Genomic DNA, 56,763 nt, shown 5'->3' with positions numbered 1-56,763 from the left:
GGAGCTGGCCCACTCCGGGGCGTACGCGGTCGGCGCCGACCTGTCGCTGGGCATGCTGCACGCCGGCAAGCGCACGCGTCCGTCGGTGCCGCTGCTGGCCGGGGACGCGCTGCGGTTGCCGTTCGCCGACGCCAGCTTCGACGCGGTGACCATCTCCTTCGCGCTGCGCAACGTCAACGACACCGACGCGGCGCTGGCCGAGCTGGCCCGGGTGACCCGGCCGGGCGGGCGGCTGGTGGTCTGCGAGTTCAGCACGCCGGTCAACCCGGCGTTCCGCACCGTCTACCTGTCGTACCTGATGCGGTCCTTGCCGGCGGTGGCCCGCGCCGTGTCGAGCAACCCGGACGCCTACGTCTACCTGGCCGAGTCGATCCGGGCCTGGCCGGACCAGGCGGCGCTGGCCGGGCGGATCGCGGCGGCCGGCTGGGGCCGGGTGGCGTGGCGCAACCTGACCGGCGGCGTCGTGGCGCTGCACCGGGCAGTCCGAAACTGACAGTCCGGCCGCACTGACCACCCATTTCGTAAATATCCGATTCTGGTCTACTTTGTCCCGTAGGCTCGCCTCCATGACGGGACCAGACCAGGCCGCCACCGACGACGACGCCGCCGAGCTGATCGCGCAGCTCCGCGAGCTGGCCGGCGCGGATCCCGCCGATGTCCGCCAGGTCGTCGCCGAGGTGCTCGCCGCGCTGGACCGGGCCGCCGGCGGCGCGTTGCGCGACCACCTGCCCGACGCGATCCGCCTCGACGCCGGGCTGGGACCGGCCGCGCAGGCCCGTCCGTGACCGCTCTCGACGCTCTTACCGGCGCGTTTCCGCCAAGTTAGGCCCCCCTCAGCGCGTACTGGTGTAACGCCGGTCATAGACTCCATCCGGATCGGCTTGTGAAGCATTTCACGAGCATGCGGGAGGAGGCGCGGATGACCGCGGTGGAGAACGACGCCGACGTCATCGTCGTGGGCGCCGGTCCCGGAGGATCGGCCACGGCGTACCACCTGGCGCGGCACGGCGTACGCGTGCTGCTGCTGGAGAAGACGGAGTTTCCCCGGGAGAAGGTCTGCGGCGACGGGCTCACGCCCCGCGCCGTACGGCAGTTGATCCGGATGGGCGTGGACACCTCGCCCGAGGCCGGCTGGCTGCACAACAAGGGCCTGCGGGTGATCGGCGGCGGGGTACGCCTGGAGCTGGACTGGCCCGACCTGGCCAGCTTCCCCAACTACGGCCTCGTGCGGACCCGGCTCGACTTCGACGACCTGCTCGCCCAGCGGGCGGTCGCCGCCGGGGCGAAGCTGCGCACCAGCGTCAACGTCCTCGGGCCGGTGCTCGACGCCGACGACCGGGTGATCGGCGTGCAGGCCGAGGTCGGCCCGGACAAGGAACCGGCCACCTTCCACGCGCCGCTCGTGGTCGCCGCCGACGGCGTCTCCGGCCGCTTCCCGCTCGCCCTCGGGCTGGCCAAGCGGGAGGACCGCCCGATCGGCGTGGCGGTCCGCCGCTACTACCGCTCGCCCGCCAAGCACGACGACGACTACCTGGAGTCCTGGCTGGAGCTTCGGGCCAAGGGCAGCGACGCGTTGCTGCCCGGCTACGGCTGGATCTTCGGCCTCGGCGACGGCCGGGTGAACGTCGGCCTGGGTGTGCTCAACTCCTCCTCGGCGTTCGGCAAGACGAACTACCGCAAGCTGCTCACCGACTGGCTCGCGAACACCCCCGAGGACTGGGGGATGACCGACGAGTCCAACGCGGAGGGTCCGACCCTCGGCGCCGCGCTGCCGATGGGCTTCAACCGGGTCCCGCACTACACCCGCGGCGTGCTGCTTGTCGGTGACTCCGGCGGCATGGTCAACCCGTTCAACGGCGAGGGCATCGCGTACGCGATGGAGTCGGGCGAGATGGCCGCGGAGGTCCTGGTGCAGGCGCTGGCCCGCCCGGCCGGCGCGGAGCGCGAGCGGGCGCTGATGGCGTACCCGCAGGAGCTGAAGGCCCGCTTCGGCGGCTACTACCGGCTCGGCGGCGTCTTCGTGAAGCTCATCGGCCGCCCCGAGATCATGCGGATGGCGACCAAGCACGGCATGCCGCACCCGATGCTCATGCGGTTCGTGCTCAAGCTGCTGGCCAACCTGACCGACCCGCGCGGCGGGGACGCGATGGACCGGGTCATCAACGCGATGACGAAGGTGGCCCCGGCCGTGTAGGAGACCACCGACCACGAGCCGGACAGAGATCGACCCCCCGACGACCGAGGTCTCAGGGACGTGAATAGTGTGATTTTGGCCAACCACCGAGGTCAGGGAAGGACGAGCAGGGGACAACGATGACGCTCTCTCCTTACGCACCCATCATCGGGCTGTTCGCCCTCGCTGCGGCGTTCGCGCTGTTCTCCGTGGCCGCTGCCCGACTCGCCGGCCCGCGGCGTCTGAACAAGGCCAAGCTCGAGGCGTACGAGTGTGGCATCGAGCCGAGCCCGCAGCCGGTCGGCGGCGGCCGGTTCCCGATCAAGTTCTACCTGACGGCGATGCTCTTCATCGTCTTCGACATCGAGATCATCTTCCTCTACCCCTGGGCGGTCTCCTTCGACGCCCTGCCGATCTTCGGCTTCGTGGAGATGGTCCTGTTCATCGTCGCGGTCTTCGTCGCCTACGCCTATGTCTGGCGGCGCGGCGGCCTGGACTGGGACTGAGGAGGTAGCAGATGGGCATCGAGGAGAAACTCCCCTCCGGCGTCCTGCTCACCAGCGTCGAGAAGCTGGTCAACTGGACGCGGAAGACCTCGGTCTGGGGCGCCACGTTCGGTCTGGCCTGCTGCGCCATCGAGATGATGGCGGCGGGCGGCCCGCACTACGACATGGGCCGCTGGGGCATGGAGGTCTTCCGCGCCTCGCCCCGCCAGGCGGACCTGATGATCGTGGCCGGCCGGGTGAGCCAGAAGATGGCCCCGGTCCTGCGCCAGATCTACGACCAGATGGCCGAGCCCCGCTGGGTCATCTCGATGGGCGTCTGCGCCAGCAGCGGCGGCATGTTCAACAACTACGCCATCGTGCAGGGCGTCGACCACGTCGTACCGGTCGACATGTACCTCCCCGGCTGCCCGCCCCGGCCGGAGATGCTCATCGACGCGGTGCTCAAGCTGCGCGAGAAGATCATGCACGAGCCGCTGGGCCCGAACGGCCGCAAGATGCTTGAGGCCCGCCAGGCGCGCGGCGACGTGCCGGTGGTGCCGTACGGCTCGATGCCCTCGTCGTACCGCAGCGACAAGGCCCGCCGTGCCGAGTGGACGAAGGCGGTCCGCGAGGGGCGTGAGGAGCAGCTGCGGATCGAGAACTGGATGAAGGCGCAGAACCACCTTCAGGCGTCGCATAGGGGCCCGAAATGAGCAACGACAAGACCAACGACGGCGGGGTGCCGGTACCCACCACCCCGGTCGGCGCCAGCTCCACCGCACCGGCCGAGTACCCGCCGGCCAGCCCGGCCGGCCGGGGCATGTTCGGCAACCAGGGCACCGGCGACGTCTCCGGCTACGGCGGCCTGGTCCGCCAGCGCAAGCCGATCGAGGAGGCGACCCGGCCGTACGGCAGCTACTTCGACGAGGTGCGGGACGCGCTGGAGGAGGCGTATCCCGACTTCGGCGACGCGATCGAGAAGGTCGTGGTCGACCGGGGTGAGCTGACCCTGCACGTCCGCCCGGAGCGGATCGCCGAGGTCTGCCAGGTGATGCGCGACGACCTCGCGCTGCGCTTCGAGCTGCTCTCCTCGGTGTCCGGTGTGGACTACCTGGGTGCGGAGCGCCGCCTGCACGTGGTCTACCAGCTGACCTCGATGACCTACCGCCGCATGGTCCGGCTGGAGGTGGCGGTCTCCGCCGAGGACCCGCACGTCCCGAGCGTCACCGCCGTCTACCCGACCGCCGACTGGCAGGAGCGGGAGGCGTACGACATGTTCGGCGTCGTCTTCGACGGCCACCCCAACCTGACCCGGATCCTCATGCCGGACGACTGGGAGGGCCACCCGCAGCGCAAGGACTACCCGCTGGGCGGCGTCCCCGTCGAGTACAAGGGTGCGGAGATCCCCCCGCCGGACCGTAGGAGGTCGTACCAATGACCACGTCGAACTACGCGACCGAGCGCGAGACGACCGAGGGCAAGGTCTTCACCGTCACCGGCGGGGACTGGGACGAGGTCGTCTCCGGCACGGACCCGATCAACGACGAGCGGATCGTCGTCAACATGGGTCCGCAGCACCCGTCCACCCACGGCGTGCTCCGGCTGGTCCTGGAGCTGGAGGGCGAGACGGTCCGCGAGGCCCGCTCGGTCGTCGGCTACCTGCACACCGGCATCGAGAAGAACCTGGAATACCGCAACTGGGTCCAGGGCTCGACGTTCGTGACCCGGATGGACTACCTCTCGCCGCTGTTCAACGAGACGGCGTACGCGCTCGCGGTGGAGAAGCTGCTCGGCATCACCGACGACATCACCGAGCGGGCCACCACCATCCGCGTGCTGATGATGGAGCTCAACCGCGTCTCGTCGCACCTGGTCTGGCTGGCGACCACCGCCATGGAGCTGGGCGCGATCAACATGATGCTGTACGGCTTCCGCGAGCGGGAGTACGTCCTCGACATCTTCGAGACCATCACCGGCCTGCGGATGAACCACGCGTACGTGCGGCCGGGCGGTGTCGCGCAGGACGTGCCGGACGACGCGATCCGCAAGATCCGCGACTTCCTGACGCTGATGCCGAAGCGGCTCAAGGAGTACGAGAACCTGCTCTCCGGCCAGCCGATCTGGCTGGAGCGCACGCAGCAGGTGGCGGTGCTCGACGTGACCGCCTGCATGGCGCTCGGCGTCACCGGCCCGGTGCTGCGCAGCGCCGGCCTCGCCTGGGACCTGCGCAAGACCATGCCGTACTGCGGTTACGAGACGTACGAGTTCGACGTGCCGACCCACACCGACGGTGACGTGTGGGGCCGCTACCTGGTCCGGGTGGCCGAGATCCGCGAGTCGCTGAAGCTGATCGAGCAGGCGCTGGACCGCCTGAAGCCCGGCCCGGTGATGGTCTCCGACAAGAAGATCGCCTGGCCGGCGCAGCTCGCCATCGGCGTGGACGGCATGGGCAACTCGCTGGAGCACGTCGCCAAGATCATGGGTCAGTCGATGGAATCGCTGATCCACCACTTCAAGCTCGTCACCGAGGGCTTCCGGGTTCCGCCGGGCCAGGTGTACGTCGGCATCGAGTCGCCCCGCGGCGAGCTGGGCGTGCACGCGGTGTCCGACGGCGGCACCCGGCCCTACCGGGTGCACTACCGGGAGCCGAGCTTCGTCAACCTCCAGGCCCTCCCGGCGATGGCCGAGGGCGGCCTGATCGCCGACGTGATCGCCGGCGGCGCCTCGCTGGACCCCGTGATGGGTGGTTGTGACCGATGAGCACGTTCACTGAAGAGACCCGGCTCCGGGCGCGGGAGATCATCGCCCGGTACCCGGCGGACCGGTCCCGCTCGGCGCTGCTGCCGCTGCTGCACCTGGTCCAGTCGGAGGAGGGCTACGTCTCCCCGGCCGGTGTCGAGTTCTGCGCGGAGGTGCTCGGGCTCAACAAGGCCCAGGTCGGCGCCGTCGCCACCTTCTACACCATGTACAAGCGCAAGCCCACCGGTGACTACCTGGTCAGCGTCTGCACCAACACCATGTGCGACGTGCTCGGCGGGCAGAAGGTCTACGACACCCTGGCCGAGCACCTCGGCGTCGGGCACGAGGAGACCACCGCCGACGGGAAGATCACCCTGGAGCACGCCGAGTGCCTGGCGGCGTGCGACTACGGCCCGGTCATGACCGTCAACTACGACTTCTTCGACAACGTGGAGCCGCAGGCCGCGCTCGACGTGGTCGAGGAGCTGCGCGCCGGTGGCCGTCCGATGCCCACCCGGGGCGCGCGGCTGTGCACGCTCAAGGAGATGGCCGTCCAGCTCGCCGGTTTCGCCGACGAGCGCGAGGGCGCGGTGGCCGACGGCGGGCCGGGCGAGCCGAGCCTGCGCGGTCTGCGCCTGGCCGAGCAGCACGGCGTCTCGGTGCCGGGCTTCGACCCGAAGACGCCGATCCGCAGCAAGGCCGAGGCCGACCGGGCCGCCGCCGAGGCGAAGGCGGAGGCCGAGAAGCCGGCCCCGGCGCCCGAGCCGGTCAAGTTGGCACCCGCCGGCAACTCGGGCGCGGGTGAGGCGGCCGAGCCGGAGGCGGCCACCGGCAGCACCGCGCCGGACGTGAAGGCCCCGGACGACAAGTCGCCGCAGGTGCGTACCGCCGAGACCCGGCAGCCGGACGCGGGCACCGCGGTGCCGGACGCGCCCGGCACCAAGGTCCCGGTGGACGGCCCGGCCCCGGCGTCGCGCGACGCGCAGGCGGCGGAGGCGGCCGGCGCGGCGGCGAACCCGCCGGCCGGCGACGGCAAGCCCGCCGGCGACGCGGCCGGCGCGCAGGAGCGCAACCTCAAGGAAGCGGAATCCGGTACGGGCGCGGGCGGCGCCGACCCGGCGGACGCGAACGGATCGGGGGTCCGCAAGTGACCACTCCTCGGCCGGAGACGCTGGCCAAGCTCACGCCGGTGCTCACCAAGCGCTGGCTGTCGCCGGACGCCTGGCGGCTCGGCACCTACGAGAAGCTGGACGGCTACGCCGCCCTGCGCAAGGCGCTCAAGGCGCACCCGGACGACCTGATCCAGCTGATCAAGGACTCCGGGCTGCGCGGCCGGGGCGGCGCGGGCTTCCCGACCGGTCTCAAGTGGGGTTTCATCCCGCAGGGCGACGGCAAGCCGCACTACCTGGTGGTGAACGCCGACGAGGGCGAGCCGGGCACCTGCAAGGACCTGCCGCTGATGACCTACGACCCGCACTCGCTGGTCGAGGGCGTCATCATCGCCTCGTACGCGATCCGGGCCAACCGGGCGTACATCTACATCCGTGGTGAGGCGGTGCACGCCGCCCGGCGGCTGCGTAGCGCGGTCGCCGAGGCGTACGCCAAGGGTTACCTCGGCCGGAACGTCCTCGGCTCGGGCTTCGACCTGGACCTGGTGGTGCACTCGGGCGCCGGGGCGTACATCTGCGGTGAGGAGACCGCGCTGCTGGACTCGCTGGAGGGCTTCCGGGGCCAGCCCCGGCTGCGCCCGCCGTTCCCGGCGACCCACGGCCTGTACGCCAGCCCGACGGTGGTCAACAACGTCGGCACCATCGCCAGCGTGCCGTACATCGTGCTCGGTGGCGCGGACTGGTGGAAGACGATGGGCACGGAGAAGTCGTCCGGCCCGATGATCTACTCGCTGTCCGGCCGGATCGCCAACCCGGGCCAGTACGAGTGCTCGATGGGCATCACGCTGCGCGAGCTGATCGAGCTGGCCGGCGGCATGAAGCCCGGGCACAACCTGAAGTTCTGGACCCCGGGTGGCTCGTCGACGCCGCTGCTGACCGCCGAGCACCTGGACGTGCCGCTGGACTTCGAGGGGGTGGCGGGCGCCGGTTCGATCCTGGGCACCACCGCCACGCAGATCTTCTCCGACCAGGACTGCCCGGTGTACGCGACCTACCGGTGGCTGGAGTTCTACCACCACGAGTCGTGCGGCAAGTGCACCCCGTGCCGGGAGGGCAACTACTGGATGGTCCGGGTCTACCGGCGCATCCTGGCCGGCCAGGGCACCCACGAGGACCTGGACACCCTGCTCGACACCTGCGACAACATCCTCGGCCGTTCGTTCTGCGGTCTGGGTGACGGCGCGACCAGCTCGGTCACCTCGTCGCTGAAGTACTTCAAGCAGGACTACCTCGACTACATCGAGGGACGTACCGCTCCGAAGCTCTCCGACAAGCAGCTGGTTGGAGCTCACTGATGACCGACGTAGCCAAGCAGACCGAGACCGTCACGCTGACCATCGACGGCGTCGAGGTCACCGCGCCCAAGGGTGCGCTGCTGATCCGCGTCGCCGAGCAGCTCGGCACCGAGATCCCGCGCTTCTGCGACCACCCGCTGCTGGCCCCGGCCGGCGCCTGCCGGCAGTGCCTGGTGGAGGTGGAGGGCCAGCGCAAGCCGGTCGCCTCCTGCACCCAGACCGTCGCCGACGGCATGGTGGTGCGGACGCAGCTCACCTCCCCGGTCGCCAAGAAGGCCCAGGAGGGGGTGATGGAGCTGCTGCTCCTCAACCACCCCCTGGACTGCCCGATGTGCGACAAGGGCGGCGAGTGCCCGCTGCAGAACCAGGCGATGTCCACCGGCCGGACCGACTCGCGGTTCCACGAGCACAAGCGGGAGTACCCGAAGCCGCTGCCGATCAGCACCCAGGTGCTGCTCGACCGCGAGCGTTGCGTGCTCTGCCAGCGGTGCACCCGGTTCTCCGAGGAGATCGCCGGCGACAAGTTCATCGACCTGATGGGACGCTCCTCGCACGAGGAGATCAACATCTACCGGGACGAGGAGTACGGCGAGGACGGCGACGCCGGTGACGTCCCGTTCAACTCGTACTTCTCCGGCAACACCGTGCAGATCTGCCCGGTGGGCGCGCTGACCGGCGCCCAGTACCGGTTCCGGGCCCGCCCGTTCGACCTGGTCTCCACGCCCAGCGTCTGCGAGCACTGCTCGGCCGGCTGCGCCCAGCGCACCGACTGGCGGCGTGGCAAGGTGCTGCGCCGGCTGGCCGGCGACGACCCGGCGGTGAACGAGGAGTGGAACTGCGACAAGGGCCGCTGGGGCTTCCAGTACACCCGCGCGTTCGACCGGATCAGCACGCCGTTGGTGCGCGACGAGAAGACCGGTGAGCTGCGCGAGGCGTCCTGGAGCGAGGCGCTGACCCGGGCCGCCGAGGGGCTGCGCGCGGCCCGCGACGGCGCGACCGGCACGGCGGTGCTGACCGGCGGCCGCCTCACCGTCGAGGACGCCTACGCGTACGCGAAGTTCGCCCGTATCGCGCTGCACACCAACGACATCGACTTCCGGGCCCGCCCGGTCTCCCGCGAGGAGGCCGACTTCCTGGCCAGCAGCGTCGCCGGGGTCACCGACGTGACCTACACGGACGTGGAGAACGCGCCCGCGGTGGTGCTCGTCGGCCTGGAGCCGGAGGAGGAGTGCCCGATCCTCTTCCTGCGGCTGCGCAAGGCGTACCTGAAGAAGAAGCTCACCGTGTACGCGATCGCGCCGTTCGCCACCCGGGGCCTGGAGAAGCTCGGGGCGAAGCTGGCCCGCGTGGTGCCCGGCGAGGAGGCCGGCGTGCTGGCCGAGCACGCCACTGTGGCCGAGGCGCTGGGGAGGCCCGGCGCGATCCTGATCGTCGGCGAGCGCCTGGCCGAGGTGCCGGGCGGGCTGTCGGCGGCGGCGGACGTCGCCCGGCGTACCGGTGCCCGGCTGGTCTGGGTGCCGCGGCGCGCGGGTGACCGCGGCGCTGTCGACGCGGGCTGCCTGCCCAACCTGCTCCCCGGCGGCCGTGTGGTCACCGAGCCGGCCGCGCGCGCGGAGCTGGGCGAGGCGTGGGACATCCCGGCCGGGGTGATCCCGAGCCAGGCCGGCCGCGACACCGACGGCATCCTCACCGCCGCCGCGAACGGCCAGATCGGCGCCCTGGTGGTGGCCGGCGTCGACCCGGCCGACCTGGCCGATCCGCGCCTGGCCGAGTCCGCACTGGACGCGGTGCCGTTCCTGGTCAGCCTGGAACTGCGGATGAGCGCGGTGTCCCGCCGGGCCGACGTGGTCCTGCCGGTCGCGCCCGTGGTCGAGAAGGCCGGCAGCTTCCTGGACTGGGAGGGCCGGCTGCGCACGTTCGAGAAGGTGCTGGACACCGGCGCGATGACCGACGCCCGCATCCTCGACGCGCTCGCCGCGCAGCTCGACGTGCGGCTGGGCACCGGCGACGTGCCGAGCATCCGGCGCGAGCTGGGCGCGCTGCCGCGCACCCGGATCGAGCGGCCGTCGGCGCCCTCGGTCGAGCCGGCCGCCGTGCGCGAGCCCGGACCGGGCGAGGCGGTGCTCGCGACCTGGCACCAGTTGATCGACCTGGGCAGCCTCACCGACGGCGACGAGCACCTCGCCGGCACCGCCCGCCCGCCGGTGGTCCGGCTGGGCAAGGGCACCGCCGAGGCGCTGGGCGTGGCCGACGGTGACCCGGTCACGGTGGGGACCGACCGCGGCGCGATCACGCTGCCGGCGGCGATCACCGAGATGCCCGACGGCGTCGTCTGGCTGCCGACCAACTCACCCGGCTCCACCGTGCGGCGCGGCCTCGGCGCGACGTCCGGCGACGTGGTGAGCGTCTCCGCAGGCGGGAACGAAAGGTGGGTGCAGTGAACCCCGTCATCCTCGCGGCGCAGGACCCGACGCTTGCCGACTTCGGCAAGGACCCGTGGTGGCTGGTCCTCGGCAAGATCCTGTTCGCGTTCGTCGTCGCCGTGGCGGCCACGCTGCTCGGCGTCTGGTTCGAGCGCCGGGTCGTGGGCCGCATGGCGGTGCGGCCCGGCCCCAACCAGGCCGGCCCGTTCGGTCTGCTCCAGACGCTCGCCGACGGCGTGAAGCTGGCCTTCAAGGAGGACATCCTCCCGCGCAAGGCCGACAAGGTCGTCTACTTCTTCGCTCCGGTGATCTCGGTGGTCTGCGCGGTCACCGCGCTGTCGGTGATCCCGTTCGGGCCGATGGTGAGCATCTTCGGGCACCGGACGCCGCTGCAGGTCACCGACGTGTCGGTGGCGGTGCTCGTGGTGCTGGCCTTCTCCTCGCTCGCCGTGTACGGCATCGTGCTCGGCGGCTGGGCCAGTGGCTCCACGTACCCGCTGCTCGGCGGCCTGCGCTCGGCGGCCCAGCTGGTCTCGTACGAGGTCACCATGGGCCTGAGCGTGGTCGCGGTCTTCATGACCGCCGGCACCATGTCGACGAGCGGGATCGTCGCCGCGCAGGGCGACGGCACCCGGCTGAGCATCGGCGGCTTCGACCTCGCCGCACCGGGCTGGTACGCGATCCTGCTGCTGCCCAGCTTCATCATGTTCTTCATCGCCATCGTCGGTGAGACGAACCGGGCGCCGTTCGACCTGCCCGAGGCGGAGTCGGAGCTGGTGGCCGGTTTCCAGACCGAGTACAGCTCGCTGAAGTTCGCGCTGTTCATGCTCAGCGAGTACGTCGCGATGGTGACCATGTCGGCGTTCACCGTGACGCTCTTCCTCGGCGGCTGGCACGCGCCGTGGCCGATCACGATCTGGTCGGGCGCCAACGAGGGCTGGTGGCCGATGCTGTGGTTCTTCGGCAAGGTCATCATGCTGGTGTTCGTCTTCGTCTGGCTGCGCGGCACGCTGCCGCGGCTCCGGTACGACCAGTTCATGCGCTTCGGCTGGAAGGTGCTGCTGCCGCTGAACCTGGTCTGGATCATGGTGCTCGCCGGGCTGCGCTCGATCGAGGACTGGCAGACCCGGGACCGGCTGCTCGTCACCGCCGTCGGCGCGGGCGTGCTGCTGCTGATCACGCTCTTCTGGCCGTCGCGGAAGAAGGAGCCGAAGCCGTCGCTCCAGGAGCAGGCGGACACCCGGCCGTACGGCAGCTTCCCGCTGCCGCCGATGGATCTTCAGGTTCCGCCGAGCCCGCGTACCAAGCGCGTGCTCGCCGAGCGGGAGCCGGCCAACGTCGTCGCCGGCCCGGACTCCAGGGAGGTGTGACGTGGGCGCGATCACCGGAACGTTCAAGGGCTTCGGTGTCACCTTCTCGCACATGTTCAAGAAGGTCGTCACCACCGACTACCCGTTCAAGCCGCCGGTCTCGGCGCCGCGCTACCACGGGCGGCACATCCTCAACCGGCACCCGGACGGGCTGGAGAAGTGCATCGGCTGCGAGCTGTGCGCCTGGGCCTGCCCGGCCGACGCGATCTACGTGGAGGGTGGCGACAACACCGAGGAGCAGCGCTTCTCCCCGGGTGAGCGGTACGCCAGCATCTACCAGATCAACTACGCCCGGTGCATCTTCTGCGGGCTCTGCATCGAGGCCTGCCCGACCCGTTCGCTCACCATGAGCAACGAGTACGAGCTGGCCCGGGACAACCGGCAGGACCTGATCTTCACCAAGGAGCAGCTGCTCGCGCCGCTGCTCGAAGGCATGGAGCAGCCGCCGCACCCGATGCGGCTGGGCGACAGCGAGAAGGACTACTACGTCGGCGCGCTCACCAACCCGGGCACCTCGGCCGGCGCCGAGCGCTCGCCGATGGGCCCCGGCCGGTACCAGGTCGAGGAGCACCCGGGCGTGACCTTCCCCGGCGCCGAGCAGGCCGAGCAGCGGTCCGCCGCCGCGGCGGGCAAGGGAGGCAAGGCATGACCTCGGCTACGGTGCTCGCCGCCGCCGGCCAGGTGTCCGGCGGCGAGGAGGTCACCTTCTGGATCCTCGCCCCGCTGGCCCTGCTCGGTGCGGTCGGCATGGTGTGGGCCCGCAACGCGGTCCACTCCGCGCTCTTCCTGGTGCTGACCATGCTCTGCCTGGGCGTGTTCTACGTGCTCCAGGCCGGGCCGTTCATCGGCATGGTGCAGATCATCGTCTACACCGGCGCGATCATGATGCTGTTCCTGTTCGTGCTGATGCTTGTCGGCCGGGACGCGTCCGACTCGCTCATCGAGACGCTGCGCGGCCAGCGGGTCGCCGCCGTGGTCCTCGGACTCGGCTTCGCCGGCCTGGTGGGCACCGGCCTGTACCGCGCGCTCGACGGCGTCCAGGCGGTCGGGCTCGACCAGGCCAACGGCGAGGGCAACGTGCAGGGCATCGCCCGGCTGCTGTTCACCAAGTACGTCTTCGCCTTCGAGCTGACCTCGGCGCTGCTGATCACCGCCGCCATCGGCGCGATGGTGCTGGCGCACGTGGAGCGGCGCAAGGCGGACCGGATGGACCAGATCGCCACCATGAAGGCGCGGTTCCGCCCCGGCAACTACCCCGGACCGAAGCCCGGCCCGGGTGTCTACGCCACGTCCTCCTCGGTGGCCACCCCGGCCCGTCTGCCCGACGGCCGGCTGACCGACCGCAGCATCCCGGAGATCCTGCCGGTGCGCGAGCTGACGGCCGAGGAGACCGCACCGAAGGGGACTGACAAATGACCCCGGACTACTACCTCATCCTCGCGGCGGTGCTGTTCACCATCGGCGCCGTGGGCGTGCTGGTCCGGCGCAACGCGATCGTGCTGTTCATGTGCATCGAGCTGATGCTCAACGCGGCCAACCTGACCCTGGTCACGTTCAGCCGGATCAACGGCGACCTGAACGGCCAGATCATGGCGTTCTTCGTGATGGTGGTCGCGGCGGCCGAGGTCGTGGTCGGGCTCGCGATCATCATGGCGATCTTCCGGACCCGGCGCTCGGCCAGCGTCGACGACGCCAACCTGCTGAAGTACTGAGGGGCTCGTGGTGGAACAGATTCTGACGATCGCCCAGTCTGAGCCAGCCGAAGCCGTCACCTTCGCCACGGCGGACGGGATGCTGGGCAGTGTCTGGCTGCTGGTGGCGATCCCGCTGGTCAGCGCGGCGATCCTGCTGCTGCTCGGCAAGCGGGCCGACCGCTGGGGCCACTGGCTCGGCGTGGGCGCCATCGGCGCCGCCTTCGTGCTCGGGCTGACCTACTTCTTCCAGCTCCGCGGCTTGGAGAACAAGCAGGTCGAGCTGAGCCTCTGGGACTTCATGGCGGTCGGCAACCTGAAGGTGGACTTCGGTCTGCTCTTCGACCCGCTGGCCGCGGTCTTCGTCCTGCTGATCACCGGGGTGGGCTTCCTGATCCACCTCTACGCCGTGGAGTACATGGCGCACGACAAGGGCCGGCGGCTGTTCTTCGCGTACTTCAACCTGTTCGTCGCCGCCATGCTCCTGCTGGTGCTCGGCAACAACTACGTGATGCTCTACTTCGGCTGGGAGGGCGTCGGCCTGGCGTCGTACCTGCTGATCTCCTTCTGGTACGGCCGGCCCAGCGCGGCCACCGCCGGCAAGAAGGCCTTCCTGATGAACCGGGTCGGCGACGCCGGCCTGGCCATCGGCATCTTCATCATGTTCGCCATGCTCGGCACCACCCAGTACGACGAGGTGTTCAACGGGGTCGGCTCGATGACCTCGACCACCGTGCTGGTGCTCGGCCTGCTGCTCCTGCTCGGCGCGGCCGGCAAGTCCGGTCAGTTCCCGCTCCAGGCGTGGTTGCCGGACGCGATGGAGGGCCCGACCCCGGTGTCCGCGCTCATCCACGCGGCCACCATGGTCACCGCGGGCGTCTACCTGATCGCCCGCTCCAACGCGATCTTCTCGGCCAACGAGACGCTCCAGCTCGTGGTGGTCAGCGTCGGCGCGCTCACCCTGCTGATGGGCTGCATCATCGGCGCGGCCAAGGACGACATCAAGCGCGTGCTGGCCTGGTCGACGGTGAGCCAGATCGGTTACATGTTCCTCGGCGTCGGTCTCGGCGGCGGCGCGTACGCGCTCGCCATCGTGCACCTGCTGGCGCACGGCTTCTTCAAGGCCAACATGTTCCTCGGCGCCGGCTCGGTCATGCACGGCATGAACGACCAGGTGGACATCCGCCGCTTCGGCGGGCTGTCCAAGTACATGAAGGTCACCTGGCTGACGTTCATGATGGGCTGGCTCGCCATCATCGGCATGTTCCCGTTCTCCGGCTACTTCTCGAAGGAGCCGATCATCGTGGCCGCGTTCGAGCGGGAGGGCTGGACGGCCTGGCTGTTCGGGCTGGCCGCGCTGCTCGGCGCCGGGCTCACCGCGTTCTACATGACGCGGCTGTTCGTGCTCACGTTCCACGGTCCGAAGCGCTGGACCGAGGACATCGAGCACCCGCACGAGTCGCCGAAGCTGATGACCATCCCGCTGATCCTGCTGGCGGTCGGCTCGGTCGGCGCGGGCTTCCTGCTCGCCACCTCGGTGCCGGACTGGCTCACCGCCACCAACGGGCTCGCGGCCGAGAGCGGGGAGCACGCGCCGGTGCTGGCGCACTGGCTGCTCACCGCGCTGTCGCTGCTGCTCACCGTGCTGGGCGCCGGGCTGGCCTGGTTCCTGTTCCGCTCCGGTACGGCCACCGAGCCGCAGCCGGCCGGCGTGGTGGTCACCGCCGCCCGCCGCAACCTCTACACGGACGCCTTCAACGAGGCGGTCTTCGAGAAGCCGGGCATCTTCCTCACCCGGGCGCTGGTGTTCCTCGACAACCGGGGCGTGGACGGGCTGGTGAACGGCCTGGCCGCCGCCGTGGGCGGGGGCTCGGGCCGGCTCCGGCGGCTCCAGACCGGCTTCGTGCGGTCGTACGCGACCTCGATCCTGACCGGCGCGCTGCTCGTGGTGGCGGCGTTCCTGGCGGTGCAGGCGGGGTGGTTGGCGTGATCGACCTCAACGCGGCCGCCCCCGCCGGCGGGCCACGCAGTCACGACGGAGGTAAGGCCGAATAATGTCCAACTTCCCGTTCCTCTCGGTGCTGACCGTGGCGCCGCTGGTCGGCGCCCTGGTGGTGGCACTGCTGCCGCGCAGCCGTCCCGACCTGGCCAAGCTGGTGGCGTTCGGCTGGTCGCTGCTGGTGCTGGTGCTCTCGGTGGTGATGTGGTTCGCCTTCTCCGCCGGTGGTGACCGGTTCCAGTTCCGCGAGTCGTACCCGTGGATCCCGAACTGGGGCGTGAACTTCACCTTCGAGGTGGACGGCATCGCGCTGGTCATGCTGATGCTGATCGCGATCCTGGTGCCGCTGGTGATCCTGGCGTCCTGGCACGACGCCGAGGCGTCGAAGCGTTCGGTGCCCGCGTACTTCGCTCTGCTGCTCGTCCTCGAATGCACGATGATCGGCGTCTTCGCCGCCGCCGACGTCTTCCTGTTCTACGTGTTCTTCGAGGTCATGCTGGTGCCGATGTACTTCCTGATCGGCAGCTACGGCGGCCACCAGCGGCAGTACGCGGCGGTGAAGTTCTTCCTCTACTCGCTGGTCGGCGGTCTGTTCATGCTGGCCGCGGTGATCGGCCTCTGGGTGGTCGGCGGGAAGACCTTCGACTGGCAGGCGCTGAGCCAGGCGGAGTTCGCCACCGACACGGCCCGCTGGCTGTTCCTCGGCTTCTTCGTGGCCTTCGCGATCAAGGCGCCGTTCTTCCCGTTCCACACCTGGCTGCCGGACGCCGGTGGCGCGGCACCGGCCGGTGCCGCCGCGCTGCTTGTCGGCGTGCTGGACAAGGTCGGCACGTTCGGCATCCTGCGCTACTGCCTCCCGCTGTTCCCGGAGGCGTCGCGGTGGTTCGCACCGTGGGCGCTGGCGCTGGGCGTCATCGGCATCATCTACGCCGCGCTGCTGGCGGTCGGCCAGAACGACCTGAAGCGCCTGGTGTCGTACACCTCGATCGCGCACTTCGGGTTCATCGGTGTCGGCATCTTCGCGTTCACCACCCAGGCCGGCACCGGCGCGGTGCTCTACATGCTCAACCACGGCCTGGCCACCGGCCTGCTGTTCCTGGTGGTCGGCATGCTGATCGCCCGGCGCGGATCGGCGCTGATCAGCGACTTCGGCGGCGCCGGCAAGCTGGTGCCGGTGCTCGCCGGGGTGCTGTTCTTCGCCGGTCTGGCCTCGCTGGCGCTGCCCGGTACCGCGCCGTTCGTCTCCGAGTTCCTGGTGCTGATCGGCACGTTCACGGTCAACAAGCCGGTCGCGGTGATCGCCACGCTCGGCATCATCCTGGCGGCGGCGTACGTGCTGTGGATGGTGCAGCGCACCACGCAGGGCACCCTGAACCCGGCGCTGACCGAGGTCGAGGGCATGCGACGTGACCTCACCCTGCGCGAGAAGGTGGTCGTCGCGCCGCTGATCGCGCTGATCGTGCTGCTCGGCTTCTATCCGAAGCCGGTCACCGATGTCATCAACCCCGCCGTCCAGGCGACCATGCAGGACGTCGGCAAGTCCGATCCCGCCCCTGAGGTCGGCAGCGTCCAGGAGGCTGCGAAGTGAGTGAACTGAGGCTGCCGTCGATCGACTACGCGGCACTCGCTCCCATCCTGATCATGCTGGGCGCGGCGCTGCTCGGGGTCCTGGTCGAGGCGTTCGTGCCGCGTCGCCTGCGCAACGCGGTGCAGCTCGGGCTCGCCCTGGTGGCGATGCTCGCCGCGATCGTCATGGTGATCCTGAACTCCGACGACCGGCTGATCACCATCGGCGGTGCCATCGCGATCGACGGCCCGACGCTGTTCCTCCAGGGCGCCATCCTGGTGCTCGCGGTGATGGCGCTGCTGCTCGTCGGCGAGCGCACCGTGGAGCGGGGCGGCGCGTTCGTGGCGCACGCAGCGGTCACCGCCGAGTCGGCGGAGGACCGGCGGCAGGCCGAGGGCGTCGGTGGCGCCACCGAGGTCTACCCGCTGATGTCGTTCGCGATCGGCGGCATGCTGATCTTCGTGGCGGCGAACGACCTGCTGACCATGTTCGTCGCGCTGGAGGTCTTCTCGCTGCCGCTCTACCTGCTCTGCGCGCTGGCCCGCCGCCGGCGTCTGCTGAGCCAGGAGGCGGCGCTGAAGTACTTCATGCTCGGCGCGTACGCATCGGCGTTCTTCCTGTTCGGTGTGGCCCTGATCTACGGCTTCACCTCCGGGATCCCGGGCCGTACGGCGGGCGTCGACTTCGCCACCGTGCACGCCGCGGTCACCGACTCCCCGTCCAGCCCGGTGCTGCTGTTCGCCGGCATGGCGCTGCTCGCCATCGGCCTGCTGTTCAAGGCCGCCGCCGCGCCGTTCCACGTCTGGACGCCGGACGTCTACCAGGGCGCACCGACCCCGGTCACCGGCTTCATGGCGGCCTGCACCAAGGTCGCCGCGTTCGGCGCGCTGCTGCGCGTCTTCCACGTGGCGTTCGGCGGGGCCTCCTGGGACTTCACCCCGGTGCTCGGCGCGATCGCGGTGCTGACCATGCTGGTCGGCGCCGTGCTGGCGGTCACCCAGACCGACATCAAGCGCCTGCTGGCGTACTCGTCGATCGCGAACGCCGGCTACCTGCTCGTCGGTGTGCTGGCGCCGAGCCGCGAAGGGCTCTCCGGCACCATGTTCTACCTGGCCGCGTACGGCTTCTCGGTGCTCGCCGCGTTCGCCGTGGTGACGCTGGTGCGCGACGCCGACGGGGAGGCCACCCACCTGTCCCGCTGGGCCGGGCTGGGCCGCCGCTCGCCGTTCTTCGCGGCGATCTTCACGTTCATCCTGCTGGCCTTCGCCGGTATCCCGCTGACCAGCGGTTTCACCAGCAAGTTCGCGGTCTTCGGTCCGGCCCTGGAGGCGGGCCAGGCGTGGTTGGTGATCGCGGGTGTGCTGACCAGCATGGTGCTGGCGTTCCCGTACCTGCGGGTCGTGGTGATGATGTGGCTGTCCGAGCCGGGCGAGTCCACCCCCACGGTGACCGTGCCGGGTGCGCTCACCTCGGCCGCCCTGGTCATCGGCGTGGTGGCCACGCTGGCGCTGGGCGTGGTGCCCGGCCCGCTGCTCGACCTGACGACCGGTGCCGCCGAATTCGTCAGATGACAGAGGTGATCACACCGGGGGCCGGTATGCCGTGGCGTGCCGGCCCTCGGCGTATCCCCGTCGACGAGCAGGTCGAACGGGTGTGGCATGGTTGAGGACGTGGCGAACCCGGCTGGCGAGCGTTCAGGTCAGTTCGGCGCGCTCGGCCTGCACCTCGCCGACCCGCGCGTCGAAGCCTCCGTGCTGGGCGTGCTCGACCGGGTCGAGTCGAGCCTGCGGGAGAGCGTGGCGAGCGCCGATCCGCTGGTGACAGAGGCGTCCCGGCACCTGGTGGAGGCCGGCGGCAAGCGGTTCCGTCCGCTGCTGGTGGCGCTCGGCGCCCAGTTCGGCGAGCCGGACGCACCCCAGGTCGTACCCGCCGCCGTGGTGATGGAGCTCACCCACCTGGCGACGCTCTACCACGACGACGTGATGGACGAGGCCGCAGTGCGGCGTGGCGCCCCGAGCGCCAACTCCCGCTGGACCAACTCGGTCGCCATCCTGGTCGGCGACTACCTCTTCGCCCGGGCCGCGGACATCGCCGCCGACCTGGGCCCCGAGGCGGTACGCCTGCAGGCGCGCACGTTCGCCCGGCTGGTGCACGGCCAGATCGCCGAGACTGTCGGCCCGCGCGACACCGACCCGGTCGCGCACTACCTGCACGTGATCGCCGAGAAGACCGGCTCGCTGATCGCCACGTCGGCCCGCTTCGGCGGCATGTTCGGCGGCGCGTCGCCCGAGCACATCGAGGCCCTGGCCGGGTACGGCGAGATTATCGGCGTCGCGTTCCAGCTCTCCGACGACCTGCTGGACATCGCCAGCGAGTCGGTCCAGTCCGGCAAGACCCCCGGCACCGACCTGCGCGAGGGTGTGCCCACCCTGCCGGTGCTGTACGCGCTGGCCGCCGACGACGCGGACGCGGCGAGCGTACGGCTGCGCGAGATCCTGTCCACCGGCCCGCTGGTGGACGACGCGTTGCACGCCGAGGCGCTCGGACTGCTGCGGGAGTCCCCGGCGCTCAAGCGCGCCCGGGAGACGGTGCGCAGCTACGCCGAGGACGCACGCGCCCGGCTGGCTCCGCTCCCCGAGGGGCCGGCCCGCCGCGCGCTGGAGTCGCTCTGCGACTACATCGCCGACCGCACCAGCTGATCCCCGTCGCGCCCACCCACCCTCACCCGGCCACCCCGCCGCCCTGGCCTGCCACGCTCCGGCCTCGTCGATCATGAGGTTGGCTGCCGCGTGCCCGGCGTGTCGCGCCGCCAACTTCATGATCGCCACGCCGAGGGGGCGAGCCGGGGCGGGTCGAGCGGGTCGGGCGCGAGGGCGTGGGCGGTCAGGCGAGGGTGGCAGTGGGGCGTAGGAGGCGGGCGCCGAGCAGCATCAGGACGGCGGCCACGAGCATCGCCGTAGCCGCCGTCAGCCACATCGCCGGGTAGCCGGCCGCGCCGGCCAGCGCGCCCAGGCCGAGCGGACCCAGGCAGCCGCCCGCGTACACCCCGGTCTGGGTGATCGAGGTGGCGGCGGCCGGCGCCTGCGGGTGGAGCCGGACCACGGCGAAGTTCATCAGCCCCGGCCATGCCCAGCCGAGCCCGAAGCCGAGCACCACGCCCGCGACCAGCGGCGCCGAGCCGGTCACCGCGAGCAGGATCAGGCCGGCCGAGCCGGTCAGCAGCATCCCGGCGATCAGCCCGACGTGCCCGCTGGTGCGCCGGTCGGCCAGCCAGCCGAAGCCCACCCGGGCGAGCACGCACACCACGCTCCCCAGCGTCAGCGTCAGGCCCGCCAGACCGGGGGAGAGCCCACGCGCCGCAGCCGAGTCGACGAGGAACGTGCCGAGCGCGTTCGCGGCGGCCGCCGCGAGCGTCGCGGCCAGTCCGATCACCACGAGCGGGCCTCTGCCGCCGGGACGGCGACCGGAGGCGGTCCCGGCCCGCCGGTCCCGTCCGGCCCGGGGTACGGCCGGCAGCGCGGCCAGCGCGGCCACGGCGGCCGCCACGAAGGCCCAGCGCCAGCCGGCCGTGAGCGCGACAGTGGGGACCGCAAGACCGGCCAGCAACGTGGCGGCCGGTACGGCGGCCTGCTTCACGCCGAACGAGAGGCCCTGCCGGCTGGCGGGCACGTGCTCGGCCAGCGCGGCGTTGCTGGCGAGCTGCCCGAGGGCGTTGGCGGCGGCGCTCAGGGCCAGCAGCGCCACCAGGACCGGGTACGAACGGGCCAGCCCGGCCACGGCGAGCAGCGAGGCGGCGGAGAGCACGACGGCGGCCCGGGCGACCGGGGCCGGGCCGAAGCGCTCGACCAGGGCGCCGGAGGGCACCGAGGCGAGCGCGCTCACGCCGAAGTAGACCGAGACGGCGAGACCCAGCCCGGCCGGGCTGAAGCGGAGTTCGTCCGCGAGCTGTACGGCGAGCCCGCCGACCAGGAACACCGGCAGGACGCACACGATCGTGGTGAGGGTGGCACCCGCGCCGACCGTGACCGCGCGCCGGGACGTCGGAGGGGTGGCTCGCGAAACTGTTTCAGTCATCGCGAGCACACCTTACGCCCGCGCGTTTTGGCTGCTCATCGTGTCGGTGGGCGTACCGTCTGTGTCCGGTCTTCTGGCATCCTCCATCCGAACAGGCATTTCGCACTCGGCCGGTTTTTCATATGGTGTAAGTCCCCGGCGGCGGAGGTGGTTGTGCGCGACCCCTTGGCGGAACCTTCGGACCTGATCCGTAGCGTCTCCCGCGCGCTTCGCGTGCTCGAATCGGTCGGCCGTGCGCCGAGAGGGCTCACCGTGAAGCAGATCGCCCGGCGCTGCGAGCTGACCGTCGCCACCACCTACCACCTGGTGCGCACGCTCGCCTACGAGGGCTACGTGATCCGGCGCGAGGACGGGACGTACATCGTGGGGTTGGAGGTGGCCGACCGCTACCGCGAGCTGGTCACCGCGTTCCGGGGGCCACCGGCGGTGGGTGAGGCGCTGCGTCGCGCGGCGTCGGACACCGGCTGGAGCCACTACCTCGGCCGTTTCGTCGGCGGCCAGGTGGCGGTGACCGCGTCCGCCGAGGGGCCGCGCTCGCCCTACCTGGAAGACCTGGTGCCCGGGTTCGACGAGGGCGCGCACGCCACCGCGCTCGGCAAGAGCCTGCTCGCCACGCTCACCAGCGAACAGCGCTTCCGCTACCTGCGCGAGTACGGCATGCGCCCGTTCACGAACGCCACCCTCACCAGCGTCGAGGCGTTCGAGGCGGACCTGGCCGCCGGTGACCGGCGCGGCATGCAGTTGGAACTCGGGCAGTTCCGGCAGGGCGTGGCGTGTGCCGCGGTGCTCGTCGCCCCGGACAAGGACATCGAGCGCCGGGTGGTGCTGGCGTGCGCGCTGCCGGCCGGGGAGATGATGACCTCGGCCCGGGTGGTCCGCGCCAAGCTGCTCACCGCCGCGCGGGCCATCGCCGACGGGATCGCCTCGGAGAACTGACGAGCGGCGGCGAACCGACGAGGGGCGGACTGGCGAGGGGCCGCGAACTGACGAGGGGCCGCCGACCTGGTGGGTCGACGGCCCCGCGCGGAGCGGTCCAGCGCCGGACCGCTCCAGGGGTGGGTCAGCTACCGATCGGGCCGCCGTCCAGACGCCAGGTGACCACCACGCCGGGCTTGGCGAAGTCGCCGTCCGGCCAGGTGGAGGCCGGGTTCTCCACCGACGCGCCGGTGACCTCGCCCGGGTGCTGCACGGCGACGAAGACCGAGCGGTTGTCACCGGTGATGAACGGGCCGCAGGTCTCCGCGCCCAGCGGCACGGTGAGGAACTGCTTCAGGTGGCCGCGCTCCGGACCCTCGACGGCGGTGGCGAACAGGCCGTCGTTGCTGCCCAGCGCGTTGCCGTCGGTGGAGATCCACAGGTTGCCGGTGGCGTCGAAGGCGACGTTGTCCGGGCAGGAGATCGGGGAGACCCTGGTCTTGTCGTACCCGGCGAAGTAGGTGGAGGCGTCGGCCGGGTCGCCGCAGACGATCGGCAGCGACCAGGAGAAGGTCTCGGCGGTGTTGTCGCCGCGCTCCTCGACCAGCTCCAGGATCTGACCGTGCCGGTTGCTGTTGCGCGGGTTCGCCTCGTCGGCCGGCGCCTTGCCGGCCTTGCCCCGGTCGCTGTTGTTCGTCAGCGCCACGTACACCTTGCCGGTGAGCAGGCTCGGCTCGACGTCCTCCGGGCGGTCCATCTTGGTCGCGCCGACCTTGTCGCCGGCCAGCCGGGTGAAGGTGAGCACGTCCGGGGCGGTCATGCCCTCGACGTACGAGCGGTTGCCGCTGACCAGCTTGATCCAGCGGCCCCGGCCGCCGAAGCCGCCGTCGGCCGGAAGCGTGCCGGAACCGTCGATCTCGGCGGCCGGGCTGTCCCCCTCGATCTTGGCGACGTAGAGCGTGCCGGACTCCAGCAGCGTCAGGTTGTGCCGCCGGGCCACCGCTGACTTCCCCGGCATGAACTTCTTGTCCGAGACGAACTTGTAGAGGTAGTCGAAGCGCTCGTCGTCGCCCATGTACGCGACCACCCGGCCGTTGCGCGCCACGATGACGTTGGCGCCCTCGTGCTTGAACCGGCCCAGCGCGGTGTGCTTGCGCGGCTTGGACTGCGGGTCGAACGGGTCGATCTCGACGATCCAGCCGAACCGGTTCGCCTCGTTGGGGTGCTTGGCCAGGTCGAAGCGCTCGTCCGCCCGCTCCCACTCGCGGCTGCCGCCGGGGTGGCGTACGTCCGTCGGGATGCCGTAGCGGGTCAGCTTCGGCTTCTGCTCCTCCGGCGCGCCGTCGCCGCCGACGAAGTACTGGTTGAAGTTCTCCTCGCCGGAGAGCACAGTGCCCCACGGGGTGACGCCACCGGCGCAGTTGTTGAGCGTGCCGATGACCGTCCGGCCCTTCGGGTCGGCGGCGGTACGCAGCCACGCCGACCCGGCGGCCGGGCCGGTCAGCTCGAACTTCGTCGCCAGCGCGGTGACCCGGCGGTTGTACTCGCGCCGCCCGCGCCGTACCGGCTGCCACTGCCCGGTGTTCTCCACCCGCTCCAGCTCGACCACGGACATGCCGTGCGCGGCCATCGCGACCCGCACCTGCTCCACCGTGAGCGCGTCCTGGCTGGTGAAGCCGGGGAACATCAGGTCCTCGTTCGTGTACTCGTGGTTGACCACGAGCAGTGCCCGCCGACGGTCGATCGGCAGCACGCCGACGAAGTCGTTGTTGTAGCCGAACTGCTTGGACTGGGCGGCGGCGGTCTGCCGGCCCAGGTTGAACGCGGGCGCGCCGGGGACGACCTCGTCACCCCAGCGGATCACGACGGAGTGGTCGTACCCGTTCGGCACGACGAGGGTGTCGAGCTTGTTCGGCGGGATCGGCTTGAACGTCAGCGCGCCGCTGCCCGGGTGGCCGGCGCCGGTGACGGCGACGTCGCCGCCGGGGGCGGGCGGGGCGGCGGGAGCGGCGGCGGCCGGGGCGGCGCCGGCGAGCGCGCCGGCGGCGGCGCCACCGAAGCCGAGCACCAGCGCGCCGACCGCGCCGGCCCGGACCACGCCGCGCCGGGAGATCTCGGTGCCGACCACGTCGCCGAAGTACGGGTTGTCGGTCGGGTTCGGCACCGGGTGGTCGCACGCGTTGCCGCACCGGTACAGGCAGGTCATCGCGTCGCGGCTGCCGTGGCGGGTGCCGCCCAGCAGCGGAAGCAGGCGAGGCCGGTCGCTCATGGGGTGGAGCCTCCTGATCGGATGTCGGGGAAGGCGCCCGGGCGAGACGGCCCGGGCGCTTACCCGCCGGACGCTGCCAGGGCCCGGTGAGCGGGGATCGGCCCGAATCTGAACCGGACGTGAACAGCTCCGCCCTGACCTGCGGATGAACCGTTCGGCGTCACGGCACGTATGGAAGGACGAACGCATCGCCCGGTTTCCCGCCGCCGGAAGCGAGGTACCGCCATCAGCGACCACGACGCCCAACTGCTGCGCGCGCTGCACGACGAGCACGCCGACGCGCTGTACGCGCACGCCCTGCGGCTGGTCAACGGCGATCGGCCCCGGGCCGAGGACCTGGTGCAGGAGACGCTGCTGCGCGCCTGGCGGCACCCCGAGTCGCTGGACCCGCGACGCGGCTCGGTACGCGCCTGGCTGTTCACCACCGCGCGGAACCTGGCCATCGACGCCTGGCGGCGACGCTCGGCCCGGGTCGGCGAGGTCTACACGGACGAGCTGCCCGAGACCGCCGAGACTGTCGACGAGACCGAGCGCGCGGTGGAGGCGTGGACCGTCGCCGAGGCGCTCAACCGGCTCAGCCCGACCCACCGGGAGGTGCTGGTCGAGTGCTTCTACCAGGGGCGTTCGGTGGCCGAGGCGGCGGCGCGGCTGGGCGTACCACCGGGGACGGTGAAGTCGCGTACCCACTACGCGCTGCGCTCACTACGGTTGGCGCTGGCCGAGATGGGGGTGACCGGATGACACGCTGCGAGTTCGCACACGACGACGGGGCGTACGTGCTCGGCGCCCTCGCCCCGGCGGACCGGGTCGCCTACGAGCGCCACCTGGCCGGCTGCGCGCAGTGCCGGGAGGCGGTGGCCGAGATCGCCGTGCTGCCCGGCCTGCTGGGCCGGCTCGACCCGGCCGGGTTGGAGCAGTTCCTGGAGGTCGGACCGGAGACGTCGCGGGTGCCCGCGCTGCTCGACGCCGCGCGCGAGCGCAAGCGCCGTGAGCGGTCGCGCTCCCGCCGACGGTACGCGCTGACAGCGCTCGCCGCCGCCGCGCTCGCGGTGCTGGCCGGCGTCGGGGTGGGGATCGTGCAGTCGCCGGGCGGCCCGGCCGAGCCGCCGGTGGCGCTGGCCTCCATGCGGCCGGTGGCCGGGACGGTGCCGGTGCACGCCGAGGTGGGGCTGACCGAGACGCCGTGGGGCACCGAGGTCACCATGCACTGCGGGTACGACAGGCGGGCCGGGCACCGGGAGGCGTACACGTTCCGGCTGGTGGCGCACGGTCCGGACGGCGCGACGGAGCAGATCGGCTCGTGGCTCGCCGCCCCCGGCGACGACCTGCGCTTCTCCGGCGTCACCCGCTTCACCAAGGGCGAGCTGGTCCGCCTGGAGCTGCTCCGAGGCACCGATTCCCCTGTCCTCGCCTACGACCTCCGCTGACCCTCGGCCGCCGCCCGCCCTCTCCCGCCTCGTCGATCTTGCGGTTTCGGCCCCCGGTGTGGGTCTTTCGCCCGCTTTGCCGGGGCGGAAAGTGCAAGATCAGCGGGACGGGGTGGGGGTGGGGGACGCGGTGCGGGCGGCCTGGCGGGTGCGGTGGGAGTGGCGCAGGGCGTCGGCGGTGAAGACCACCAGGGCGAGCCAGACCAGGGCGAAGCCGGCCAGCCGGGCCGGTGGCATCGGCTCGTGGAAGATCAGCACGCCGCAGCCGAGCTGGAGGATCGGCGCGAGGTACTGCAACATGCCGACAGTGGACAGCGGCAGCCTGTTCGCCGCCCCGGCGAAGAGCAGCAACGGGATCGCGGTGGCGGCGCCGGCGAGCACCAGCAGCGCGGTGTGCCCGGCCGAGACGTGCCCGAACGTCGAGTCGCCGCGCGCCGACAGCCACCCAAGGTAGGCCAGCGCGGGCAGCGCCAGCACCGCCGACTCGACGAACAGCCCCTCCGTGGCGGGCAGCGCGAGCCGCTTCTTGACCAGCCCGTACCCGGCGAAGCTGAACGCCAGGGTGAGCGCCAGCCAGGGCAGCCGGCCGTAGTCGACGGTGAGCACCGCCACCGCCAGCGCGCCGACACCCAGTGCCGCCCACTGCGCCCGGCGCAGCCGTTCCCGCAGCACCAGGACGCCGAACAGCACCGACACCAGCGGGTTGATGAAGTAGCCGAGCGCCGTCTCCACCACCCGGTCGGAGTTCACGCCGTAGATGTACGTGCCCCAGTTGACGGCGATCAGCGCGGCGGCCAGCCCGATGCCGGCGAGCGCGCGTCGCCGCCGGGCCAGCTTGCGCAGGAAGCGGACGTGCCGCGTGGCGGCCAGCAGCAGCGCCACGAACGCCACCGACCAGAGGATCCGGTGCGCGAGGATCTCCACCGGCCCGGCCGGGCGCAGCAGCTTCAGGTAGATCGGGAAGAAACCCCAGATCAGGTACGCGCCGACGCCGTACAGGTAGCCGAGCCGGAGCTGGTTCACGGCTCCACCGTAAGTGGCGGGCCGCCCGACTGGTCCTTATCGGTGACCGGCGTCACCCGCTGATCCAGCTCCATCCACCGATCCGTCCCGACCGGCCGGAAGCCGACCTTCGCGTAGACCCCGTGCGCGTCGAGAGTGGCCAGCAGGATCCGGCGTACGCCCAGCTCGGCCAGGTGGTCGCGGACCGCGCCGGCCAGCCAGGATCCCAGCCCGCGACCCCGCTCGGCCGGGTCCACGTACACGTCGCAGAGCCAGGCGAACGTGGCCCGGTCGGTGACCACGCGGGCGACAGCCACCTGAGCGCCGTCACCCGGCCGGTAGACGCCGAAGCCGATCGAGCCGGCGAACGCGCGTGCCACCGTCTCCCGCTCCCGCCCCAGCGCCCAGTACGCGTCGGTGGAGAGCCAGACGTGCACCCGGTCCAGGTCGAGCCGGTCCGGGTCGGTGCTGATCTCGTAGCCGTCCGCGCGGGTCAGGGTGAACACCCGGCCGAGGCTAGTACCGCGACCCGGCCCGCACGCCAGCCAATTCCCTCCTGCTGGCCTGGTGGCCCCGGCCGGCGTGACCGGCCGGGGGCCGGCGTCAGTCGCGGTCGAGGACCGCGCCGAGGATCCAGGTGACGATGCCGACGAACAGCGCGCCCAGTACCGCCTCCGGCCAGAACCCGTCCACGTGGAACGGCAGTCCGGCCTCACCGGCGATCCAGCTGGTGAGCAGGAAGAGCAGGCCGTTCACCACGAGCGCGATCAAACCGAGGGTCAGCAGGTAGAAGCCGCACCCCACGGTCTTGATGATCGGCTGGAGCACCGCGTTCACCACGCCGAAGATGACCGCGACGAGCACCAGCGTGATCACCGTCTCGACGGTCGAGCCGGAGTCGAGCGAGATGCCGGGGATGATCAGCGTGGCGAGCCAGAACGCCACGGCCGTCGAGCCAACGCGAATCAGAAGACCCTTCAGGAAATCCATGGCCGGGATCGTGCCACGGCCGTACCACCAGGGGAAGCTGCCATGCCGGGGCCTGCCGGGCCTGCCGACCTGCTGGGCTGTGCGGGCGCACCGGGCCGCCGCCTGCCGGGCCGGTGCCTCAGTGCCGGGCCGGACGGCCGACGAGTTGCGACTCGACGGGTGTGGGCGAGAGCAGCGCCCAGCGCAGGGCCCGCCGGTTGACCACCGCCACCATGTCGTCGCGGATCCGGGTCAGCCACTCGGCGGAGCCGCCCAGACCCAGCGCCGCGCCCGCCAACGCGGCCTCGTCCGGGTCGAGCGGCTGGAGGACGGCCAGGTCCGCGCGGGCCAACGCGGGCGCGTCGGCCGGCGTCAGCTCGTCGCGCACCACCAGGACCGACTGCCAGGCAGCGGCTGGACCGGCCTCCGGCGGCACCGGGCCGGCGTCCACCACCACCAGCAGCGGGTGCAGCGGCGAGCCGGGGGCGCCGCCGATCGGGCGCCCCGGTGGAAGCAGCGGTACGCCACCACCGAGCGTCCCGACGCCGCGCGCGAACGGCTCCCAGAACCGGGGACGGCCGGTCTGCACCACCACGCGCGCGCCGAGCGCCAGCGCCCGCAGCAGGAGAAGCTGCGCCGCGGGCACGCCGCCGACGAGCAGCACCCGGGTCGGGGCCGGCCGGAACAGCCGCACGGTGAGCGCGGTGCCGTGCCGGTTGGCGCCCACCATCAGCCCGGCGGCGGCCGAGGGCAGGTCCAGTGCGGGCGGAGGCGACCCGGCCGCCGGGATGACCCCCGCAGAGGCCGCCAACGGCAGCGTGGCGGCCAGCCCGGCCAGGTGCTCACCGTCGAGCCGGCGCAGCTCACCGCCGACGTCCCCGGTGACCCGGCGCAGCGTGCGTTCCGCGGCCGACAACTCGGCCGGGCTCCCGGCAGCCACCCGTACCGCCAGCTCGGCCGGGACCGGTGCCGGGCCGGTGCGCGGACCGACGGTGAGCGCGACGGTGGTGGCGGTGGCGGGCAGCGCGAGCAGTCGCCCGACCAGCCCGCGAGCCGCCTCGCCGTGCGGATCCGGCCACCGGCGCAACCGCCAGGTGGCCTGCGTCAAGCCACCCACGGTGAGCAGTGGCCAGGTCTCCCGCACCGGTGCGCCGGGCTCGTGATGGGCCAGCTCGGCGATCACCCGCAACGCCGCGTCGCCGCCCAGCGGCCGGGCGGTGAGCGGGCCGAGCCGGCGGACCAGCCGCCGCAGGGTGCCGGACAGCGTACGCAACAGGTCCTCGTCCGGCCGGCCGTCGGCGCGCAGCACCTGGACGGCCAGCACCACGCGTGCCCGCCCGGCCACCCGCCCGTCGGTGAGCTGGCGGTACGACGTCCCGGCCGGGCCGCCGGCGATCGCGGGCGCGGGTGCGGGCGACGACGAGAACACCAGTTGCAGTCGGATCGCGGGGGCGTCCGGACCGGCCGGGGGCAGCAGGTCGAACGGCGTCGGCAGCTCGCGGGCGTGCTCGCCGAGCAGGTCGTCCGGGTCGCCCAGCTCCAGCAGCGCGGTCAGGCCGGCGGCGTCGTGCAGCACGGCGGCGCCGCCGGACGCCTCCGTCGCCCCGATCACCGAACCCGGCCGGAGCAGTTCCAGCAGCGCCACCGGATCGGCTGCCGGTGGCAGGGCGCGGCGCCGGGTCAGGTACGCGGCGGCGGTGGAGAGCCACTCGTGCAGCCATCGGCCCCGCACCCGCACCCACGCGGCCGGCAGCAGCAGCGCGGCCGACAGCAGCGCGACGGCCGTCGGCACCACGCCCCGCCCGGCGGCCGCGATCACCACCGCCGCTGCCACCTGGGTCGCCACGATCTGGCCGGCGCGCAGTCGGGCTGCCGGACGGGTCGTCCACTGTGGTGTTCGGACCGGGGCGGACGCGTGCCGCTCGGACGTGCTCGCGGTCACCGCACCTCCTCGCCGGACCTCCGCGTGACGCTGTCGTGGCTCATCGTAGTGGGCCGGTTGTCCACAGGGGAGCCCGCAGGGGTGGCAGAACCGGAGTCGGACGGCTACCGTCAGCGACGAAATCGTCGAGATGCGTGCCCGCCGCCGCCAGGCTTCCCCTCCACCGGCCCCGGGCGCCGCCGACGAGTCCACGGTGGTCACACGCTGGCCAGCCACGACCGAGGAGACGAGGTGACGTCCGGGATGTCCCAGACCCAGGCAGAAGCCGCGGTGATGCAGCAGACCGCCGCGAAGTTCGAGCAGGTCGACCAGTCGCTCCAGACCATGCTCAGCGGCCTGATGGCCGAGCTGGAGGTGCTGCAACAGGCCTGGCGGGGTGCCGGCGGGCGCTCGTTCGCGCAGGTCAAGCAGCAGTGGGCACAGGATCAGGCCACCCTTCAGCGAGCGCTGCGCGAGACGGCCACCGCGATCCGCACCGCCGGCCGGCAGTACGACGTCTCCGACACCGAGGCCGCCGGCCGGGTGGCGGGCACCAACCGCGGCATCCAGCTGCCCCTCTGACAACCGGAAGGATCGACTCATGGAGCACGGTGTGCTGGTCGTCAACTTCGCCGCCCTGCAACAGGCCGGCGCCGACATCCAACGGGCGCTGTCCACACTGGAGAGCCAGCTCGGTCAGCTCGAACGCGACGCCGCCCCGCTGGTGGCGAGCTGGAACGGCGAGGCCCGCGAGGCGTACGAGGTGCGGCAGTCCCGGTGGCGGGCCGCCTCGCAGGATCTCCAGGCGATGCTGCGCGACATCAAGCTCGCGGTGGAGGACTCCGCGGCCGACTACCTCGACACCGAGAAGCGCAACGCCAACCTGTTCCAGTGAACCGACGCCGCGCGGCCCGGGCAGGTGACCCGGGCCGCGCGGCTGCGTCTGTGACCGGCGGTCATCTCGGCGCCGCCGTCCCGGCCGGGTCGGCCGCCCGCCATCGCCTGCGCGCGCCGCGCGGCAGCACCAGGGCGAGCGCCGCGACGAGTGCCACCGCCCCGCCCGCGACGGCGGCGGCCGGCAGCGCCCGATCCCGGGCCGTGTCCCGGCGCGACTGGCGGGCGAGGGCGGCCGGATCGGGACGGTCGGCGGGAAGCACCGCACCCGGCCGGCTACGGGGACCCGCCGCGCCGGCCGACTCGGTCACCGCCCGGTACGGGTTCAGCACCCCCGCGCCGTAGCCCGCGTCCCGGCCCGGTGCGGGGTCGGCGGCGGCCATGATGCGTCCGGCCACCTCGTCGGCGCTCAGCCCGGGCCGGTACTGGCGTAGCAACGCCGCGGTGCCCGACACGAACGGGGTGGCGTAGCTGGTCCCCTCCGCCCGCTGGTGTCCCGCCCGGGGCGCCGCCATCAGCACCTCGCTACCCGGGGCGACCACGTCCACGTACGAGCCGGTCTGGGAGAACGCGGACCGCGTCCCGTCCCGCCCGATCGCACCGACGCCGAGCACCCCCTCGTACGCCGCCGGATAGGGCCGGGGATCGCCGTTGTCGTGCAGGTTCCCGGCGGCGGCCACCACCACCACGTCCCGGCGCACCGCGTAGGCGACGGCGGCGCGTACCGCCGGGTCGTCCGCGTACAGCACGACCGACAGGTTGAGCACGTCGGCGTCGTGATCCACGGCCCAGCGGATGGCCCGGGCGAATCCGGCCGCGTCGACCGTGCGCCCCGACTCCCGCCCCTCGACCACCTGCTGCTCGCTCACCCGTACCGGCAGGATGCGCACGCCCGGCGCGAGGCCGCGGAACGCGACGCCGGGCTGCGGCACGGCGGCGATGATGCTCGCCACGCCGGTGCCGTGCCCGGCGCAGTCCCGGGTGCCGTCCCCGCCCCGGTCGAGGAAGTCGGCGCCGTCGAGAACGCGGCCGGCCAACTGTGGATGGGACCTGTCCACTCCCGAGTCGACTACCGCGACCACGACTCCGGTGCCGGTCGCGAGCGGGGTGAGCCGGTCCGGGGCGTACCGTTGCTGCGGCCACGGCTGGTCCGCCACCGGGCGGACCGGCGCGAGCGGCCCGGCGCAGCCTGCCGGCGCGGCGGCCGTCGCCGGGGCGGCCGGAGACGCGGTGACGAGGAGCGTCGCCAGAGCGGCCACGACGGGGTACGCGACTGGCCGAGACATCGACGACCTCCGTAATGTGTCGACTCCGGAACGGGATGTTAGCGGCTCGCTCGGGTCGGGGCCGACCGTCGATGGGCAGAAGTCCTGATGTTGCCGCGACCTTGTAGGTTGTAGGCGATGCCTGTGGCCTGTTCGCGGAAGGAGAGGTGGCCGTGACCGGATGGGAGCCGGCCACCGAGGCCGAGGTGGCGATGCGGGACGCGCTGCGTGCGCAGGACCAGCAGCAGTACTTCCGCGTGCTGACCCGCGTCGATCTCCTGCTTCCGGTAGCGGGCGGGCCGGCCGCCGGGTGGGGCACCTGGACCGCCGAGGGCCGCACCCACGTGCTGGCCTTCACCTCCGCCGCCGCGCTGCGCGCGAGCCTGGGCGAGAACGCGGGGCCCACCCGCCGCGTCCCCTACCCGGATCTGGCGGCCGGCTGGCCCAACCCCGAGTGGTGGCTGGCGGTGAATCCCGGCCTGCCGATCGAGGGCTACCTGCCCGCCTGGTACGTCGCTCAGCTCTCCCGGGGCGACGTCCGGCTGCCCGGCCGCACCATGGGCGCCCGCGCCCGCCTGGAGCGCGTGGAGAGCGCCACCCGGGCGGCCCGGAACGCGGTGCCCGAGGCCGCGCCCCGACCGCCGGCCGTTCCCGTCCCGCCGGCCGCTGTTCCGCCGCCGAGCATGCCGTCCGCCGCGATGCCGCCGCCGGCCGTACCCTCCGCCGTTGTTCCGCCATCGGTCGTGCCGCCGCCGGCCGTGCCGCCGGTCGCGGGGGCGCCGGGCGGGGACGAGCGGCTGGTGGAAACCGGCGAGCCGCCGACGGTGCCGATGCGGGCCGCCTCGGTCCTGGGGCGACGGCTGCCCACCGTGCCGCCGCGCCGCCGGGCAGCGGACGCCGACGTCCCGGGCCGCGCCGCCGCCGAGCCGGATACGGACGCCCTCGACGGCTGGCTCACCGACCTGCGCCGCCGCCCGGACGAGCCGGACCCCTTCGCGGCCGCCCCGGCGGCACCCGCCGACGAGCCGTCGGTGGCCACCGCGCCGCCGCCGTCCCGTTCCTTCTTCGAACCCTCGTCCGGTGGCCGCTCGGCCCGGCGCCCGTCGACGCTGGACCCGTCACGCCGGGCCGGCGACCGGGCCACCCCGCCGACCCGGTTCGCCGGTGGACAGCCGTTCCCGCGCCGACGGCCGCTGAACGAGCCGGTCCGCGAAGGCCCCACCCACCCGTTCCCAGCGCGTACGGAAGACCCGCCGCCCGCGTCCCGCTCGGAGGAGGCGACCCGGGCGTTCCGGCCCACCCGCCCGCCCGAGGAGGACGCGACCGAGGCGCTGCCCCGGCGGCACGCTCCACCCGCTCCGGCGGCGCACGCCGACCCGGTCACGGCCGGACCCGCGGCCACGGCTGACGGGTGGGGGGCCGCACCGGGCGGCAGTGCGGCTGAGACCGGGTGGGAGACAGTCGACGAGCCGGCGGAGGAACTGCCCCCGTCGTTCGCCGAACCGGTCTCCGCGCCGCCCGCGCCGCGCCGCGACTTCACACCCATCGTCATCGAGGGCACCGTCATCGAGGCCCGCGACCTGACCGAGCCCGCGCCGTTCTGGTCCGCGCAGCAGGCCGGCCCGGCGCGCCCGGAACCGGCCGAGGGCGCGGCAGCGCCATGGGGCGGCACGGTCGATCCGACCGTGTCGTCGCCCGTGGAGCCGCTGGTCGCCGACGACACGGTGAACCTCGCCGAGCCGGCGCCGGCCCAGGCCGGCGTGACCGGCACGCCGGACCGGAGCACGCCGCTCGACGATCCGACGGTGTCGCTCGGGCCGGGTTCCGAGGAACCTACGACGTCACTGTTCGAGCCGTCGGCTCCGGCAGACGAGGTCACCGCGCCGCTGTTCGCGCCGTCGGCCGAGCCGACGGTGTCGCTGTTCGATCGGGTGCCGGCCGAGCCGCTGACCAGCCCGGCCGAGGCGGAGCAGACGGTGTCGCTCGGGCCGGGTTCCGACGAACCTACGACGTCACTGTTCGAGCCGTCGGCCCCGGCAGGCGAAGCCACCGCGCCGCTGTTCGCGCCGTCGCCGTCGGCGGACCAGACGGTCTCGCTGTTCGACCCTGCGCCGGCCGAGCCGCTGTCCGGTCCGGCTGAGGCCGAGCCGACGGTGTCGTTGTTCGACCGGGCGCCGACCCAGCCGCTCACCGGCCCGGCACCGGCCGAGCCCGTGCCGGCGGAACAGCCGACCGTGTCCCTCTTCGAGCCCGTGACCGACGAGCCGGTCACCACTGCGCTGTTCGCGCCCGGTGACCCGACTGTGGCGCTGTCCACGCCGGCCCCGGTGGAGCCCGCGACCGTCGACCCGCCACCCGCCGCCGGACCGAGCACCGCGGACGCGGCTGCCGACTTCGTGCCGGCGAACGACGTGGAGGAGGACCTGCTGGCCGCCGCGGGCAGCGGAAGCACCGACGGCTTCCTCACCACCCTGCTGCTGGCCCGGGTGCTGCTGCCGGTCGCGCCTGATTCGGTCGCCGGCAGCCGGCCGGGTGACCCCGGCTTCGTCTGGCACACCGAGCCGGTCGACGGCGAGACGTGCGTCTCTGTCTACACCTCGCCGGAGCGCCTGGCGGAGCACACCGAGGGCCAGGTCGAGACGGTACGGGTGAAGTTCGTCCAGCTCATCCGCAGGTGGCCGGACGCGGCCTGGTCGTTCCGGGTCAACCCGGGCAGTCCGGTGGGCGCGGCGTACCCCGGGGAGCAGGTCCTCGCGCTGGCCAACTGGGCGGCCGAGGTGGGCCTGGGCGACGATCCGGAGCCGGCCGCCGCGCCGCAGCCGGCGGAGCGACCGCGTCCGCAGGGGCACCCGGTCACCGACAACCGGCCGGTGACCATGCAGAAGGTGATCGCGGCGAGCCAGCTCGCCTACTACCTGGAGCGGGGCTACGACCGCGTCTCCGGATTCGTGCACCGGGCCGGGGAACTGGCACACCTGCGTACGCCGGTGGAGCTGTACCGTGCGCTCGGGCTCGGCCACCCGGGTTCGCCGTTCTCCCCCGACGACGAGGAGATCTACCTGCTGCGGTGGCCCGCGTACCGGCCGAGCCTCTACCGGATCCCGTACGGCGGCCCGAATGAGGCGGCGATGCGGGCGATGGAGGGCTGGGTGATCGAGCGGCCCCCGTTCCGTGGCAACGGCTTCGCGCCGGGGGAGAGCAGCGACGTGATCGCGGAGTTCAAGGTGGACAGTGCGCGGCTTCCGCACGGCGCCGAGCTGTGGCGGGTCGGCGCGGACGGTGACAGCAGGCTGGTCGCGGTCCTGGACACCGACGAGCTGCTGTGGCGCAAGGCGGCCGAGGCGTGAGCCGCGACGGCTACGTGGCCCGCTGGCGGGGGCGGGAGTACCAGGCCAGTCCTGACGGGGACGACGTCCGCCTGTACCAGCCCGGCCCGGACGACGGATTCACCGAGGTGCGTCCCGGCCGGTACGTCCGGGTGGTGCCGGCCACCGAGGTCGACGATCTGGCGTACGTGCGGACCACCTGCACCTGGCAGGGGCAGCCGTTCATCGTGCTGGCCGAGCACGAGGGCTGGCTGCGGCTGGAGTACACAGGTGGGCGCTGGCCGGTGGCTGAGGCGATGGGGCTGGAGGCGTTCGACTTCGGCGTCTACCAGGGCTGGGCACCCGCTGCCGAGGTGGCCGACCTCGGCGAGCAGCGGGTCTGAGTCAGGACTTCGCCCAGCGCAGGACCTCGCCGAGCACCAGGTCCCGCGCCTCCACGTGCGGGAAGTGCCCCACGTCGTCGAGCAGCCGCCACTCGTACGGGGCGGTGACGTAGCGACCGGAGCCCTGGGCGGTGCGGGGCAGTGAGGCCTGGTCGAGTGCGCCGTGCAGTTGCAGGGTCGGCGTGACCAGCGGCCTCTGCATCAGCTTCACGAAGCGGTAGCCGTGCAGCCGCAGCACCGAGCGGAACGCCCAGCGGTAGCCCTCCATCGCGCAGAACGCGGCCTGCGGGATCTGCATCGCCACCCGGCAGCAGTGGGCGTAGTCGGCGAAGTCGGGACCGGACACCCAGCGCGGCCCGCCCCACCGGCGCAGCGTCTCCTCCACCTCGGCGGCGCCGTCCCGGGTCAGTACGTGCTCGTAGCGGGGGAGCTGGAACTTCAGCGTCGCGGTGGCCGAGGTGAACTGGCCGCGCGGGTCGGCGAAGATGGCCGCCCGCAGCCGCAGCGGGTGCGGTGCGCCGAGCACCACGAGCCGCCGGACCAGGGTCGGGTGGAAGGAGGCGGCGGTCCAGCCGATCAGCCCGCCCGCACCGGTGCCGACCACCGTGGCCGACCGCTCCCCGAGCGCCCGGATCAGGCCGGCGACGTCGGCGGCGAGCGTGTAGCCGTCGTACCCCCGGGGTGGTTTGTCGCTCGCGCCGTAACCGCGCAGGTCGACAGCGACCGCCCGGAAGCCCGCGTCGGCGACCGCCGGCAGCATCTCGTGCCAGGCATACCAGTATTCGGGGAAGCCGTGCAGGAAGAGCACCATCGGACCGGTGCCCGCCTCGACGACGTGGAACCGGCTGCCGTTGGCGCCGACGAACCGGTGCGTCCACGGCCCCTCGGGCAGGACGCAGGACTCGTCGACGGGTCCGCCGCGCTGGTCGGTCATGGGGCACAGCCTAGGGCCGCCGGTGGCCCACCGGCCCCGCAGGTGACCAGGATCAGGGATTTCTCCGGGCGGGCACCCGGAGTCGCGTAGCTACCGGACGTCATTCATTGACGATCCGCATCGGGATGCCGGGCCCGCAGTCGACGGCGCGGTCCCGCGCGGTGAGCCGTAGCGTGACCAGGTCGCCCTTGCGCAGCTCGCCGGCGTTCGGGCCGTACACCGCGTACTCCGTGCCGTTCTCGTCCATCAGCCCGTAGCACGGCCCGGACCCGCCCCGGGTGATCCAGCCGACGACGACGCCGGTGGGCCGGTTGTCGGTCGGCTTCTTCGGCGGGCCGGCGGGCCGGCGCAGCGTCGGCAGGTCGGTGGCGGACAGCGGGGTGGGGCGATCAGCGGGCGCGCCGGCGCCGCTCGGGGCCGGCTGGGGGTCGTCAGGCACGGATCCTCCGTCTCCGCCGCACCCCCGTGCCGGCGAGCGGCACCAGCGCGAGGGCGGCCGGCAGCGTGGCACGGGGCGTCACCCGGATGGGACGCCGGCGGGGTGCGCCGGGTTCCCCGCAAAGGGCGATGCCCGGGCGGTTCACCCGCCCGGGCATCGCGTCGTGCGTCGATCAGTGGATCAGGAGAAGCGGACCTTCATCGAGGTGCCGTTCTGCTCCAGGACCTTGATCTTGGTGCCGGTGGCCGGGAGCTTGACGCCGTGGTTCGGCAGCTCCGGGTACCAGTACTGCTTGGTGTCGTCGAACAGCGGCTGCGCCGCCTGGCCGCGGATGTACTGCGGCTGGCTGTTGAGGTGCAGCGTGAACGAGTCGGCCTTCTTCAGGCTGAACGGCGCGTCGTAGACCTGGACGCGGGCTCGCCAGGGCTGCCCGGTCAGGTTGTAGATCGGCCGCGGGTGCGCGTCGATGATCATGTTCCGACCCTCACCCGGGTGCGCGAACGTGTCGTTGTCCGCGAACCGGAGGTTCCAGTAGGAGATCAGCAGACCCTCCTGGTACGCGTAGTGGTCCACGTAGTCCGGGCGGGTGTTCGCGTAGCCGAAGAAGTACGGGCCGGTCTTGAGGTACTTGTCGTACGAGACGTACGACCGGTTGCCGGCGATGTAGAAGTTGTCGAACTTACGGGTGTAGGTCTCCTCGACGATGCTGAAGCCGCTGAGGGTCCAGCCGTTCGCGCCGGCCTCGGCGCCGTCGGTGAGGAGCGTCTGACCGTCGGCGGTCACGGTGATCGCGTCACCGTAGAAGCCGCCCTCGGAGACACCGCCGTCCGTCTGGTAGCGGAGCCGGAACTGCACGACCTTGCCGGCGACCGCGTCCATCGGGATGTTGATGTCGACCCACTGGTCGTTGCTGGAGCCGTCCAGGGCGTAGCGCCCGGGGGAGATCTCCTTCAGCGGGGCGCCGTTGGCCGTACCGGGCAGCGAGGCCCAGGTCTGGCCACCGTCGGTGGACGCCTCGAAGAACAGGTAGTCGTAGTCCGCCTCGATGCTGTAACGACCCTTCATCGACAGCGCGGCGCTGGTCTTCCCGGTGAGGTCGACAGTGCGCGTCATCGCGTTGTTCAGGTCGTCGTCGTTGCCCGAGAAGAACTGCTTCGTACCCTCGAACGGCTTGCCGTTCTGGAACGTGTACTCCCGCTGCGGCAGCACCACCACGGCAGCCTGGGCCTTGTTGGAGTTGTACTCCTGCGGGCCGAGCTGGAGGGTGCGCTTCTGTCCGGCCACCACGACCTCGTAGTCGAGCCAGCCGAGCTGGAGCTTGTTCCACGCGCCGAGGTCGCCGCCGCGCTCGCCGATGCCACCGTCGTTCTTGGCACCGAGCCGGCTCTGGGCCATCAGGGTCCAGTGCTCGTTGTTGTTGTCCCCACCACTGACCACGTTGTAGTCGTCCGGCAGACCGAGGTCGTGGCCGTACTCGTGGTAGAAGACGCTCCGGCCACCGTTCTCCGGCTGGATCGTGTAGTCACCGATCCAGACGCCGGTGTTGCCGATCTGGGTGCCGCCGGCCGGGAAGTTCTCCGGGCCGGTGTTGCCCTGGTCGCTGGCGAAGGCGTACCACCGGTGGCTCCAGATGGCGTCCTCACCCTGGTACGGGTCACCGTCGGCCTCGTCGCCGCCGGCGTGGACGATCTGGAAGTGGTCGATGTAGCCGTCCGGCTCGTTGAAGTTGCCGTCGCCGTCGAAGTCGTACCGGTCCCACTGGTCCATCGCCTTGACGTCCGCGGCGATCTCCGCGTCGGAGCGGCCCTGCGCCTTCTGGTCGGCGACCCACTGGTTGGCGGCGTCGCGGACCAGCGCCCAGGTGTTGGTGCAGACGTTCGAGGCGCACGGGTAGCCGCCGGAGCGGCCGTAGCGAGCCTCGTTGTACCGCACCTTCACCCAGTTGGTGACCTCGCCGTCGACGCTGTACCGACCCGAGGACTGGGCCTCGTAGTACTGCTTCAGCGACTCGTCACCCGGGTTGGTGCCGAAGTACAGCTGCCGGTAGTGGTCGGCGCTGTAGTCGGCCTGCCACACGGTGGAGTTGTCCACCGCCCGGTTGGGCTGCGGGATCTGGTTGACGCGCGGTCCGTCGAACCGGGCCGGACCCGGGATGTTCGGGTTCGTGTCCTGGTCCGGGTAGCTCGGGTGCCGCTCGTCGCCGAACTCCGCGAGGATGACGAAGATCTTGTCGGTCTGCTTGCGGGAGAGTTCGACGTACTGGTCCTTGACCGGGCCCTTGCCGGCCTTGGTGCTCTTGGCGGACCTGCCCGCCGAGGGACCCGCGGCAGCGCGCTCGCCGACCTTGACGACCGTGCTGCCGTTGATCTTCTCGGCCTTCGCCCTGCCGGACAGGACCTCGCTCAGGCCCTCCTGGCGCAGCGCGCGCCGCTTCTCCTCGAGCGGGTTGGGCAGGTCGTGCTCAGCCTGCGCAGGCTCGGCCACCGACGGAGCGGCGGCCGGCAGCTTCGGCGTCGGCGCGGCGCTGGCGGCCGTGCCTGCCACCAAGCCCGTCGCGGTCAGCGAAAGCCCGAGCAGACCCACTGCGACTTTGCGCACGTGGTACCTCCGGTGTGAGGGAACCGGCCCAACTGGGGGTACGGGCCGGTGGAGCGTCCCACTAGTGGGACCAAGGGTGAACATAGACACTGCTGCGACTGGTGGGAAGATGTGTGCGTCGATTTGTAGCAACTTTTTGTTGGGGATGCTTTTCGCCGTCACACACCGGCCTGTCACCGAGCCGTTGACCAGCAGCGATGTCTCGATCATGGATTGCAGTGACAGTCATGGATTAAGCGGTAACGCGGAAGGGTCGGGAGCGCTCGCGCTCCCGACCCTTCCCCCATCGAGCTTGTTCAGCTCATTTTTCGGTCATTCCGGTTCCGGTTTGAACGTACGGTTCAGCTCCGCGGCGGGACGACGTACACCTGAGCGTACGAGTTGTCCTTGGCGGCCCGCTTGATGATGATCGAGACGCCGTACTGGACGCCCGCGTCACCCGGGTTGCCGGTGCCGAGCACGATCGCCCCGCCACCCAGCGTCGAACCGTAGTAGTCCGTCGCCGGAGTGCCGTCCGGGTTCACCACCCGGGTCGTGTACTGCTGGTTGCCCCGCGACGGGACGACCACCGAGGCGTCGTTGTCCCGCGCGTACGCGGCACCGTCGCGGATCTCGATGCCCGGGTACCAGCCCTTGGCGTCGGTGAAGCCGCGCACCGGAGCCTGCGGGCCGAACTTCGTGCAGTACTCGCTGTACGGCTCGTCCGCCGCCTCCAGGCACTCCTTGAACGGGTACGTCGGCTTCAGGCCGAACGCGGCGTTGGAGGACTGCGGCCGGCTGGGCAGGTTCTTCAGCACCGACGGGTCCTTCTCGGCCGCGACGCCCTTGCGGCGCAGCGGGTCGTTGTGCGAGTCGACGATCAGCAGCCCGCCCTTGGCGCCGTAGCTGGGCAGCGCGGTCATCTGCGCGGTGACGTGGTTGACGTCGCCGAGCTGGGTGTCCCGGTACCAGACCAGCATGCCCGGCGCGTTGTACGCGATCCGGTCGACCTTCCACGCCTCGTGCGAGTAGACGGTGTCGTAGGTGTACTTCAGACCGTTGTCGAAGCCGTCGAAGTTACGCCACTCGGCCAGGTAGTAGTGCGACTTCACCTGGGTGCCCGAGTCGATGTACCAACCCGCGCCGCTGGTGTCGGTGAAGGTGCCGCCGGTCTGGGTCCAGCCCGCCGCGCCGCTCTCCACGTCGTCGCTCCAGGTGGTGGCACCGCCGCCGGTCACCGAGAAGTCGTCGGCGAACCAGCCGCGCTCCACGAACGCCTCGTCGGTGGCGTACCGCAGCCGCACCTGCACGGTCTGCCCGGCGTACGACGACAGGTCGACGTAGTCGTGCCGCCAGCCGCCCGTGCTGCCGGTCAGGCCGTACTTCTTGTTGCCGAAGTCGACCATGCGGCCGTTCGGGTCGGCGTAGCCGTCGTTCGTGGAGACCAGCGCGCCGCCCTCGGCGTACACCTTCTGCTCGTTCCAGGTGGCGCCGCCGTCGGTGGAGACCTCGACGAAGCCGAAGTCCCAGTCCGTCTCGATGACGAAGTTGTTCCACATCCAGAACTTCGCGTCGGCGGCGTTCGGCACGGACACCGTACGGCTGAGCTTGACGTCGGCCCAGTTCTGGTCGGCACCGGAGTACCACATGTTCGAGCCGCTGTGCGGCGTCGCCAGCGAGATCACCTTGTCCGGCAGGTCGATCTTGATGCCGTCCTCGGTGCCGACCGGCGTACGCGACGTCTGCCCGAGCTTGACCAGCTTGGACCGGTCACCCGGACCGAACGTCTTCGGCTCGGCCCAGCCCAGCACCCACTTGTCCCAGAGGCCCATGTGGGTGGGCAGCGCCTGGAAGATCTCGCCGGAGTGCGAGCCGGACGCCATCAGGTCCCAGAAGTCCACGTCGGAGTCGGCGTTGCCGGAGGTGTCGTAGAGGTCCGGCAGGCCCAGGTCGTGCCCGAACTCGTGGGCGAAGACGCCGACGCCGGCGTCCTCCGGCTGCACGATGTAGTTCGACACCTTCAGGTTGGTGCCCGGGATCGTGTAGCCACCGGTCACCGTCGAGGAGTGCGCCCACACCGAGTAGATGCCGACGTCGCCGCCACCGCGGGACTTGCCCTGGTTGGCGTGCACCAGCACCAGGTGGTCGATCACACCGTCCGGCTCGTGGTAGTTGCCGTCGCCGTCGCGGTCGCTCTGGTCCTCGATGTCGTAGTCGGCCCAGGGGAAGTTCGGGTCGGCCGCGGCCAGCGCGTCGATCGCGTCGGTGGCGAGCCGGCCGGCACCCTGCGGGTTGTCCGGGTGGCCGTTCATCGACTGCTCACGCCCGGCGACCCAGTTGCCGTTCTCGTCCTGGAAGCAGCGCGAGGCGGCGTACCAGCCCTCCGAGTGCGGCACCGTGATCCACGGGCTGGCCTGCCCGTCCACGGTGTACGCGCCCTTGGACATCTCCAGGTACATGTTGTGCATGGTCCGTCCGGCGAGGCTGATGCCCGGCTTGCCGTCCGGCCCCTTCAGGTCCTTGCGGACCCGCTCGGTGATGCCCTTCTTGCTGTACAGCATCTTGTCGTAGTGGGCCGGCGAGAAGTCCGGCACCCACATCGAGTTGTTGTCCTTGTGCGGCAGGGTGGCCGGGTTCGGGATCGTGTTGTGGCGCGGCCCGTTCTGCACGGTGCCGGGAACGCAGGTGCGGTCCTCGAACACCGTCTTCGGGACCATCACGCCTGTGAAGTCGTCGTTGGCCTTGTCGTTGAACTCGACGAGCAGCGTCAGCAGCTTGGCGGTCTGCGTGCTCTTGGCCTGCTTGATCTTGCGAGGGCTCTTGCCGGTCCGGATGGACTTGGCCTCCAGCTTGGCCAGCTCGCGCGCCGCGATCGGGTTACCCCCGGCGTACTTGCGGTCGTAGGCGCGGGCCTCGTCCGCCGGTGAGGAGAAGACGCCGTCGCGGCCCTTCACCTCCTTGCCGCCGGTGTCAGGCTGGACCTCGGGCTCGGCGTAGTTGATGTAGTGCTCGTCCGCCCCGATCGTGACCGGTGCGGACCGGGCAGGCTGAGCCGCCGCGCTGCCCGTCACGGTCAGCGACGTGGCCGCGAGCGCGATGGCGGGCAGCGCGACGAGTAGGCGTCGCCGTGCCCTGTGCTGCGACATGGGGAGCATGCCACTCCGTTCGTAGGGAATGGTGAAGGTCGGCGACTCAGTGACATCTGTCGAATTCCGCCGGTTCGGCTGAACGTAGCCGACCAAACGCGCCATCGACAGGGGTGAGCCGACGGCTCTGCCCGTTCGGGTCAGCGGCGGGTCCGCCGATCGACGGCCGTGCCGTCCGCGTCGTGGTCAGGCTTTCCCACCCACGAACCGCGCCACCCTCAGCGAGTTCTGCTCGGGCTTCTGCGGTTCCGACCCCAACTTCGACCAGGCGACGAAGTCGCCGCCGGCGAACGCCAGACTCAGGCCCGGCGCCTCGCCGAGCCGCCACATCCGGTCGGTCGCCACCTCGAGCACGTACTGGCCGGCGTCGCCGCTGCCACTGCCGTTGCTCCAGCAGACGAGCTTCGGCGACGAGCCGAGCGTCATGGCGGGGCCATTGTCGCCGAGGGTCACCTCGATGGCCCGCTTGGTGGCCGACGGCAGGACGAACAAGGTCCCGGGCGTCTCCTCGGTGGCGCCGGTCACGATCCAGGAGACGTGCCCGGGCTCCGCCGTGAGCGCGCTGACCTGCTGCTCTCCGGTCAGCGGGCCGGAGGCGTACACGCTGTCACGGCCGCCGCTCACCTTGTGGATCTCGTAGCGGCTCTTGGGGAATCCGGGAGCCACGTCCTCGGACCGGACATAGTAGAGGTCCTTGCCGGCTGCGGCCGGAAGCTTCGCCCGCTGGGCGACGACCGATGGCGCCGCGCCGCCGGCCGGCGAGCTGGCGAGGATCTGCGCGCCGAAGTCACGCTCGCCCGTCGTGGGGACGGTCGTGGTCCAGTAGACCCGATCAGTGCCCACGGAGAGCATGGAGCTGCCCGGTGGGATGGGCATCTTCTTGCCCTTGGCGATCGGTGCCGAGTCACCCAGCAGCACGGACCGGCCGGAACTCCGGTCGAAGCCGTACACCAGCCAGTCCATCTGGTACATGTCGGTGCTGGAGGTCTCCATCCAGGCCACGGTCCGGTCGTCCGCGTCGGCGTAGATGGCTTGTCGGGGCGGGCCGCTCGGGGCCGGGGACAGGGTGCGCGCCCGCCCGCCGGAGTAGAGACCCACCCGGCTCTGGCCGATGCCCAGCTCGCCGTCACCCGTCTTGGGAACGGGGTTGGCGGCGCTGATGAGCTGACCGTCGGGGGTGAGGCCGAGATGGTTGAGCGTGCGGCCGCCTGCCTGCGCACCCCCCACGACGAAGCCTCCACGCAGCTCGCGGCCCTCTCGCGCGCTCGCCGCGTCCTTCGTGGCGTGCCGGGAGCCGATCTCGAAAGGGGCACCTGTGGTCGAGCCGCTGTCGGTGTCGGCGCTGGGTGAGGAGACGGGGGAGGACGCTGCCCGTCCGGCGGCGTCCTCCCCCTTACCGTCGTCACAGCCACCGACAGTCAGAAGGATCAACGCAACTGTCAGTGTCCGGCGCATGGCTAGTAAACGACTCCGTTCGACTGGAGGAACCGAGTGGCGAAGGTGGAGGTGGTGTAGGTAAACGACTTCTTCGTGCTCGACCACACCGAGGTGGCCGGATCGGCCCAGGTGGTGTTCTGGCCGGACTGGACGTAACCGTAGCCGACGATCCAGTGGCCGATCGTCTTGTTGGTCGGGTGTCCGTTGTAGTGCGAGCCGCCGGCGAACTCGACCGTGTCCGCGCCGATCGGCATGCCGTTGCCGCCCACGCTGTGGGTGAAGATCTTGGGCAGCAGTGAGCCGCTGGGCTTTGGCACCTGCACGTACCAGGGGACGTTGCGCCAACGGTTGATGCCCGTGGCGAACCGCTTGCTGGTCCACGTGGTGCTCTTGTTGGCCTCGGTGTTCATGTGCGCGCTGTTGGCCAGGTTGGCCTGGGACAGGCTGTTGCCGTTGTAGCGGCTGGTGTACCCGGAGCCGTGCAGGTAGCGGATGATCATGTAGCCCGAGGCGGGACCGCAGTAGTAGCCCTTGGCCTGCGCGTACTGCACGAAGGGCAGGATACGGCTGCTGGCCGCCGTGGTACGCAGGCCGGCGCCGTCACCGGGGTCGACGTAACCCGAGTCGCCGTACTGTGCGGTGTAGTCGTTCTGCAGCTTGGTGAGCTGGGTCGGATCCGCGCCCTGGACGTTGACCGCGTACCACTCCTGGGAGATCTGGAGCTTGAGGTTCGTCTGGTCGTCGGTCGGCTGCTCGAGCCCGGGGTCGGTGACGTCACCGCCGGTGAAGTTTCCCTCGATGCCGTCGTAGGGCTCATCCGGATCGATGATCTCCGCCATCGCCGACGCGGGGGCGGCGAAAGCCGCGGCGCTGCCGATCATGAGCGCGGCAAGCACCCCGGCAATGCGCCGATAAGGGGTCGTCGTTGTTCTCAACTGGTCCTCCACTCCGGTCGAATAATCGCTGCGCCGATCGTTCGGTGGGGGTTGTCCCGGCGCGGCGACGTGTAATCGAAGAATAGTGATGCCGGCTCGGGACCGCCTGTCCCGTAAACGAGGGACAGGAGCTTTCGTGCGGCGGGCCCGACGCCGCTGGCGGCCCGTCTCACGGACATTCCGGTCGGCCGTCCGCCGGTTTCCCGGAGTCGATCGCGGCCCGGGTGAGAAATGCCTTGTTGCCGTGGCCGAGCTTCGCCTTCAGCCGCTTGACGTAGGTGTTCACCGAGTGGATGCTGACCTGCAGCCGCACCGCGGTCTGCCCGTGGGTGAGGCCGCTGGCGATGCACTCCAGTACCTCGCTCTCCCGCTGGGACAGCCGTTGCCCGCCGGCCGGCGTCGTTCGCGGCGGCGACACCGGCCAGGGCGGCTGCCGCGCTGCCGTCGGAGCCTCGACCACCAGCACACAACGTGGCTCGGGTGAGTCGGCGGGACACGGCGGCGCGGCGGGCTCGGGCCGGCCCGAGCCCGCCGCACAGGTCGCCCCGGACGCCTCCGCCCCGGACATCGCCGGCACGACGGTCACGCCGGCCGAGGTGAGGAGGTCGGCGATCATGCGCCGAGCGGCGGGATCACTTGCGTGAATGGTGACTCTCAACATCGGCATTCCTCGAGAGGCGACGCGGAAGAGCGCACAATGAATCCGCACGGGGTGCGGTGGGTGAATATTGCGCACCAAGGAGCGACCAATGTGTGGACAATGAACAGCCCGCACATGAGGTGAAGAGAAATGATCCTGGCCGAAGAGTGGCCGGAAAGTCCCTATGGATGCATCCGCGTCAAGTAAGCATGACCATTTCCGCCACCCCCGTTCGAAGGAACTCGACGAAGGTCATTGTCCCACGCCCGATGATCGCGTGCTGCCCCGTCCCTGCCGGCGTACGGCACCACGCGCAGACGACGGTGGGTGGCGGTCCGCCGGACCGCCACCCACCACAACCACTGGGCTGCCGAAGCCTCCTGGTCAGTCCTCGTCAGACTTGCCGCTCATCCCCGACGAGATCAACTCCATCACCGAGGAGTCCTGGAGAGTGGTCACGTCGCCGAGCGACCGGTTCTCCGCCACGTCCCGCAGCAGCCGGCGCATGATCTTCCCGGACCGGGTCTTCGGCAGCTCCGGCACCAGCATGATCTGCCGCGGCTTGGCGATCGGGCCGAGCGTCTTCGCCACGTGGTTGCGCAGGTCGGCGATGAGCTGCTCGCCCGCGTCACCCGCGGTCTCCGCGCTGCCACGCGGGATGGCGAACGCCACGATCGCCTGGCCGGTCGTCGGGTCGGTCGCGCCGACCACCGCCGCCTCCGCCACCGACGGGTGGCTGACCAGCGCCGACTCCACCTCGGTCGTGGAGATGTTGTGGCCGGACACCAGCATCACGTCGTCCACCCGGCCGAGCAGCCAGATGTGTCCGTCGTCGTCCTTCTTCGCGCCGTCACCGGCGAAGTAGACCCACTCGTCGCCGGTGTTCGCGCCCGCCCCGAACCGGGACCAGTACGTCTCCAGGAACCGGTTGTCGTCGCCCCAGATCGTCCGCAGCATCGACGGCCACGGCTCCTTCAGCACCAGGTATCCGCCGCCGCCGTTCGGCACCGACTGGCCCTGGTCGTCGACCACGTCGGCGACGATGCCGGGCAGCGGGCTCATCGCCGAGCCGGGCTTCGCCTCGGTCACGCCCGGCAGCGGCGAGATCATGATGGCGCCGGTCTCGGTCTGCCACCAGGTGTCCACCACCGGCAGCTCGGCGCGGCCGACGTGCTGCCGGTACCAGATCCACGCCTCCGGGTTGATCGGCTCGCCGACGCTGCCGAGCAGGCGCAGCGACGACAGGTCGTACCCGGCCGGGATGTCCTCGCCCCACTTCATCATGGTGCGGATCAGCGTCGGCGCGGTGTACAGGATGGTCACCTTGTACTTGTCGACGACCTCCCAGAACCGGCCCTTGTGCGGGGTGTCCGGGGTGCCCTCGTACATGACCTGGGTGGCGCCGTTGGAGAGCGGGCCGTACACGATGTAGGAGTGCCCGGTCACCCAGCCGATGTCGGCCGTGCACCAGTAGACGTCCGTCTCCGGCTTCAGGTCGAACACCGCGTGCGTGGTGTACGACGTCTGGGTCAGGTAGCCGCCGGTGGTGTGCAGGATGCCCTTCGGCCGGGCGGTCGTGCCGCTGGTGTAGAGGATGAACAGCGGGTGCTCGGCGTCGAACGCCTGCGCCTCGTGCTCCGGCGACGCCGTCTCCACCGTCTCGTGCCACCAGTGGTCCTTCGCCGACCAGGCGACCTCCTCACCGGTACGCCGGACCACCAGCACGTGCTCCACCGACGGGCAGTTCGCCACCGCCTCGTCCACCGTCGGCTTGAGCGCCGACGGCTTGCCCCGGCGGAAGCCGCCGTCCGCGGTGATCACCACCTTGGCGCTGGCGTCCTGGATCCGGTTGGTCAGCGCGTCGGCGGAGAAGCCGCCGAACACCACGCTGTGCGTGGCGCCGATCCGGGCGCAGGCGAGCATCGCCACCGCCGCCTCCGGGATCATCGGCAGGTAGATCGCCACCCGGTCACCGGCGGTCACGCCCAACTCGGTCAGCGCGTTCGCCGCCTGGCAGGTGAGCTTGTGCAGGTCGGCGTAGGTGACGGTACGGGTGTCGCCCGGCTCGCCCTCCCAGTGGATCGCCACCTTGTCGCCGCGGCCCGCCTCGACGTGCCGGTCCAGGCAGTTGTACGCCACGTTGAGCCTGCCCCCGGTGAACCACTTCGCGAACGGGGCGTTCGACCAGTCGAGCACCTGCTCCCACGGCTGGGCCCAGGCCAGCCGGCCGGCCTGGCGCTCCCAGAAGGCCAGCCGGTCGCCGGCCGCCTCCTCGTACGCCTCGACGGTCACGTTGGCGTTCGCGGCGAGTTCGGCCGGCGGCGGGAACTGGCGCGTCTCGTTCAGCAAGTTGGCCAATGCCTCGCTCATGCGGTGACTCCTTCGTCGCGTGACCTGCGTCTCCTACTGCGGGGAAGGTTAGCCCCGGCGTACCGTGCCGGCGACCGCCCGTCCCTCACCGCGCGCCCAGCGGCCCTCCCCTCGCGCCGAGGTGTAAGGAAGGGCACCTTATTAACGCCTCCGGTAGGGGAAGGGCCCCTTATTAACAACCCCGGGCTTGGGGGGAGCCCGGCGGTCGCTAGCGTGACGGGGTGACCACCGATCCGCTCGCCCCGCTGCTCGCGCTCGCCGACGTCGCCACCGCCGTCGAGCAGGCCCGCGAGCGGGTCGACCAGGCACACCGGCACCGTGCGCTGCGCCGCCAGGGCGGCCAGGTCGCCGCCGAGGTCAGCCTCCGCTCCGCCGTGGCCAGCGCCGCCCTGGAGGGCCGCGCCCACGACCGTGAGGAGGTACGCGCCGGCACCGTCACCGACCCGGTGCTCCAAGGTGCGCTGCGGGTCGCCGGGGCGCTGCCCGGGCTGAGCGACCTCTGGCCCAAGGCGCCCCGGCAGGTGCTGGCCCGGCTGCACGTACTCGCCGCCCGCGACGTGGTCACCGAGGAGGAACTGGGCCGGCCGGTCGCCGACCCGGTGGTCGCGGCCCGTCTCGACGGCCTGGCCGCTCTGGTGGCCGGTGGCACGAAGGTGCCGCCACTGGTGCTGGCCGCCGTCGTCCACGGCGAACTGCTGAACCTGCGCCCGTTTCCGGGCCCGTCCGGCGTGGTGGCCCGCGCCGCCGCCCGGCTGGTGCTGATCTCCACCGGGTTCGACCCCCGCGGGCTGGTCGCGGTCGACGTCGGGCACTGCGAGCGCGAACCGGAGTACGTCGGCGCGGCCGGCGCGTTCGCCACCGGCACGCCCGACGGCCTGCGCTCCTGGCTGCGGCACTACATGACGGCGGTGGAGGTCGGCGCCGACCAGATCACGCTGATCGGCGACGAGATCCTCGCCGCGTCCTGAGGTGCGCGGGCGTCACGCGGTGGGTGCGGCGGTGCGGGTGCGGCGGTGCCGGCCGTACCAGGCGATGCCGATGGCCACGCCGACGCCCACACCGAGTGCCGCCGCGGCGACCGGCACCGCCGGCCGCTCGCGCAGCCGGCGACCCAGCGGAATCGGGTGCCGGAACTCCAGCACCGGCCACGCGTTCTCCACCGCCAGCTTGCGCAGCGCCCGATCCGGGTTGACCACCGTCGGATGCCCCACGCACTCCAGCAACGGCCGATCGGAGTACGAGTCGGAGTACGCGTACGAGTCGGCCAGGTCGTAGTCGCGCTCCAGAGCCAGTTCGCTGACCGCCTCGACCTTGCTCGGACCGGCCGCGTAGAACTCGACCTCGCCGCTGTACCGGCCGTCCACCACACCCATCCGGGTGGCGATCACGTCGGTGATCCCGAGCAGCTCACCGATCGGCCGGACCATCTCGTCGCCCGACGCCGAGACCAGCACCACGTCCCGCCCGGCGGCCTGGTGCTCCTCGATCAGAGCGGCCGCCTCGGCGTACACATAGGGGTTGATCAGCTCGTGCAGCGTCTCCGCGACGATCTGGCGGACCTGTTCCACCGGCCAGCCCTTGCAGAGCGTGGCGAGGTAGTCCCGGGTGCGGGCCATGGTCTGCTCGTCGGTGCCGCCCAGCCGGAACATCAACTGCGCGTACGCCGACTTGACCACGTCACGCCGGGTGATCAGCCCGTCCCGGTAGAACGGCCGACCGAACGCCAGGGCGCTCGACTTGGCGATGACGGTCTTGTCGAGATCGAAGAAAGCGGCGCTACGGCCCACGGCGCGAAAGTCTAGCCCGACGGGCGACGTCCGGGCGTCCGCCCGGGTGGCGAAAGCCGATGAGCACCCGGAGGAGTGACGTCGGTCACAGGCGGTTATCGATGAATTTAGCTTTGCGTGGAGTGAACAACACTCGACGTATAAGGGTCGACTGCGGCATGCTTGTGCACGCGACGGGAGTTCGCATACCCGGCGCCGCTCGACCCTCGGCGGTTGCACCCCCCGTAACCGCTGAGTCGGTTCGGCTCGACCCCCCCGGAGCCGAACCACAAGACGACCCCCGTCTCCCCCCGACGGGGGTCGTCCCTTTGCGCCATGAGCGTTCCGCCGCAGGTCACAGGTCATCTCCGTCGCCGTCGAGCAGGCTCCCCGAGGGCGTTTCTCCGGTCGGAGGCAGCAGAGAGGCAGCAGAGCCGTTGAACGCCTCCAGGACGCGGGCCGCGTAGTCGTCCGGGGTGTGGGTGTAGCGGTTGAGCGTCGTCGACGCCTGTTCGTGGCCCATGACCCGCTGCACGAGGTTGATCGGCACGCCGTCGGTGACCAGCCAGGTGGCGTAGGCGTGCCGCAGATCGTGGAAGCGCATCCCGCCGGAAGCCTTGGCCGCCACGCAGGCGACTGCCTCCCGCTCGGTGGTGAACTCGGCCGACCACTCGATGCCCTCCCGGTCCGGCCAGGTCGCGCGGTACCGGTGGGGGCCGGTGTTGACGACCTGGCCGAGCAGCCCGGCGCGGACCAGCGACGGCAGCCACACTCGGCGCCGGAAGTTCGAGCGTCGGAGTGACCGGCCGACCCGGTCGCGGAAGACCAGGGCTCGCGGGTCCGGATCGTCGGCGGCGGTGTGCAGCTCCCGGAGCGCGGCCAGGAGGAAGGACGGCAGCGGCACGGTTCGGACCCCGGCGCGACTCTTCGGGTACGGGCGCAGCACGATCCCGCCGTGCGTCTCCTCGGCGACCTGGACGACGCGGAGCGATGCCCGGTCGAGGTCCACCGACGACCACGTCAGCCCGGCGCACTCACCCCAGCGAAGACCGGCCCCAGCGGCAGCGGAGACGATCCCCCGATGCCGAGGCGGGACCGCCGGAAGCAGCCGACCGAAGAAGTCCTCCCGACTGATCGTGACCGGTCTGACGTCGCGGGACCGATCACGCGGCAGCTTCACCCCCTCGGCGGGGTTGGTGGCAATTAGCCGCGCCTGTACCGCCGTCTTGAGGATCATCGACAGCAGTTGGTAGCACTTGGCCACGGTGGCGGGCGCGAGATCCCGACCGAGGCCGGTCACCCACTCCTGCACCGACATGAAGTCGACCTTTCCGAGCGGCCAGTCACCCCACTTCGGCAGGACGTGCGTGCGAAGCATGGAGACGGTCCGCTCAGTCGTACGCGCCTCGACTGCCCGGGTGGCGAGCCACTGCGAAGCGAAGTCACCGAAACGGGTACGACCGGCGTGCGGGTTCACATAGGTGCCCCGATTGAGGCTTCCCTCGATCTCGGCGAGGAAGGCATTGGCCTCCCGCTTCGTGCGGAAGCTCTTGGACTTCTGCCCACCGGCAGGATCACGCCAGCAGGCGCGGAAGGTGCCGGCCGGAGTCTTGCGGACGAAACCCATCAGCGCCTCCGGCCATGCTCGGTGCCGGTGGCGGCGGTTTGCTCGGTGACGCCGTCGAGCCAGGCGTGGAACCGGGCACGCGGGATCAGCCAGCGACCTCCGAGGCGGGTCGCCGGGATGGTGCCGTCGCGGACGAGAGCGTAGGTGCTGCCCAGCGAGATGCCGAGGAGCTTGGCGACCTCTCGGACGGTGTAGGTGACCGGCTCGACGACGACGGTCCCGGTACGAGGGACGAGCCGGACGACCGGATTGGGGCGGGCGGTGGTGCTCATGACGGGTGACCTCCTCGGTCTGTCGGGATCAAGCGGCGGCCGGCGCGATACCGGCCGAGGTAGTGGCGAGTTCGTGGGCGAGTTCTTCGCGGCCGGTGGTTCGTCGCTCGCGAGCCATGGCGGCGGCGGTGTTGGCGAGCAGCGCGTCACCGGTGGTGTGCCAGCCGACTCCGGCAAAGGTGAGGGTGCCGACGATGAGCGTGGTGTCCTCGTCGACCTGCTCGGTGGGTGGTCCGGCGGTGGTGGGGTGTTCGTGGTCCTGGTGCTCGTGACGGCGGTAGGCGACGCGGGTGTCGCGCAGGACTTGGAAGGTCACCGAGTAGCGGCGGGCTTTGGTGAGGAAGTGGCCGCCGTAGCCGAGCATGTGCGCCCACCGCCGCAGCCGGGCGTAAGGGCTGGCCGTCGCTGGTTTCGCCGGTTCGGTGTCAAGGGCGGCTTGACGGCGGGCGACGCAGACGGGGCAGGCGGCGTAGCGGGTGTGCGTGCCGCAGTCGGGGCATTCCCAGCGGGCGACGAAGCCGGGCCGGGGCCGGGGCTGGCGGGGCCGCTCGGCCAGCGGGGTGGGTGTGCCGGTGGGTCGGCCGATGCGCCAGCATGCGTCGATGAGGCGGGCGGTGTGGTCGCCGTCGGGGTCGGCGTAGTCCCCGATCGAATCGGCGGTCAGGCGGGTGGAGGTGTGCCCCGTGGCCTCGGTGCTTTTGGTGGCGTACTTGGCAAGGTAGCCCGCGACCATCCCATCGCTGACCTCCCCCGAACCGTCGGTAGCAATGGGTTCCAGGTCGACCTGCTCGCCCCAGGCGATCGACCAGCCGTCGGGCCGGTCCGGGTGAGGCGGGGTGTAAAAGGCGATCTGCCGGGCGGCGTGGCGCAGCGCGTCGACGAGGTCGTCGACGGTGAACCCGGCCGGCGGCGGGACGACGTTGTCGGGATCGGTGGGGTCGACGCCGTCGAGGCGGGCGATGGCGTGGAAGTGCACCGCTCCCCGCGCTTGCAGTTCCGCGACCTTCCCGGGCGACAGCCGCACCGGAGCGACTTTCCGCGTCTTGCCGGAGGCGGTGACCACCTCGACCCGAGGGACGCCACGGCGTTGGGCGAGCTTCGCCAGCCAGCGTTCCGCGGCTTGCTTCGTGCGATGCCACAGTTCGCCGGAGAAGATGTTCCAGACGACCTGGTGATCGTGGTCGTAGCAGTCCAGACACAGCGGATGCCCGAGCACCGCATCCCCCTGCTCGTGCCTCGCCCAGCAGACCGCCGGACGGCCATGCGGGCAGAGTCCGGTGTCGCGGCGGGCGTGGCAGGGTTCGGCGCGGCAGTCGCAGCGGCGTCGGTTGCGGCAGGTGTGCCGCTTCACGACCCGGGCGTGGACGGTGCCGAACGAGGGCGCGGTGAAGGTGGCGAACACCGCCGGATGCTGCGCGACCGATTCCGGTACGCCTTTGCCGCCGACGAGGCCAGCGCGTAGGAGTTGGAAGGCGTCGCGTTGGTAGGTCTGGGCGCAGGCGGGGCAGACCGTGGCGCGGCGGTTGCCGCAGGCGGTGTAGATCGCGGCGTCGGGCATGGCGTCGGTGTGCCGGGCGTCCAGGACACGGCCGGTGGCCTGTTCGACGGTGAGGATCTGTCCGGACAGGCGGATGGGGCGGGTGCAGCCGGCGGCGGCGCGGACGTGTTCGAGCCAGCCGTAGTAGTCGGGTCGGGTGGCGCGTTCGAACGCGGCTCCGGCAGCGGTCCAGCTGTAGATGATGGTGTCGGCGTTCGAGCCCACCCCCCGGGCCGTGGAGGCGCGGGGGATGAGGTCCAGCGTCGAGGCCATCAACCGGCCACCCCAGGAGTGGGGTGCAGGTTGGTGATGGTGCGTTCGATGACGATGATCCGGCAGGCGCCGCACTGGCGCTTGGACGGCTCGTGCCGCCCACAGGGGATCTGCGTGACGATGTCACCGCAGCGGATGGTGACCGGGTTGCGGCAGAGGCCGCCGTCGATGACGTCGATGACGGTGCGGCGGGTGTCGTAGGGGTGGGGCTCCGGATCGGCCGGGCAGGTGTGCAGGAGCTGCACGACGTCGACAGTGTGGATGCTCACCGGGCACCACCGCCGATGCCGGCCAGGAGTTGCCCGGCGACAGGTGGGGTGACGTCGAGACGGTCGGCCAGCTCGGCCGGGGTGATCGGGTGGCCGGTGGCCTGTTCATGCTGCACGGCGGCGAAACGCGCCATCGGCAGCAGGTGAGTGGGAACGTCGACCGGCTCGGCCGGTGCGGCGACGGGCACCGGCTCAGTGGCCGGGGTGAGGGTCGGGGCGGTGGCCGGTTCCGGCTCGGCGGTCGGGGTGATGGCGGCCGGTGGTACCGGCTCGGTGGTGACCTGCTCGGCCACCTGGACGCGGATGGGTTCGGCCGGCGCAGCCGGCGGAGTGCTGCTCTGCCCCGTGGGAGCGGGGGCTAGGACGAGTTTGACCAGGGCCATGAATGCCAGGGCGGGGACGGCGGACAGGAGCCAGCCGGATATGCCGGGTTTGGCGACCGCGAGTTGTGCGGCGAGGGAGAGGCTGGCGGCGGCGATGAGCAGGAACAGCGGGTAGCCGATGGGTGCGCCGGTGCGGCGGCGTCGGCGGATGGTCAGCAGGCAGGCGATGGGGACGAGTTCGCTGATGACGGCGTTGGCCCAGCCGAACCATGCCCCGGTGCCGGTGGGGCTGTTGGCGAGGGTCCAGTCTTTGACGTGGGTGAAGGAGGCGGCACCGGCGAACCCGGCGACCGCGATGAGGATGAGCACCAGGACCAGGCCCTCAAGACGGAGGCCGGTGGTGCGGTCAGTGCCCGGCATCGGTGGTCACCTCCCCGGAGGTGACGGCACGCTGTTCGGCGAGCAGCCCGGTCATGCCGACCCGGATGCCGTTGCAGGTGGCGCAATGGTCACCGGGGCCGGTGGTGCACTCGGCGAGGTGGGCTTCCTGGATGAGCCGGATAGCTTCGGCGTAGTAGCCGGACAGGAACCGCTCGAAGCGCAGGGGGCCGTGACCGGCGAAGAAGCCGGCGAGAGCGGTGACGGCGTAGTCGTCGTCCGGGGTCATCCGCTCCTGAGCGGCGAAATTCGTGGCAGTGGTGGTGGTCATCGGATGCCTCCCATGTAGGCCAGGGCGATGCCGAGGAGCAGGACGACGGCGAAGGTGATCAGGACAGCCATCAGTGGCCTCCGTGGCAGTCGAGGCAGCAGCCGTAGCGGCGGGGGATGTAGTAGGGCTTGACCTGGCCGCAGTCGCGGCAGGTGCGCCGGGCGAGCAGGGCTTTGGCGATGGCCTCCCGCTGCGCGGGGGTGGCGACACGCTTCGGTTTGGCCCAGTCGAGGCGGTAGAGGTAGGCGACCCGGCGGTTGGTGCGGTGTCGCCAGAGGATCTGGGCGACGGGGTCGTGTCCGCCGGGGCGAAGTCCTGCGGCGCGCAACTGTCGGCGGGTGGCCAGGCCCGCAGGTGCGGTGTGGAAGGGGAAGGTGGGGAACCCGTAGCGGGTGCCGGTCGGGTCGTAGAACTCGACCCGGATGCCGGTGCGGTCGGCGAGCTGCTCCAGCTCGGTAGAACGCAGGTCGGTCATGACTGGCCTCCCCAGCGCTGCTGGGCGGCTTGGCGGGAGATTCCGAGGCGGGAGCCGATTTCGGCCCAGGAGTAGCCGAACTGGCGCAGGCCCACGACGGCCTCACCGATGGCGTCGTCGATGACCGACGACAGGGCGACGAGGTCACGGAGGGCTTCGACGTCGCCGGTGGCGACGCGGCGGCCGTGGGCGCGGATGATGCGCCGGGCGAAGGCGGCGAAGGCGTCGTTCTCGACGACGTCCCGGCGATGCTGCCGGGGCAGGTGTGGCGTCAAGGGCTTCTTGACGGTGTTCATCGCGGCTCGCCTCCCTGGGTGTGGAGGCGGTCCCACTCGTCAGCGGCGTTCTCAAGGGCGGTGATGACTTGCTCGGCGGTGCGGCCGGGCTCGTCGTTCCAGGAGTAGGGGGAGATGTGCTCGTCGAGCAGGTAGCCGTCTTCGTCGATGTGGAAGACCGGTGCGAAGTCGTCGAGGTAGTCGACGAACGCGGCGATGGCGGCGAGGTAGGTGATCCGCTCGTCGGTGTCGAGGTCGTACCAGTGGTGCACGGGGTGTCCGGTGCAGGCCATGCCGATGGCTCCGACGGCGCAGGCCGGCGGGGTGGGGGTGTCGGTGGTGGGTACGTAGTAGGTGCCCTGGTGCCAGCCGTGCCGGCGTAGGTAGAGGGCAGCCATCCGCAGCAGGTCAGCGGGTGTGACCGATGCCGCGGTGGGTGGGGTGTGGGTAGCCTTCAAGGCAGCCACGTCCTTTCGGGGCTGTTGGTGGAGGTCGGCGGAACCGGATCGGCTTTGCAGGGCGTGAGCCGGTTCCGTCGACTGCTATCGGGTGCGGAGCCGCAGGTAGCGGCGTTGGCGTGTGTCGTCGCCGCCCACCGGGTGGGGTGGGCCGAGGTAGACGAGTCGGCCGCTGGCCGAGGCGACCTGAACCATCGAGGCGATCTCGCCCGGTTGGGCGACGATCCAAATCTCGACGTACCGGGCGGCACGCTGCTGGTTCGCCTTGGCGTAGGCCTGCTCACGGGTGGTCATGCCGCCACCGCGAAATCCACCCGGGTCAGGTCCGGGATCAGGGTCGGTAACGGGCGAGGGCGGCGGATCCAGGCCGCGTAGTCGGCGATGCCCGCGATCTGCGCGTCGGTCAGGTAGGCGACCTTGATGCGCTTCGGGGTGCCGCCTTCGGCGATGAGGTAGGCGGCGCCCTGGTTGGTGGGGGCGATGTCGGTGGCCGTGTAGCCCTGCTCGGCCCAGCCGTGCCCGAGCACGATGTTGGAGGTGTTCGGCGTGGTGCACCGGAACGCGGCCCGGTAGCCGAACAGGTCCCGCAGCGAGGTCGGGATGATGTCGAACGACGGCCGCTGAGTCGCGGCAACCACCGGGATACCAGCGGCACGGCCACGGGCGACCAGGTCGCGCAGGAGAGCCACGAACTCTTCCTGTTCCTGCTTCGAACCGACGGTGGCGGAGTAGTAGGCGATTTCGTCGACCAGGACGGTGATGACGGACAGGCCGTCGGCGGCGGTGAGCTTGCGGCGGCCGTGGGCGCGCAGCCAGGCGTAGCGGTTGTTCATCACCAGTTGCAGGCGTCTGAGCCACCCCCGCTTTCATGGAGCTTCTTGACCATGGTCTGATGGCCGTGGGGGAGGAAGTCGTCCGTGGCAGCACCGAAGAAGTACCCCGACG

52 protein-coding genes and 1 pseudogene (1 of these 53 only partly in view) are annotated in these 56,763 nt (G+C 71.4%); 26 read left to right on the top strand and 27 right to left on the bottom strand.

Annotated features, from left to right (window positions below):
* The 18 genes from AB0C17_RS10000 to AB0C17_RS09915 form a co-directional block, all read left to right on the top strand.
* On the top strand, positions 1-493 hold the 3' portion of the coding sequence (locus tag AB0C17_RS10000) for a demethylmenaquinone methyltransferase (RefSeq protein WP_357386902.1). It extends 218 nt beyond the left edge of the window; only the last 493 of its 711 coding nucleotides appear in the window; its start codon lies off the left edge, out of view; its stop codon occupies positions 491-493.
* Between the two features lie 73 nt (positions 494-566).
* The gene (locus tag AB0C17_RS09995) at positions 567-785 is read left to right on the top strand and encodes a hypothetical protein (protein ID WP_357386904.1); all 219 of its coding nucleotides are present in this window, start codon (positions 567-569) and stop codon (positions 783-785) included.
* A 134-nt stretch (positions 786-919) separates the two neighbouring features.
* Positions 920-2,194, top strand: a complete 1,275-nt coding sequence (locus AB0C17_RS09990; RefSeq protein ID WP_357477949.1) for a geranylgeranyl reductase family protein — start codon at positions 920-922, stop codon at positions 2,192-2,194.
* Between the two features lie 119 nt (positions 2,195-2,313).
* Positions 2,314-2,679, top strand: coding sequence for an NADH-quinone oxidoreductase subunit A (locus AB0C17_RS09985; RefSeq protein ID WP_013283601.1), 366 nt, complete (start codon positions 2,314-2,316; stop codon positions 2,677-2,679).
* Between the two features lie 11 nt (positions 2,680-2,690).
* Positions 2,691-3,371 (top strand): NADH-quinone oxidoreductase subunit B, encoded by a 681-nt coding sequence (locus AB0C17_RS09980; RefSeq protein WP_013283602.1) that lies wholly within the window; start codon positions 2,691-2,693, stop codon positions 3,369-3,371.
* Positions 3,368-4,096, top strand: coding sequence for an NADH-quinone oxidoreductase subunit C (locus AB0C17_RS09975; RefSeq protein ID WP_357386909.1), 729 nt, complete (start codon positions 3,368-3,370; stop codon positions 4,094-4,096). The genes AB0C17_RS09980 and AB0C17_RS09975 overlap by 4 nt, the downstream gene beginning before the upstream one ends.
* Complete coding sequence (locus AB0C17_RS09970; RefSeq protein ID WP_357386911.1) at positions 4,093-5,418, top strand: NADH-quinone oxidoreductase subunit D; 1,326 nt, start codon at positions 4,093-4,095, stop codon at positions 5,416-5,418. The genes AB0C17_RS09975 and AB0C17_RS09970 overlap by 4 nt, the downstream gene beginning before the upstream one ends.
* Positions 5,415-6,548 (top strand): NADH-quinone oxidoreductase subunit NuoE, encoded by a 1,134-nt coding sequence (gene nuoE, locus AB0C17_RS09965; RefSeq protein WP_357477946.1) that lies wholly within the window; start codon positions 5,415-5,417, stop codon positions 6,546-6,548. The genes AB0C17_RS09970 and nuoE overlap by 4 nt, the downstream gene beginning before the upstream one ends.
* On the top strand, positions 6,545-7,861 hold the full coding sequence (gene nuoF, locus AB0C17_RS09960) for an NADH-quinone oxidoreductase subunit NuoF (RefSeq protein WP_357386914.1): 1,317 nt from the start codon (positions 6,545-6,547) through the stop codon (positions 7,859-7,861). Before nuoE ends, nuoF begins: the two co-directional genes overlap by 4 nt.
* On the top strand, positions 7,861-10,302 hold the full coding sequence (locus tag AB0C17_RS09955; RefSeq protein ID WP_357477944.1) for an NADH-quinone oxidoreductase subunit G: 2,442 nt from the start codon (positions 7,861-7,863) through the stop codon (positions 10,300-10,302). Before nuoF ends, AB0C17_RS09955 begins: the two co-directional genes overlap by 1 nt.
* Positions 10,299-11,654 carry an NADH-quinone oxidoreductase subunit NuoH gene (nuoH, locus tag AB0C17_RS09950; protein ID WP_357386918.1) on the top strand — a complete coding sequence of 452 codons (1,356 nt, stop codon included), beginning with the start codon at positions 10,299-10,301 and terminating at the stop codon, positions 11,652-11,654. Before AB0C17_RS09955 ends, nuoH begins: the two co-directional genes overlap by 4 nt.
* Before the next feature lies 1 nt (position 11,655).
* On the top strand, positions 11,656-12,303 hold the full coding sequence (gene nuoI / locus AB0C17_RS09945) for an NADH-quinone oxidoreductase subunit NuoI (protein WP_030500778.1): 648 nt from the start codon (positions 11,656-11,658) through the stop codon (positions 12,301-12,303).
* Positions 12,300-13,070 (top strand): NADH-quinone oxidoreductase subunit J, encoded by a 771-nt coding sequence (locus tag AB0C17_RS09940; RefSeq protein ID WP_357477941.1) that lies wholly within the window; start codon positions 12,300-12,302, stop codon positions 13,068-13,070. The genes nuoI and AB0C17_RS09940 overlap by 4 nt, the downstream gene beginning before the upstream one ends.
* Positions 13,067-13,366 (top strand): NADH-quinone oxidoreductase subunit NuoK, encoded by a 300-nt coding sequence (gene nuoK, locus AB0C17_RS09935; RefSeq protein WP_013283611.1) that lies wholly within the window; start codon positions 13,067-13,069, stop codon positions 13,364-13,366. Before AB0C17_RS09940 ends, nuoK begins: the two co-directional genes overlap by 4 nt.
* A gap of 79 nt (positions 13,367-13,445) precedes the next feature.
* Complete coding sequence (gene nuoL, locus AB0C17_RS09930; RefSeq protein ID WP_357386951.1) at positions 13,446-15,335, top strand: NADH-quinone oxidoreductase subunit L; 1,890 nt, start codon at positions 13,446-13,448, stop codon at positions 15,333-15,335.
* Between the two features lie 64 nt (positions 15,336-15,399).
* Positions 15,400-16,932, top strand: a complete 1,533-nt coding sequence (locus AB0C17_RS09925) for an NADH-quinone oxidoreductase subunit M (protein ID WP_013473559.1) — start codon at positions 15,400-15,402, stop codon at positions 16,930-16,932.
* Positions 16,929-18,482 (top strand): NADH-quinone oxidoreductase subunit NuoN, encoded by a 1,554-nt coding sequence (gene nuoN, locus AB0C17_RS09920; protein WP_357386923.1) that lies wholly within the window; start codon positions 16,929-16,931, stop codon positions 18,480-18,482. Before AB0C17_RS09925 ends, nuoN begins: the two co-directional genes overlap by 4 nt.
* 87 nt (positions 18,483-18,569) lie before the next feature.
* Complete coding sequence (locus AB0C17_RS09915; RefSeq protein ID WP_357386925.1) at positions 18,570-19,610, top strand: polyprenyl synthetase family protein; 1,041 nt, start codon at positions 18,570-18,572, stop codon at positions 19,608-19,610.
* Positions 19,611-19,794: 184 nt separating this feature from the next.
* Here the strand turns inward: AB0C17_RS09915 and AB0C17_RS09910 are convergent, their stop codons facing one another.
* Entirely contained in the window at positions 19,795-20,985 is a 1,191-nt protein-coding gene (locus AB0C17_RS09910) for an MFS transporter (RefSeq protein ID WP_357386927.1), read from the bottom strand.
* Positions 20,986-21,138: 153 nt separating this feature from the next.
* Between AB0C17_RS09910 and AB0C17_RS09905 the strand changes: the two genes are divergently transcribed.
* A complete protein-coding gene (locus AB0C17_RS09905) occupies positions 21,139-21,921 on the top strand; it encodes a helix-turn-helix domain-containing protein (RefSeq protein ID WP_357386929.1) in 783 nt (260 codons plus the stop codon).
* A 124-nt stretch (positions 21,922-22,045) separates the two neighbouring features.
* Here AB0C17_RS09905 and AB0C17_RS09900 read toward each other — a convergent pair whose 3' ends face one another.
* Positions 22,046-24,169: a PhoX family phosphatase gene (locus AB0C17_RS09900; protein ID WP_357477938.1), complete on the bottom strand. Its 2,124-nt coding sequence runs from the start codon at positions 24,167-24,169 to the stop codon at positions 22,046-22,048.
* Positions 24,170-24,340: 171 nt separating this feature from the next.
* Here AB0C17_RS09900 and AB0C17_RS09895 point away from each other — a divergent pair, with 171 nt between their 5' ends.
* Together AB0C17_RS09895 and AB0C17_RS09890 are read left to right on the top strand one after the other, a co-directional pair.
* Positions 24,341-24,910 (top strand): sigma-70 family RNA polymerase sigma factor, encoded by a 570-nt coding sequence (locus AB0C17_RS09895; protein WP_357477935.1) that lies wholly within the window; start codon positions 24,341-24,343, stop codon positions 24,908-24,910.
* Positions 24,907-25,596, top strand: coding sequence for a zf-HC2 domain-containing protein (locus tag AB0C17_RS09890; protein WP_357477931.1), 690 nt, complete (start codon positions 24,907-24,909; stop codon positions 25,594-25,596). The genes AB0C17_RS09895 and AB0C17_RS09890 overlap by 4 nt, the downstream gene beginning before the upstream one ends.
* 99 nt (positions 25,597-25,695) lie before the next feature.
* Here the strand turns inward: AB0C17_RS09890 and rarD are convergent, their stop codons facing one another.
* The 4 genes from rarD to eccE all read right to left on the bottom strand — a co-directional run bounded on the left by rarD (position 25,696) and on the right by eccE (position 29,509).
* Positions 25,696-26,619 carry an EamA family transporter RarD gene (rarD, locus tag AB0C17_RS09885; RefSeq protein ID WP_357477928.1) on the bottom strand — a complete coding sequence of 308 codons (924 nt, stop codon included), beginning with the start codon at positions 26,617-26,619 and terminating at the stop codon, positions 25,696-25,698.
* Positions 26,616-27,104 (bottom strand): GNAT family N-acetyltransferase, encoded by a 489-nt coding sequence (locus AB0C17_RS09880; protein WP_357477924.1) that lies wholly within the window; start codon positions 27,102-27,104, stop codon positions 26,616-26,618. Before AB0C17_RS09880 ends, rarD begins: the two co-directional genes overlap by 4 nt.
* A gap of 97 nt (positions 27,105-27,201) precedes the next feature.
* Positions 27,202-27,588, bottom strand: coding sequence for a phage holin family protein (locus AB0C17_RS09875; protein ID WP_357474278.1), 387 nt, complete (start codon positions 27,586-27,588; stop codon positions 27,202-27,204).
* A 118-nt stretch (positions 27,589-27,706) separates the two neighbouring features.
* Positions 27,707-29,509 (bottom strand): type VII secretion protein EccE, encoded by a 1,803-nt coding sequence (eccE, locus tag AB0C17_RS09870; protein WP_357477921.1) that lies wholly within the window; start codon positions 29,507-29,509, stop codon positions 27,707-27,709.
* 243 nt (positions 29,510-29,752) lie between these two features.
* On the opposite strand from eccE, the gene AB0C17_RS09865 reads away from it, so the two are divergent.
* Entirely contained in the window at positions 29,753-30,070 is a 318-nt protein-coding gene (locus AB0C17_RS09865) for a WXG100 family type VII secretion target (RefSeq protein ID WP_107154692.1), read from the top strand.
* A 19-nt stretch (positions 30,071-30,089) separates the two neighbouring features.
* Positions 30,090-30,383, top strand: a complete 294-nt coding sequence (locus AB0C17_RS09860; RefSeq protein WP_135242906.1) for a WXG100 family type VII secretion target — start codon at positions 30,090-30,092, stop codon at positions 30,381-30,383.
* Between the two features lie 61 nt (positions 30,384-30,444).
* Here AB0C17_RS09860 and mycP read toward each other — a convergent pair whose 3' ends face one another.
* Entirely contained in the window at positions 30,445-31,668 is a 1,224-nt protein-coding gene (gene mycP, locus AB0C17_RS09855) for a type VII secretion-associated serine protease mycosin (protein WP_357477916.1), read from the bottom strand.
* Between the two features lie 152 nt (positions 31,669-31,820).
* On the opposite strand from mycP, the gene AB0C17_RS09850 reads away from it, so the two are divergent.
* The gene (locus AB0C17_RS09850) at positions 31,821-34,994 is read left to right on the top strand and encodes an SseB family protein (protein WP_357477913.1); all 3,174 of its coding nucleotides are present in this window, start codon (positions 31,821-31,823) and stop codon (positions 34,992-34,994) included.
* Entirely contained in the window at positions 34,991-35,356 is a 366-nt protein-coding gene (locus AB0C17_RS09845; RefSeq protein ID WP_357391035.1) for a hypothetical protein, read from the top strand. The genes AB0C17_RS09850 and AB0C17_RS09845 overlap by 4 nt, the downstream gene beginning before the upstream one ends.
* Before the next feature lies 1 nt (position 35,357).
* On the opposite strand, the gene AB0C17_RS09840 is transcribed toward AB0C17_RS09845, so the two are convergent.
* From AB0C17_RS09840 to acs, 8 genes are all read right to left on the bottom strand, one after another.
* Positions 35,358-36,290, bottom strand: coding sequence for an alpha/beta hydrolase (locus AB0C17_RS09840; protein WP_357391037.1), 933 nt, complete (start codon positions 36,288-36,290; stop codon positions 35,358-35,360).
* A 100-nt stretch (positions 36,291-36,390) separates the two neighbouring features.
* Entirely contained in the window at positions 36,391-36,729 is a 339-nt protein-coding gene (locus AB0C17_RS09835) for a hypothetical protein (RefSeq protein ID WP_357477910.1), read from the bottom strand.
* Between the two features lie 180 nt (positions 36,730-36,909).
* A complete protein-coding gene (locus AB0C17_RS09830; RefSeq protein WP_357478256.1) occupies positions 36,910-39,312 on the bottom strand; it encodes an immune inhibitor A domain-containing protein in 2,403 nt (800 codons plus the stop codon).
* 356 nt (positions 39,313-39,668) lie between these two features.
* Positions 39,669-42,452, bottom strand: coding sequence for an immune inhibitor A domain-containing protein (locus tag AB0C17_RS09825; protein ID WP_357477907.1), 2,784 nt, complete (start codon positions 42,450-42,452; stop codon positions 39,669-39,671).
* A 186-nt stretch (positions 42,453-42,638) separates the two neighbouring features.
* The gene (locus AB0C17_RS09820) at positions 42,639-43,679 is read right to left on the bottom strand and encodes a hypothetical protein (RefSeq protein ID WP_357391043.1); all 1,041 of its coding nucleotides are present in this window, start codon (positions 43,677-43,679) and stop codon (positions 42,639-42,641) included.
* A gap of 230 nt (positions 43,680-43,909) precedes the next feature.
* Positions 43,910-44,836 carry a hypothetical protein gene (locus AB0C17_RS09815; protein ID WP_357477904.1) on the bottom strand — a complete coding sequence of 309 codons (927 nt, stop codon included), beginning with the start codon at positions 44,834-44,836 and terminating at the stop codon, positions 43,910-43,912.
* A gap of 157 nt (positions 44,837-44,993) precedes the next feature.
* Positions 44,994-45,440 carry a helix-turn-helix transcriptional regulator gene (locus tag AB0C17_RS09810; protein ID WP_357477901.1) on the bottom strand — a complete coding sequence of 149 codons (447 nt, stop codon included), beginning with the start codon at positions 45,438-45,440 and terminating at the stop codon, positions 44,994-44,996.
* A gap of 408 nt (positions 45,441-45,848) precedes the next feature.
* Positions 45,849-47,834 carry an acetate--CoA ligase gene (acs, locus tag AB0C17_RS09805; protein WP_357391201.1) on the bottom strand — a complete coding sequence of 662 codons (1,986 nt, stop codon included), beginning with the start codon at positions 47,832-47,834 and terminating at the stop codon, positions 45,849-45,851.
* Between the two features lie 221 nt (positions 47,835-48,055).
* Between acs and AB0C17_RS09800 the strand changes: the two genes are divergently transcribed.
* Positions 48,056-48,802 (top strand): oxidoreductase, encoded by a 747-nt coding sequence (locus AB0C17_RS09800; protein WP_357391203.1) that lies wholly within the window; start codon positions 48,056-48,058, stop codon positions 48,800-48,802.
* A 12-nt stretch (positions 48,803-48,814) separates the two neighbouring features.
* Here AB0C17_RS09800 and AB0C17_RS09795 read toward each other — a convergent pair whose 3' ends face one another.
* The 12 genes and pseudogenes from AB0C17_RS09795 to AB0C17_RS09740 all read right to left on the bottom strand — a co-directional run.
* A complete protein-coding gene (locus tag AB0C17_RS09795; RefSeq protein ID WP_120572053.1) occupies positions 48,815-49,621 on the bottom strand; it encodes an HAD-IB family hydrolase in 807 nt (268 codons plus the stop codon).
* A gap of 334 nt (positions 49,622-49,955) precedes the next feature.
* Positions 49,956-51,227: a tyrosine-type recombinase/integrase gene (locus tag AB0C17_RS09790; protein WP_357477898.1), complete on the bottom strand. Its 1,272-nt coding sequence runs from the start codon at positions 51,225-51,227 to the stop codon at positions 49,956-49,958.
* Positions 51,227-51,499, bottom strand: a complete 273-nt coding sequence (locus AB0C17_RS09785) for a helix-turn-helix domain-containing protein (protein WP_357477895.1) — start codon at positions 51,497-51,499, stop codon at positions 51,227-51,229. Before AB0C17_RS09785 ends, AB0C17_RS09790 begins: the two co-directional genes overlap by 1 nt.
* 28 nt (positions 51,500-51,527) lie before the next feature.
* On the bottom strand, positions 51,528-53,309 hold the full coding sequence (locus AB0C17_RS09780) for a replication initiator (RefSeq protein ID WP_357478252.1): 1,782 nt from the start codon (positions 53,307-53,309) through the stop codon (positions 51,528-51,530).
* On the bottom strand, positions 53,309-53,578 hold the full coding sequence (locus tag AB0C17_RS09775; protein ID WP_357477892.1) for a hypothetical protein: 270 nt from the start codon (positions 53,576-53,578) through the stop codon (positions 53,309-53,311). The genes AB0C17_RS09780 and AB0C17_RS09775 overlap by 1 nt, the downstream gene beginning before the upstream one ends.
* Complete coding sequence (locus AB0C17_RS09770) at positions 53,575-54,321, bottom strand: hypothetical protein (protein WP_357477889.1); 747 nt, start codon at positions 54,319-54,321, stop codon at positions 53,575-53,577. The genes AB0C17_RS09775 and AB0C17_RS09770 overlap by 4 nt, the downstream gene beginning before the upstream one ends.
* Complete coding sequence (locus AB0C17_RS09765; protein ID WP_357477886.1) at positions 54,308-54,610, bottom strand: hypothetical protein; 303 nt, start codon at positions 54,608-54,610, stop codon at positions 54,308-54,310. Before AB0C17_RS09765 ends, AB0C17_RS09770 begins: the two co-directional genes overlap by 14 nt.
* A 70-nt stretch (positions 54,611-54,680) precedes the next feature.
* The gene (locus AB0C17_RS09760; RefSeq protein WP_357478249.1) at positions 54,681-55,061 is read right to left on the bottom strand and encodes an RRQRL motif-containing zinc-binding protein; all 381 of its coding nucleotides are present in this window, start codon (positions 55,059-55,061) and stop codon (positions 54,681-54,683) included.
* Positions 55,062-55,081: 20 nt separating this feature from the next.
* Entirely contained in the window at positions 55,082-55,381 is a 300-nt protein-coding gene (locus AB0C17_RS09755) for a hypothetical protein (protein WP_357477883.1), read from the bottom strand.
* A complete protein-coding gene (locus AB0C17_RS09750) occupies positions 55,378-55,818 on the bottom strand; it encodes a hypothetical protein (RefSeq protein ID WP_357477880.1) in 441 nt (146 codons plus the stop codon). Before AB0C17_RS09750 ends, AB0C17_RS09755 begins: the two co-directional genes overlap by 4 nt.
* 84 nt (positions 55,819-55,902) lie before the next feature.
* A complete protein-coding gene (locus AB0C17_RS09745; RefSeq protein WP_357477877.1) occupies positions 55,903-56,112 on the bottom strand; it encodes a hypothetical protein in 210 nt (69 codons plus the stop codon).
* A pseudogene (locus AB0C17_RS09740) lies at positions 56,109-56,672 on the bottom strand (cell division protein FtsK); the annotation flags it as partial. The gene AB0C17_RS09745 and the pseudogene AB0C17_RS09740, both read right to left, overlap by 4 nt.
* Positions 56,673-56,763 lie beyond the last annotated feature (91 nt).

The organism is Micromonospora sp. NPDC048887, from assembly GCF_040649715.1.
In the GTDB taxonomy this organism is placed as follows: domain Bacteria; phylum Actinomycetota; class Actinomycetes; order Mycobacteriales; family Micromonosporaceae; genus Micromonospora.
The sequence above is the reverse complement of the archived record's forward strand: the minus strand, read 5'-3'. Positions and strand labels throughout refer to the sequence as shown.

Coding starts and splice junctions, on each gene's coding strand:
- nuoL (WP_357386951.1), top strand. CDS start 13,446: ATGCTGGGCAGTGTCTGGCTGCTGGTGGCGATCCCGCTGGTCAGCGCG.
- AB0C17_RS09890 (WP_357477931.1), top strand. CDS start 24,907: ATGACACGCTGCGAGTTCGCACACGACGACGGGGCGTACGTGCTCGGC.
- AB0C17_RS09915 (WP_357386925.1), top strand. CDS start 18,570: ATGGTTGAGGACGTGGCGAACCCGGCTGGCGAGCGTTCAGGTCAGTTC.
- AB0C17_RS09770 (WP_357477889.1), bottom strand. CDS start 54,321: ATGCCGGGCACTGACCGCACCACCGGCCTCCGTCTTGAGGGCCTGGTC.
- AB0C17_RS09865 (WP_107154692.1), top strand. CDS start 29,753: ATGTCCCAGACCCAGGCAGAAGCCGCGGTGATGCAGCAGACCGCCGCG.
- AB0C17_RS09900 (WP_357477938.1), bottom strand. CDS start 24,169: ATGAGCGACCGGCCTCGCCTGCTTCCGCTGCTGGGCGGCACCCGCCAC.
- AB0C17_RS09745 (WP_357477877.1), bottom strand. CDS start 56,112: ATGACCACCCGTGAGCAGGCCTACGCCAAGGCGAACCAGCAGCGTGCC.
- AB0C17_RS09840 (WP_357391037.1), bottom strand. CDS start 36,290: ATGACCGACCAGCGCGGCGGACCCGTCGACGAGTCCTGCGTCCTGCCC.
- nuoK (WP_013283611.1), top strand. CDS start 13,067: ATGACCCCGGACTACTACCTCATCCTCGCGGCGGTGCTGTTCACCATC.
- AB0C17_RS09765 (WP_357477886.1), bottom strand. CDS start 54,610: ATGACCACCACCACTGCCACGAATTTCGCCGCTCAGGAGCGGATGACC.
- AB0C17_RS09910 (WP_357386927.1), bottom strand. CDS start 20,985: ATGACTGAAACAGTTTCGCGAGCCACCCCTCCGACGTCCCGGCGCGCG.
- AB0C17_RS09755 (WP_357477883.1), bottom strand. CDS start 55,381: ATGAACACCGTCAAGAAGCCCTTGACGCCACACCTGCCCCGGCAGCAT.
- AB0C17_RS09940 (WP_357477941.1), top strand. CDS start 12,300: ATGACCTCGGCTACGGTGCTCGCCGCCGCCGGCCAGGTGTCCGGCGGC.
- AB0C17_RS09825 (WP_357477907.1), bottom strand. CDS start 42,452: ATGTCGCAGCACAGGGCACGGCGACGCCTACTCGTCGCGCTGCCCGCC.
- nuoE (WP_357477946.1), top strand. CDS start 5,415: ATGAGCACGTTCACTGAAGAGACCCGGCTCCGGGCGCGGGAGATCATC.
- AB0C17_RS09860 (WP_135242906.1), top strand. CDS start 30,090: ATGGAGCACGGTGTGCTGGTCGTCAACTTCGCCGCCCTGCAACAGGCC.
- AB0C17_RS09970 (WP_357386911.1), top strand. CDS start 4,093: ATGACCACGTCGAACTACGCGACCGAGCGCGAGACGACCGAGGGCAAG.
- AB0C17_RS09975 (WP_357386909.1), top strand. CDS start 3,368: ATGAGCAACGACAAGACCAACGACGGCGGGGTGCCGGTACCCACCACC.
- AB0C17_RS09990 (WP_357477949.1), top strand. CDS start 920: ATGACCGCGGTGGAGAACGACGCCGACGTCATCGTCGTGGGCGCCGGT.
- AB0C17_RS09925 (WP_013473559.1), top strand. CDS start 15,400: ATGTCCAACTTCCCGTTCCTCTCGGTGCTGACCGTGGCGCCGCTGGTC.
- AB0C17_RS09790 (WP_357477898.1), bottom strand. CDS start 51,227: ATGGGTTTCGTCCGCAAGACTCCGGCCGGCACCTTCCGCGCCTGCTGG.
- AB0C17_RS09980 (WP_013283602.1), top strand. CDS start 2,691: ATGGGCATCGAGGAGAAACTCCCCTCCGGCGTCCTGCTCACCAGCGTC.
- AB0C17_RS09985 (WP_013283601.1), top strand. CDS start 2,314: ATGACGCTCTCTCCTTACGCACCCATCATCGGGCTGTTCGCCCTCGCT.
- AB0C17_RS09785 (WP_357477895.1), bottom strand. CDS start 51,499: ATGAGCACCACCGCCCGCCCCAATCCGGTCGTCCGGCTCGTCCCTCGT.
- AB0C17_RS09875 (WP_357474278.1), bottom strand. CDS start 27,588: ATGGATTTCCTGAAGGGTCTTCTGATTCGCGTTGGCTCGACGGCCGTG.
- AB0C17_RS09780 (WP_357478252.1), bottom strand. CDS start 53,309: ATGGCCTCGACGCTGGACCTCATCCCCCGCGCCTCCACGGCCCGGGGG.
- AB0C17_RS09955 (WP_357477944.1), top strand. CDS start 7,861: ATGACCGACGTAGCCAAGCAGACCGAGACCGTCACGCTGACCATCGAC.
- acs (WP_357391201.1), bottom strand. CDS start 47,834: ATGAGCGAGGCATTGGCCAACTTGCTGAACGAGACGCGCCAGTTCCCG.
- AB0C17_RS09995 (WP_357386904.1), top strand. CDS start 567: ATGACGGGACCAGACCAGGCCGCCACCGACGACGACGCCGCCGAGCTG.
- mycP (WP_357477916.1), bottom strand. CDS start 31,668: ATGTCTCGGCCAGTCGCGTACCCCGTCGTGGCCGCTCTGGCGACGCTC.
- AB0C17_RS09810 (WP_357477901.1), bottom strand. CDS start 45,440: ATGATCGCCGACCTCCTCACCTCGGCCGGCGTGACCGTCGTGCCGGCG.
- AB0C17_RS09895 (WP_357477935.1), top strand. CDS start 24,341: ATGGAAGGACGAACGCATCGCCCGGTTTCCCGCCGCCGGAAGCGAGGT.